48 protein-coding genes (1 of these 48 only partly in view) are annotated in these 57,671 nt (G+C 61.9%); 14 read left to right on the top strand and 34 right to left on the bottom strand.

Translation table 11 applies throughout. The annotated features are described in order from the left end of the window. The 8 genes from tssM (LOY67_RS27625) to tagQ form a co-directional block, all read left to right on the top strand. Positions 1 to 2,727, top strand: the 3' portion of a protein-coding gene (tssM, locus tag LOY67_RS27625) for a type VI secretion system membrane subunit TssM (RefSeq protein WP_265065277.1). 774 nt of this gene lie to the left of the window's left edge; 2,727 of the gene's 3,501 nt are visible here — the last part of the coding sequence; its start codon lies beyond the left edge, outside the window; the stop codon is at positions 2,725 to 2,727. After that, a complete protein-coding gene (gene tagF, locus LOY67_RS27620; RefSeq protein ID WP_265065276.1) occupies positions 2,724 to 3,377 on the top strand; it encodes a type VI secretion system-associated protein TagF in 654 nt (217 codons plus the stop codon). The genes tssM (LOY67_RS27625) and tagF overlap by 4 nt, the downstream gene beginning before the upstream one ends. Beyond that, entirely contained in the window at positions 3,378 to 4,109 is a 732-nt protein-coding gene (locus LOY67_RS27615) for a PP2C family protein-serine/threonine phosphatase (protein WP_265065275.1), read from the top strand. Beyond that, on the top strand, positions 4,106 to 7,219 hold the full coding sequence (locus tag LOY67_RS27610) for a serine/threonine-protein kinase (protein ID WP_320109999.1): 3,114 nt from the start codon (positions 4,106 to 4,108) through the stop codon (positions 7,217 to 7,219). The genes LOY67_RS27615 and LOY67_RS27610 overlap by 4 nt, the downstream gene beginning before the upstream one ends. Then, entirely contained in the window at positions 7,219 to 7,935 is a 717-nt protein-coding gene (locus LOY67_RS27605) for an ABC transporter ATP-binding protein (RefSeq protein WP_320110022.1), read from the top strand. The genes LOY67_RS27610 and LOY67_RS27605 overlap by 1 nt, the downstream gene beginning before the upstream one ends. Next, positions 7,935 to 9,131, top strand: coding sequence for an ABC transporter permease (locus tag LOY67_RS27600; protein WP_265065273.1), 1,197 nt, complete (start codon positions 7,935 to 7,937; stop codon positions 9,129 to 9,131). Before LOY67_RS27605 ends, LOY67_RS27600 begins: the two co-directional genes overlap by 1 nt. Beyond that, positions 9,124 to 10,869, top strand: coding sequence for a formylglycine-generating enzyme family protein (locus LOY67_RS27595; RefSeq protein WP_265065272.1), 1,746 nt, complete (start codon positions 9,124 to 9,126; stop codon positions 10,867 to 10,869). The genes LOY67_RS27600 and LOY67_RS27595 overlap by 8 nt, the downstream gene beginning before the upstream one ends. A gap of 84 nt (positions 10,870 to 10,953) precedes the next feature. After that, the gene (gene tagQ / locus LOY67_RS27590; protein WP_265065271.1) at positions 10,954 to 11,889 is read left to right on the top strand and encodes a type VI secretion system-associated lipoprotein TagQ; all 936 of its coding nucleotides are present in this window, start codon (positions 10,954 to 10,956) and stop codon (positions 11,887 to 11,889) included. A 775-nt stretch (positions 11,890 to 12,664) separates the two neighbouring features. Here tagQ and LOY67_RS27585 read toward each other — a convergent pair. Further along, on the bottom strand, positions 12,665 to 13,042 hold the full coding sequence (locus LOY67_RS27585; protein WP_265065270.1) for a DUF6124 family protein: 378 nt from the start codon (positions 13,040 to 13,042) through the stop codon (positions 12,665 to 12,667). 662 nt (positions 13,043 to 13,704) lie between these two features. Here LOY67_RS27585 and LOY67_RS27580 point away from each other — a divergent pair. The 3 genes from LOY67_RS27580 (at position 13,705) to LOY67_RS27570 (ending at position 16,218) form a co-directional block, all read left to right on the top strand. Next, positions 13,705 to 14,094 (top strand): hypothetical protein, encoded by a 390-nt coding sequence (locus LOY67_RS27580; protein WP_265065269.1) that lies wholly within the window; start codon positions 13,705 to 13,707, stop codon positions 14,092 to 14,094. 276 nt (positions 14,095 to 14,370) lie between these two features. Continuing rightward, positions 14,371 to 14,754, top strand: coding sequence for a helicase (locus LOY67_RS27575; RefSeq protein ID WP_265065268.1), 384 nt, complete (start codon positions 14,371 to 14,373; stop codon positions 14,752 to 14,754). A 123-nt stretch (positions 14,755 to 14,877) separates the two neighbouring features. After that, positions 14,878 to 16,218, top strand: a complete 1,341-nt coding sequence (locus tag LOY67_RS27570; RefSeq protein WP_265065267.1) for a hypothetical protein — start codon at positions 14,878 to 14,880, stop codon at positions 16,216 to 16,218. Positions 16,219 to 16,387: 169 nt separating this feature from the next. Here LOY67_RS27570 and LOY67_RS27565 read toward each other — a convergent pair whose 3' ends face one another. From LOY67_RS27565 to exbB, 7 genes are all read right to left on the bottom strand, one after another. Next, positions 16,388 to 17,785 carry an aminoacyl-tRNA deacylase and HDOD domain-containing protein gene (locus tag LOY67_RS27565; RefSeq protein WP_265065266.1) on the bottom strand — a complete coding sequence of 466 codons (1,398 nt, stop codon included), beginning with the start codon at positions 17,783 to 17,785 and terminating at the stop codon, positions 16,388 to 16,390. A gap of 79 nt (positions 17,786 to 17,864) precedes the next feature. Next, on the bottom strand, positions 17,865 to 19,940 hold the full coding sequence (gene recG / locus LOY67_RS27560; protein WP_265065265.1) for an ATP-dependent DNA helicase RecG: 2,076 nt from the start codon (positions 19,938 to 19,940) through the stop codon (positions 17,865 to 17,867). Between the two features lie 9 nt (positions 19,941 to 19,949). Continuing rightward, on the bottom strand, positions 19,950 to 20,870 hold the full coding sequence (locus LOY67_RS27555) for a hydrogen peroxide-inducible genes activator (protein ID WP_265065264.1): 921 nt from the start codon (positions 20,868 to 20,870) through the stop codon (positions 19,950 to 19,952). A 151-nt stretch (positions 20,871 to 21,021) separates the two neighbouring features. Next, positions 21,022 to 22,191, bottom strand: coding sequence for an IS4 family transposase (locus tag LOY67_RS27550; RefSeq protein WP_265064268.1), 1,170 nt, complete (start codon positions 22,189 to 22,191; stop codon positions 21,022 to 21,024). A 233-nt stretch (positions 22,192 to 22,424) separates the two neighbouring features. Next, positions 22,425 to 23,183, bottom strand: a complete 759-nt coding sequence (locus LOY67_RS27545) for an energy transducer TonB (protein WP_265065263.1) — start codon at positions 23,181 to 23,183, stop codon at positions 22,425 to 22,427. After that, positions 23,180 to 23,608 (bottom strand): TonB system transport protein ExbD, encoded by a 429-nt coding sequence (gene exbD / locus LOY67_RS27540; RefSeq protein ID WP_003206888.1) that lies wholly within the window; start codon positions 23,606 to 23,608, stop codon positions 23,180 to 23,182. The genes LOY67_RS27545 and exbD overlap by 4 nt, the downstream gene beginning before the upstream one ends. A 6-nt stretch (positions 23,609 to 23,614) precedes the next feature. Beyond that, the gene (gene exbB, locus LOY67_RS27535) at positions 23,615 to 24,586 is read right to left on the bottom strand and encodes a tonB-system energizer ExbB (RefSeq protein WP_265065262.1); all 972 of its coding nucleotides are present in this window, start codon (positions 24,584 to 24,586) and stop codon (positions 23,615 to 23,617) included. A gap of 187 nt (positions 24,587 to 24,773) precedes the next feature. Between exbB and LOY67_RS27530 the strand changes: the two genes are divergently transcribed. Further along, a complete protein-coding gene (locus LOY67_RS27530; protein WP_265065261.1) occupies positions 24,774 to 25,631 on the top strand; it encodes an NAD-dependent epimerase/dehydratase family protein in 858 nt (285 codons plus the stop codon). Positions 25,632 to 25,886: 255 nt separating this feature from the next. Here LOY67_RS27530 and LOY67_RS27525 read toward each other — a convergent pair whose 3' ends face one another. The 18 genes from LOY67_RS27525 to LOY67_RS27440 form a co-directional block, all read right to left on the bottom strand. Then, positions 25,887 to 27,008: a hypothetical protein gene (locus LOY67_RS27525; protein WP_265065260.1), complete on the bottom strand. Its 1,122-nt coding sequence runs from the start codon at positions 27,006 to 27,008 to the stop codon at positions 25,887 to 25,889. 173 nt (positions 27,009 to 27,181) lie between these two features. Next, a complete protein-coding gene (locus tag LOY67_RS27520; RefSeq protein WP_413776156.1) occupies positions 27,182 to 28,126 on the bottom strand; it encodes a serine/threonine-protein kinase in 945 nt (314 codons plus the stop codon). Then, the gene (locus LOY67_RS27515; protein WP_265065259.1) at positions 28,123 to 28,851 is read right to left on the bottom strand and encodes a PP2C family protein-serine/threonine phosphatase; all 729 of its coding nucleotides are present in this window, start codon (positions 28,849 to 28,851) and stop codon (positions 28,123 to 28,125) included. Before LOY67_RS27515 ends, LOY67_RS27520 begins: the two co-directional genes overlap by 4 nt. Further along, the gene (tssM, locus tag LOY67_RS27510) at positions 28,851 to 32,264 is read right to left on the bottom strand and encodes a type VI secretion system membrane subunit TssM (RefSeq protein WP_265065258.1); all 3,414 of its coding nucleotides are present in this window, start codon (positions 32,262 to 32,264) and stop codon (positions 28,851 to 28,853) included. The genes LOY67_RS27515 and tssM (LOY67_RS27510) overlap by 1 nt, the downstream gene beginning before the upstream one ends. Positions 32,265 to 32,278: 14 nt before the next feature. Further along, positions 32,279 to 33,142: a type IVB secretion system protein IcmH/DotU gene (gene icmH, locus LOY67_RS27505; RefSeq protein WP_265065257.1), complete on the bottom strand. Its 864-nt coding sequence runs from the start codon at positions 33,140 to 33,142 to the stop codon at positions 32,279 to 32,281. 5 nt (positions 33,143 to 33,147) lie between these two features. Beyond that, complete coding sequence (tssK, locus tag LOY67_RS27500; RefSeq protein ID WP_265065256.1) at positions 33,148 to 34,479, bottom strand: type VI secretion system baseplate subunit TssK; 1,332 nt, start codon at positions 34,477 to 34,479, stop codon at positions 33,148 to 33,150. After that, positions 34,476 to 34,958: a type VI secretion system lipoprotein TssJ gene (gene tssJ / locus LOY67_RS27495; protein ID WP_265065255.1), complete on the bottom strand. Its 483-nt coding sequence runs from the start codon at positions 34,956 to 34,958 to the stop codon at positions 34,476 to 34,478. The genes tssK and tssJ overlap by 4 nt, the downstream gene beginning before the upstream one ends. A gap of 5 nt (positions 34,959 to 34,963) precedes the next feature. Continuing rightward, the gene (tagH, locus tag LOY67_RS27490) at positions 34,964 to 36,166 is read right to left on the bottom strand and encodes a type VI secretion system-associated FHA domain protein TagH (RefSeq protein ID WP_265065254.1); all 1,203 of its coding nucleotides are present in this window, start codon (positions 36,164 to 36,166) and stop codon (positions 34,964 to 34,966) included. Positions 36,167 to 36,181: 15 nt separating this feature from the next. Continuing rightward, complete coding sequence (locus LOY67_RS27485) at positions 36,182 to 36,322, bottom strand: type VI secretion protein (RefSeq protein WP_265065253.1); 141 nt, start codon at positions 36,320 to 36,322, stop codon at positions 36,182 to 36,184. Further along, the gene (locus tag LOY67_RS27480) at positions 36,315 to 37,892 is read right to left on the bottom strand and encodes a sigma 54-interacting transcriptional regulator (RefSeq protein WP_265067835.1); all 1,578 of its coding nucleotides are present in this window, start codon (positions 37,890 to 37,892) and stop codon (positions 36,315 to 36,317) included. The genes LOY67_RS27485 and LOY67_RS27480 overlap by 8 nt, the downstream gene beginning before the upstream one ends. 10 nt (positions 37,893 to 37,902) lie before the next feature. Beyond that, entirely contained in the window at positions 37,903 to 40,488 is a 2,586-nt protein-coding gene (gene tssH, locus LOY67_RS27475) for a type VI secretion system ATPase TssH (RefSeq protein WP_265065252.1), read from the bottom strand. A gap of 11 nt (positions 40,489 to 40,499) precedes the next feature. After that, positions 40,500 to 41,507: a type VI secretion system baseplate subunit TssG gene (gene tssG / locus LOY67_RS27470; RefSeq protein ID WP_265065251.1), complete on the bottom strand. Its 1,008-nt coding sequence runs from the start codon at positions 41,505 to 41,507 to the stop codon at positions 40,500 to 40,502. Next, a complete protein-coding gene (gene tssF, locus LOY67_RS27465; protein ID WP_265065250.1) occupies positions 41,471 to 43,255 on the bottom strand; it encodes a type VI secretion system baseplate subunit TssF in 1,785 nt (594 codons plus the stop codon). The genes tssG and tssF overlap by 37 nt, the downstream gene beginning before the upstream one ends. A 6-nt stretch (positions 43,256 to 43,261) precedes the next feature. After that, a complete protein-coding gene (gene tssE, locus LOY67_RS27460) occupies positions 43,262 to 43,672 on the bottom strand; it encodes a type VI secretion system baseplate subunit TssE (RefSeq protein WP_265065249.1) in 411 nt (136 codons plus the stop codon). A 9-nt stretch (positions 43,673 to 43,681) separates the two neighbouring features. After that, positions 43,682 to 45,163, bottom strand: coding sequence for a type VI secretion system contractile sheath large subunit (gene tssC / locus LOY67_RS27455; RefSeq protein ID WP_265065248.1), 1,482 nt, complete (start codon positions 45,161 to 45,163; stop codon positions 43,682 to 43,684). A 25-nt stretch (positions 45,164 to 45,188) separates the two neighbouring features. Further along, positions 45,189 to 45,692, bottom strand: coding sequence for a type VI secretion system contractile sheath small subunit (gene tssB, locus LOY67_RS27450; RefSeq protein WP_265065247.1), 504 nt, complete (start codon positions 45,690 to 45,692; stop codon positions 45,189 to 45,191). A 32-nt stretch (positions 45,693 to 45,724) separates the two neighbouring features. Next, complete coding sequence (gene tssA, locus LOY67_RS27445) at positions 45,725 to 47,281, bottom strand: type VI secretion system protein TssA (protein ID WP_265065246.1); 1,557 nt, start codon at positions 47,279 to 47,281, stop codon at positions 45,725 to 45,727. Positions 47,282 to 47,697: 416 nt separating this feature from the next. Then, a complete protein-coding gene (locus LOY67_RS27440; RefSeq protein WP_265063205.1) occupies positions 47,698 to 48,666 on the bottom strand; it encodes an IS110 family transposase in 969 nt (322 codons plus the stop codon). A gap of 668 nt (positions 48,667 to 49,334) precedes the next feature. Between LOY67_RS27440 and LOY67_RS27435 the strand changes: the two genes are divergently transcribed. Next, positions 49,335 to 49,697, top strand: coding sequence for a DUF6124 family protein (locus tag LOY67_RS27435; RefSeq protein ID WP_265065245.1), 363 nt, complete (start codon positions 49,335 to 49,337; stop codon positions 49,695 to 49,697). Between the two features lie 166 nt (positions 49,698 to 49,863). Then, the gene (locus tag LOY67_RS27430; protein WP_265065244.1) at positions 49,864 to 50,040 is read left to right on the top strand and encodes a hypothetical protein; all 177 of its coding nucleotides are present in this window, start codon (positions 49,864 to 49,866) and stop codon (positions 50,038 to 50,040) included. Positions 50,041 to 50,081: 41 nt separating this feature from the next. On the opposite strand, the gene LOY67_RS27425 is transcribed toward LOY67_RS27430, so the two are convergent. The 8 genes from LOY67_RS27425 to LOY67_RS27390 form a co-directional block, all read right to left on the bottom strand. Then, on the bottom strand, positions 50,082 to 50,990 hold the full coding sequence (locus LOY67_RS27425) for a nucleotidyltransferase domain-containing protein (protein WP_265065243.1): 909 nt from the start codon (positions 50,988 to 50,990) through the stop codon (positions 50,082 to 50,084). Continuing rightward, on the bottom strand, positions 50,978 to 52,081 hold the full coding sequence (locus LOY67_RS27420; RefSeq protein WP_265065242.1) for a type IV toxin-antitoxin system AbiEi family antitoxin: 1,104 nt from the start codon (positions 52,079 to 52,081) through the stop codon (positions 50,978 to 50,980). Before LOY67_RS27420 ends, LOY67_RS27425 begins: the two co-directional genes overlap by 13 nt. 217 nt (positions 52,082 to 52,298) lie before the next feature. Then, entirely contained in the window at positions 52,299 to 53,039 is a 741-nt protein-coding gene (locus LOY67_RS27415) for a hypothetical protein (RefSeq protein WP_265065241.1), read from the bottom strand. A 56-nt stretch (positions 53,040 to 53,095) separates the two neighbouring features. Further along, positions 53,096 to 53,476, bottom strand: coding sequence for a RidA family protein (locus LOY67_RS27410; RefSeq protein WP_014340863.1), 381 nt, complete (start codon positions 53,474 to 53,476; stop codon positions 53,096 to 53,098). A gap of 33 nt (positions 53,477 to 53,509) precedes the next feature. Next, the gene (gene spoT / locus LOY67_RS27405) at positions 53,510 to 55,615 is read right to left on the bottom strand and encodes a bifunctional GTP diphosphokinase/guanosine-3',5'-bis pyrophosphate 3'-pyrophosphohydrolase (protein WP_265065240.1); all 2,106 of its coding nucleotides are present in this window, start codon (positions 55,613 to 55,615) and stop codon (positions 53,510 to 53,512) included. Positions 55,616 to 55,675: 60 nt separating this feature from the next. Next, a complete protein-coding gene (gene rpoZ / locus LOY67_RS27400; protein WP_003177259.1) occupies positions 55,676 to 55,939 on the bottom strand; it encodes a DNA-directed RNA polymerase subunit omega in 264 nt (87 codons plus the stop codon). Between the two features lie 167 nt (positions 55,940 to 56,106). Further along, entirely contained in the window at positions 56,107 to 56,727 is a 621-nt protein-coding gene (gmk, locus tag LOY67_RS27395; RefSeq protein ID WP_041023881.1) for a guanylate kinase, read from the bottom strand. Between the two features lie 12 nt (positions 56,728 to 56,739). Next, positions 56,740 to 57,603 (bottom strand): YicC/YloC family endoribonuclease, encoded by an 864-nt coding sequence (locus tag LOY67_RS27390; protein WP_265065239.1) that lies wholly within the window; start codon positions 57,601 to 57,603, stop codon positions 56,740 to 56,742. Positions 57,604 to 57,671 lie beyond the last annotated feature (68 nt).

Below are 57,671 nucleotides of genomic sequence, written 5' to 3'. Positions count from 1 at the left end.
ATGCTGACCAAGCTCGACCTGGTGCCCGGGTTCATGGAGTATTTCGACACCCTGAGCAAGGAAGAGCGCGCCCAGGTCTGGGGCATGACCTTCGCCCTCGACGATGGCAAGAGCAACGACAGCCCGCTGGCGCACCTGCAAAGCGAATTCACCGGCCTCGAGCAGCGCCTCAACGACCGTCTGGTGGAACGCTTGCAGCAAGAGCGCGATCCGGCGCGACGTGATCTGATCTACGGTTTCCCGCAGCAGTTCGGCGCGTTGAAGGATTGCCTGCAAAGCTTCCTCGACGGCGTGTTCAAACCCAACGCTTTCGAAGAGCGTGTGCTGCTGCGCGGTGTGTATTTCACCAGCGGCACCCAGGAAGGCAGCCCGATCGACCGGCTGATCGGCGCCATGGCCCAGAGCATGAACCTGGACCGCCAGCATCTGGCGCGCCAGACCGGCACCGGGCGCAGCTACTTCATCGAAAAACTGTTCACTGCCGTGGCCTTCGCCGAGCGCGGGCTGGTGGGCGTCGATCCGAAGGTCGAGCGTCGGCGCAAGTGGATCGCCCGGGGCGTACTGGCTTCCACCGTGGCGGTGGTGCTGGTGGTCGGCACGTTGTGGTGGGTCAGCTACCGCGCCAACCAGGCGTACATTGCCCAGGTCGACCAGAAGGTCGCGCCACTGGGCCAGACCGTGCAGAACCTCAGCCCCGCACAACGCGATGTACTGGCGGTGCTGCCGTTGCTCAACGCCGTGAAACACCTGGCGGGCGATGCACCGGATTGGGCCGAGGGCCTGGGCCTGTACCAGGGCGACATGCTGGAGGCCGAGTCCGGCAGCGTCTATCGCAAGTTGCTGATCGCGGTGTTCGCGCCGCGTCTGCTGACGCGCATCGAAGAGCAACTGCACAGCGGCGGCAATTCGGATTTCCTCTACGAAGGCTTGAAGGCCTACCTGATGCTCGCCGACAACGAGCATTACGATGCTGACTTCGTCAAAGCCTGGATTGCCCTGGATTGGGATCGCAGCCTGCCCCGTGACTTGCCGGCTGAACAGCGGCTGGCCCTGAGCGAGCATTTGCAATCGCTGTTCGAGCGGCGCCCACCCACTGCGCGGCTGGACCCGCGGCTGATCGAAGACCTGCGCCGGCAGTTGCAGCAACTGCCCGTGGCCCAGCGTGTCTACGACCGGATCAAGCGGCAGAAACTGCCCGAGGGCATCCCGGACTTCCGCATCAACGAAGCCGCCGGGCGTGACGCCGCGTTGGTGTTCAGCCGCAAGAGCGGCAAGCCGTTGGGCGAGCCGTTGAGCGGGTTCTTCACGGTCAAGGGTTACCGCCAGGGCTTTTTGCTTACCAGCCTGAGCCAGACCGGCACCCTGGCCGAAGAGCAATGGGTGCTGGGGCACGAAGAGGCCGATCAGCAGAACGTCGCCAGCCTGGCCGCCGATGTACGCCGGCTGTATTTCCAGGACTACCAGCGGCAATGGGATGCCTTGCTCGCCGATATCGACTTCGTGCCGATCACCAGCGTGGCCCAGGCCGCCGACGTGCTGCGGGTGATTTCCGGGCCGACCTCGCCGTTGAAAAAGCTGTTGGTGGCGGTGGCGAAGGAAACCGACCTGCAACAGGACGAACGCCTGCTGGCCGCCCAGGGCGCGCCGGTGGAGGGCGGGGTGGACAAGCTCAAGGAGCGCCTGGGCAGCTTGCTCGGCCAGGAACAGGCGACACAGAACGCACCGCAGGCCAGCGACGATCCGATCACGGCGCACTTTGCCGAGCTCAACAGCATCGTCAGCAAGAACGACGGTGAACCGGCGGCCATCGATGGCCTGCTGGCCGACATGAATGCCCTGTACGTGCAGGTCAGTGCCATGGTCGGCGCCAGTGGCGAGGCCTTGCTTGGCGAGGCCAAGAACCAGGCGAGCGCTGCCGCGACGCGGGTCAGCCTCAACGCCGAACGTCAGCCGCCGTTGGTGCAGGGGTTGGTCAAGTCGGTGGTCAACTCCACCACCAACACCATGATGGGCGGGGTGCGCAATCAACTGAACGCCGCCTGGACCAGCGAAGTGGTGAACATTTACCGCCAGTCCCTGGCCGGGCGTTATCCGATGTCGCCGGGCAGTGCGCGGGACGCGACCCTCGATGACTTCGGCCAGTTCTTCGGCGTCGGCGGGGTGATGGACAACTACTTCCGCAAGTACCTGCAACCCTACGTCGACACCTCCACACCGACCTGGCGCTGGCAACCGGGCGCGGCGCAGAAACTCGGCATCGCCCCTGGCGTGCTGCAGACCTTCCAGCGCGCGGCGAGCATCCGCGATGCGTTCTTCCGTTCCGGCGGCACCCAGCCGATGGTGCGCTTCGAGCTCAAGCCGGTGGCGATGGACTCGACCATCACCCAGTTCCTGCTCGATCTCGACGGCCAACAGTTGAGTTATGACCACGGCCCGAGCCGCCCCACCGCCATGCAGTGGCCGAACCCGGGCAGCATCGGCGTGGTGCGGGTCTCGATCATGCCACCGCCCTCCAACGGCCGCTCCGGCATCACCCTGGACGGGCCATGGGCCTGGTTCCGGCTGCTGGAGCAATCGGACCTGACCGCCGGCAACTCGCCGGATCGCTTCAACCTGCGGTTGCGGGTCGATAACGCCAGCGCGTCTTATGAGCTGCGGGCCAACAGCGCCTTCAACCCGTTCAAGAGCCGCGTGCTCAGCGGTTTCAGCCTGCCGGAGCGGCTATGAGTACAGCGGGTTTCTATGGAAAGTTGGCCAGCCGCGGGGATTTCGTCAGCCGTGGTTTGCCCCAGAGCTTTATCGGCCCATGGGATTCGTGGCTGGCGGCCGGTCTGCTCGCCAGCCAGACCAGCCTTGGCGAGCGCTGGCTGGATGCCTATCTGGTCAGCCCGCTGTGGCGCTTCATGGTCGCGCCGGGCGTGTGTGGGCCGGACGCTGCGGTTGGGGTGGTGATGCCGAGTATCGACCGGGTCGGGCGCTATTTCCCGCTGACGGTCGCGGTGCTGCTGGAGCCTGACGCGGACCCGGCGTCGGTGGTCGGCGGCGGGGACGAGTGGTTCGAGCGGGTGGAGAACCTGCTGCTGAACACGTTGAGCGTGGAGGCCACGTTCGAAGCCTTCGGTGCGGAACTGGAAAGCCTCGGCAGCCCGATGTATTTGCCACGCGTCCCGAGCAGTCGGTTTGCCAGCCTGCATCGCTTCGATGCCACCGACCCGCAGCGGCGCATGAGTGCCCTGGCCGAGTCGGCCTGCGAAGGGGCGAGCCTGTGGTGGGGCCAGGGTTCGGAGCGCATCGCGCCCGGTTTGATGCGCTGCCAGGGCCTGCCGGCCGCGGCTGACTTTGCGCAATTTTTGCTCGGCCAAGAAGGTGTTGTGTAGATGCGTCCAAGTGCTGGGAAAGCCTGCAAGTCTGCAAGCAAAAGCCACGTCGGCATGGTCCGTCAGGTCAACGAAGACGCGTGTCTGGACCTGCCGGAAAACGGCCTCTGGGTGGTCGCCGATGGCATGGGCGGGCACGCGGCGGGCGACTACGTCAGCAGCCTGATCGTCGACAGCCTGCGCAACATTGCCGTGGGCCGTTCGCTGGACGAATACGTCGCGGCGCTGCAAAGCGACCTGCAACGGGTCAACGCCGCCGTGCGGGAAGAAACCGCCAACCGTGGCGTGACCATGATGGGCAGCACTGTGGTGGTACTCGCCATCCGTGACCTGCGCGGCATGTGCCTGTGGGCCGGTGACAGCCGCTTGTATCGCCTGCGCGACGGCATGCTGGAAGGCATCTCCCGGGATCACAGCTACGTCCAGGACCTGCAGGACAGCGGCCTGCTCAGTGAAGCCGAAGCCCGGGTGCACCCACGGGCCAACATCGTCACCCGCGCCATCGGCGTCGAGGCGCAGTTGAACCTGGCGATGACCGAGCTGCTGCTGGTACCCGGCGACAGCTACCTGCTGTGCAGCGACGGGCTGACCAAGACCGTCGAAGACGAAGAGATCCGTGAAGTGCTGAGCCACGACGAACCCGGCGAAATCGCCAGCAGCCTGGTGTCCCTGGGGCTGATGCGCGGCGCGCCGGACAACATCACCGTGGTGGTTGTGAAGGTGCCGTCATGAACCCCGTTCTGAACATCCAGATCCCTGGCTACGACATCGACGGCGAGATCGGCGAAGGCGCGATGGCCAGCGTGTACCTGGCAACCCAGCGCTCCCTGGAGCGCAAGGTGGCGTTGAAGGTCATGGCCGCCGCGCTGGCCGCCGACCCGACGTTCTGCGAGCGTTTCCTGCGCGAAGGCAAGACCCTGGCGCGCCTGTCGCACCCGCACACCGTCACCATCCATGACATCGGCAATGTCGGTGAGCTGTACTACATGGCGATGGAATACCTGCCCAACGGCACGCTCAAGGAGCGCATCGCCGCCGGCCTGACGCCGGAGCAGGGCCTGATCTACATTCGCCAGATCGCCTCGGCCCTGGGTTACGCCCATGGCCTGGGCCTGGTGCACCGCGACGTCAAGCCGGCCAACATTCTGTTCCGTGCCGACGGTACGGCGGTGCTCTCGGACTTCGGCATCGCCAAATCCCTGGACGACCGCACCCAGTTCACCCAGGCCGGTTTCGCGGTAGGCACGCCCAGCTACATGAGCCCGGAACAGGCTCGTGGGCAGGACATCGACGGCCGCGCCGACCTCTATGCCCTGGGGGTGGTGCTTTACGAAATTCTCGTTGGCAAGCTGCCGTATATCGGCAACGACGCGCTGTCCACGGCCTTGGCCCACCTGACCGAACCGTTGCCGGAACTGCCGGTGCACCACGGCCGTTACCAGGAAGTACTGCGCAAGCTGTTGGCCAAGGATCCGGCGGAGCGTTTCCCGGACGCGGCTGCGCTGTTGCGGGCCCTGGATAACCTGCCGGCGGATTCGGCTGAGGCGACCCTGATCCGACCGCTGCCGCTGCCCGTGCCGCCGCAACCGGCCCGGGATGACCTTGCGGGGCTGACGCCGATGTCCATCGACATCCCGAGCGGCCCCGCGCAGCCCCAATCGCAACCACAGCCACAACCGAAACCAACCGCGCCGCCGGTGAGCCCGCCCCAGCGACCTGCCGCTGCGCCGCCGCGCAAGACCCCGGTGTTCGCCCTTGCCGCCGTTGCAGTGGCCGTGGCGTTGGCGTTGGGTGGCGCGGGGTATTGGTGGTTGTCCGGTGACAGTGGCAAAACCACCAAGCAGTCCGTGGCATCCACGGCTTCGTCCAGCAAGCCGCCGGTAAAAGCGCCTGAGACGCCTCTGGTGAAGAGCCCTGAAGCGCCGCCGGTCAAGCCGCCCGTGGCACCGCCAGTCAATCCTCCTGTAGCGACGGAAGCCGATGGCGGCCAGCGTCCACTGCTGATGGCCGGCAAGAAAACCCTGTTCCAGCGGGTGCTCAGCAAGCCGGGGGCGAAGCTCGCCGCCGAACCGGGCGCTGCGCCGGGCAAGGAGTTGCCGGCGTTCTCGGTGCTCTACGTGTATCAGCGCAAGGACGTCAATGGCAGCGCCTGGGTGCGGGTCGGCGCCGCCACGGACGGGCGCAGCGACGGCTGGTTGCCGGCGGCCCAGCTCAGCGACTGGAAACAGAGCCTGGTGCTCAAGTTCACCGAGCGCTCGGGTCGCGCGCCGGTGATGTTCCTGCGTCAGCCTGGTGAAGTGGAAAAACTGCTGGCCAACCCGTCGAACGCCAAGAACGTACTGCTCAAGGCCCAGCAGAACCGCGAAGAGAACCAGCAAGTGCTGGCCCTGGAACCGGCCGCCAATGCCGTGCCGCAGAACCAGTTCTACCTGTTGCCGATCTTCGACTCCCGCGAGAGCTTTGACGAGAATGGCCAGCCGGTGCAGTTGCTCAACGTGGCGTCCATCGATCCCGGCAACACCCCCCGGGCAGCGTCCAACAACACGCCGATCCTGACCGCCAACGCCGATGCGTTCCGCACTGCGGTGGTGCTGGTAGTGGACACCACCGTGTCCATGCAGCCCTACATCGATCAGGTGCGCGACGTGGTCCATGAGCTGCAGACCCGCATCGCCGAGCGCGGCGAGCTGGACAGTGTCAGCTTCGGCTTGGTGGGGTTCCGCAACAGCACCAAGAAAACCCCAGGCCTGGAATACGTCGCCAAGACCCTGATCACCCTGGAGCAGGGCCGCGATCCGCAACGCTTCCTCGACCTCGCGCGGCAGGTCAAGGCGTCCACGGTGTCGAGCCATTCGTTCAACGAGGATGCGTTTGCCGGGGTCATGGAAGCGGTCGAGGGCATGGACTGGTCCGGCTATGGCGGGCGCCTGATCCTGCTGATTACCGACGCCGGTGCTTTGCGCAAGAACGATCCGTTTGCCACCACGCAAATGAACGAGGCCGAGGTCCGTCAGGCGGCGCTGGGCAAGCAGATCAAGATCTACGCCCTGCATCTGCTCAGCGACGCCGGCAAGAAAACCCACGCCGGCGCCCAGAGCCAGTACCGCACCCTGACCGCCGACGCCAACCCGCAGATCGGCGATCTGTACATTCCTGTCGCCGGCGCGGATGTGCACAAGCTCGGCGAGCGGGTGGACGAGATCGGCACGGTGTTCGCCGACCTGGTGCATCAAGTGCGCAGCAACAAGGCGCAGGCGGTTCCGCAGTTGGGCGCCGCGCCGAGCCTGGCCGACAAGTCGGCGGCGGTCGGTTATGCCATGCACATGGATTTCCTCGGACGCAAGGCCGCCAGCCAGGCACCGCAACTGGTCAGCGCCTGGACCGCCGACCGCGACCTGACCAACCCGGCGCTGCCGGCGTTCCAGGTCTGTGTGATGCTGACCAAGCTGCAACTCAACGATTTGCAACAGTCGCTGAAACTGATCGTCGACGCGGCCCGCAAGACCCAGAGTTCGCCCAAGGACTTCTTCCAGGAAATCGCCAGCGCCAGCGCCTACATGAGCCGCGATCCCTCGGCCTTGCGTAAGGGCGGCAACCTGGCCGATGGCGGCATCCTCGGTGAGTACCTGGAGGGGCTGCCGTACCGCAGCAAGTCGCTGAGCATGACCCAGGACCTGTGGCTGTCCTTGAGCGTGGCCGAGCAGGAAGATTTCATCGACGAGCTGGATTCGAAAATCCGCCTCTACGAAACCTTCCACAACGACCTCGCCAACTGGGTTCGCTTCGGTGACGCCGAGCCGGGCGATGCCCTGTACCGCGTTCCGCTGTCGACCTTGCCATGATGCTGAACCTGAGCGCAGTGCACAAAAGCCGGGGCGCCGGCAGCCAGCGCTACAGCCTGGTGATCCCACGGCTGCAACTGCGTGCCGGTGAGCAACTGGCGCTGGTCGGCCCCAGCGGCTGCGGCAAGAGCACGCTGCTGGACATGCTCGCGCTGGTGTTGGCGCCGGATCAGGCCGGGCAGTTCGACTTCGCCCCCGCCAACACCACGCTGGACATCGCCAGGCTATGGCGTGGCGCCGAGCAAAGTGCGCTGGCGGAGCTGCGCAGCCGGCACCTGGGGTATGTGCTGCAAACCGGCGGGTTGTTGGGGTTCCTGGATGTGCGCGGCAACATTGAGTTGTCGCGCAAACTGCTCGGCTTGAAGGATGACGGCAGCGTGACGCGTCTGGCCGGACAACTGGACATCGCTGATCAACTGGACAAGAAACCGGCGGACCTCTCCGTCGGCCAGCGCCAGCGGGTTAGTTGCGCCCGGGCCCTGGCCCACGGACCGCGCCTGCTGTTGGCGGATGAGCCGACGGCGGCCCTCGACCCGTTGAACGCCGAGCGGGTCATGCAATTGCTGGTGACCCAGGCCCGCGACAGCGGTGTGTGCTGTGTGGTTGCTACCCACGATGAAGCCCTGGCCCGCGCCAGCGGTTTGCAGGTGCGGCGCATCAGTTGCCGGCGCGACGTCGACGGCGGCGTCACTGCCACCCTCGGGGAGGCTTGCTGATGCGCAGCGCGCTGGTGGCTTCTCTGGCCTGGCAGGACTATCGCAACGACGCGTGGTTGTCGGCTTGCTCGGTGCTGGCCTTGGTAGCAGTGGTGGCGCCGTTGCTGGTGCTGTTCGGGCTGAAATTCGGCCTGGTCAGCAGCCTGACCGAGCGCCTGCAGAATGATCCGGCCACCCGGGAAATCATTCCCCTGGGCGGTGGTCGCTTCAGCGCCGAGTTCATCGAGCAGTTGGGCCGGCGCAACGATGTGTCGTTCGCCTTGCCGCGCACCCGGCAGATCGCCGCCACCGCAGATCTGAACAACGCGACGGCGGCCGTCACCGTCGAGATGATCCCCACCGCCGCCAACGACCCCTTGCTCGAGCACCTGCCGTTGCCCCAAGGGCTGGATGAGGTGGTGCTCAGCCAGACCGCTGCCGAAAAACTCGGGGTCAAGGCCGGCGATTGGTTGCAGGCCAGTTTTGGTCGGCAGGTGGCCGGTCGCAGTGAGGCGCAGCGGACCCGGGTGCGGGTGCTGCACGTGTTGCCACTAGAGGCCTTCGCCCGTGACGGCTTGTTCGCACCGCTGGCCTTGTTGGAGGCCGCTGAGGATTACCGCGATGGGCGTGCCGTGCCCGCATTCGGCTGGCCGGGCGATGCGGCGGGCGTGGCCGGGCAGCGGGTCTATCCGGCGTTTCGCCTGTACGCACGCAGACTCGGCGATGTGGAGCCGCTGCGGCAGTATTTCGTGGCGCAGAATCTGTTGGTATCGACCCAGGCCCAGACCATCGCACAAGTGCAATCGTTGAGCCGCAACCTGTCGATCGTGTTCTGGATCATCGCCGGGTTGGCGCTGGCGGGGGCATTCGCGGCGATTTTTGCCGGGGCGCTGGCGGCGGTCGAGCGCAAGCGCCGGGAGCTGTCGGTGCTGCGCCTGCTGGGGGTGTCCACCGCCGCGCTGTTGCTGTTCGTGGTGTTGCAGGCGCTGTACAGCGCCGGTCTTGCGGCTCTGCTGAGTGTCGGGCTTTACGGCTTGGCGCAGTCGGGTCTGAATCATTTATTTGCGCAGATGCCGGGCGAGTACGCCAGCCATCTGCTGCTGCGTCACTACACCCTGGCCCTGCTGGCCGTGCTCGGCGTCAGCGCCGTGGCGGCGGCCTGTGGCGGCTGGCGGGTGGCGCGCATCCAGGCGTCTGAAGGAATCCGCGATGTATAAGTTATTGGGCGCCGCCGTGGCGCTGAGTCTGGCCGGTATGGTCGCTCTGAGCAACATAGCCAGCGCCGATGAAGGCACTGACAAGCTGGACAATCCCAAGCCGTTGCCCGATGACGTCAGCCTGCCGCTGCCGTGTGATGGGCAGATGGTGTTCCGTTACGTCTACATCCTCGCCCAGGGCACCCTGGATGATCGCGAGATCAGCCTGGGCTACCCGTTCAGCGAAGACGAGGCCGGCTACCAGCAGTCGTTCATTTCCGGTTACCGGCGCGACTTCATCAACGGCCAGTTCACCCTCAAGGACCTGCCCAAGGACTGGAACAAGACCATCACGCCGTTGATGCCCAAGACCGACGCCCAGACCCCGCTCAAGCCGATGCTGTATTTCATCGGCAAGTACGAAGTCACCGCGCGCCAGTACGCCCAGGTCATGGCCCAGGCGCAATCCCTGGCCAGTGGCGAACCGGCACCGGCCTGCGAGGCCTTGCAAGCCGATTTGCCCCAAGGCATGGCCGGGCGTCTGCCCAAGGTGAAGCTGTCGAAGTTCGAGGCGGAACGTTTCTCGGCGGTGTACAGCGCCTGGCTGATGAAATACCACAAGGACCTGCTGCCGGTGAGCGGTCGCGGCACCTCCGCCGAAGACGGCGGGCTGGGCTTCGTGCGCCTGCCCACCGAAGTCGAGTGGGAATTCGCCGCCCGTGGCGGGCAAGCCGTCAGCCGTCAGGATCTGGAAGGGCGTCTGTTCCCTCGGCGTGCGGAAGGCAGTGAAGGCGACGGGCCGCTGGCCGATTGGGCGGTGTTCAATCAGGTCGCCGGTGGCACCGGCCAGGCGGCGCGACTGATGCCCATCGGCACCAGGTTGCCGAACCCCATCGGCCTGTTCGACGTGATCGGCAACGCCGCCGAGATGGTCCAGGAATCCTTCCAGTTGGTGCATTCCGGACGACGCCAGGGCGCCTACGGCGGCTTCGTGGTCAAGGGCGGCAACTACCTGGAAGGCGAGGGCACGTTGTTCACCGGCATGCGCCGGGAATACCCGTTGTTCGCCGCCGACGGCACCGAGCAGAGCAACGAAACCACCGGTTTCCGGGTGGCGGTCGGTGCGTTGTCGGCGCCGCGTTCGCGTTACAAGGAACTGTTCGCCCAATGGCAGAAAGAAGGTCGCCTCGCGTCCCTGACCGATGCCATCGACGACGCCCAGGATCCGACCAAACGCCTGGACAGCATCATCGCCGCCAGCGTCGACCCGCGCCTGCAAGCCGAGTTGGGGCTGGTCAACGAAGAGCTCAAGCGCAACGTCTCGCTCATCGCCCAACAGCGCGAGGAAGCGGCCGGCAACCTGATCCAGTCAGCGGCCCTGGTGGCCGAGACCGTCAACAACTACAACATCCGCCTGACCAATCTGCAGCGCAGTCATCAGACGGCGGTGGATGCCAAGGACGATGCCAGCGCGCAGCTATTCGCCACGGCCATCGACAACGGCCGCAGCGCGCTGGATGGCGCGGTGGCGATCTATATCGACAACCTGGCGACCGGCACGCGCTACACCGATGCCGTGATCCAGGCGCAGTTTCAACGCATCAAGGAGGAGATGGAGCGCAAGCCGGTGCTGGGCAAGAGCCTAGTGGCACGCGCCACGTTATTCGTTCGCCATGTCGGGGATTATCGTCAACAAAAACGAGCCGACCCGGCGGCGATATTGAAGGAATTGCTGGCAACGAGCGCCCTGCGGTCCTGAGTGCTCAATGTCGGCAAGCTTGGAGGGAACTCAGGCGGCGTCGGGCCGTGCTGAGTTGGTCAAAACTTAAAAGAGAACACAACTATGCTTTTCTCCCGTAAACCTTCTGCTTCGGTTTCCAAGCGTCACTTGCTGATGGTCGCTGTCGGCTTCAGCACCGTACTGACCGGTTGCGCGACGTCGCCGACGTCCAAGGTCGCGTCGAGCACCAAGGTCGAGTACTACCCTAACTGCTACGAGCCGGTGCAACACCTGCGCTCCACCGAAGGCAACATGACCCAGTCGGTCATCACCGGCGCAGCCGTTGGTGCGGTGGGCGGTGCCTTGCTGGGTGCCCTGTCCGGCGACTCCGATAGCCGTGGCCGCAACGCCGCCATCGGCGCCGCAGGCGGTGCCCTCGCGGGCGGCGCAGTGGGTTACTACAACGAGCGCCAGAAGCAGATCGCCGATGACAACCAGCGCATCGCCTCCTACGCCGCTGACGTCAACAAGCGTGTGGGCGACATCGACCGCAGCACCGCCTACGCCAAGGCGTCGCAGCAGTGCTACCAGAGTGCGTTCAGCAAACTGGTCGCCGATCGCAAGGCCAAGACCGTCAACGACACCGAGGGCCGCAAGCGCCTGGCGGAAATCGTTGCGGGCCTGAAGGAGTCCAACGACCTGATCGTCGCGGTCAACGGCAAAGCCTCCGAAGACCTGAACAACTACACCCAGGCCTACGAGAAAGACCTGCAGCAAGTGGGTGTGCAGCGCACTGACGTGGTCACCGTGGCAACCGCCGACACCACGCCGGTTGTGGCGCCGACGACCAAGACCAAGAAAGCCGTGAAACCGGCGAAAAAACCTGTGCTGCCAACCGTGCCGAAAGAAGCGGTCACCACCGAGAAAACCCTGCAGACCGCCAAGGCCAAGCAGGATGAAAGCAAGCAGGTCGCCAGCGCCGGCACCACTCAGGTCAACAGCATGTGCAAGAACCCGGACCTGGGCGACTGGGCACCGGTGCCTTGCCCGAATGTTTGATTGAGTGGTTGTTGCTGATTATCTGATCACTGCATAAACCCTGTGGGAGCGAGCCTGCTCGCGATAGCGGTGGTTCAGTTGGTATCTCTGCCGACTGACACCCCGCCATCGCGAGCAGGCTCGCTCCCACAGTTGTTTTGTGCTCACTGAAGTATCCGCGCCAACCCCAATCTCTGTGGGAGCGAGCTTGCTCGCGATGGCGGCCTGACAGCCGGCCTATCTGTTAGGGACTGAGTACATATCCATTGCCGCGGTAACGGCCACTTATGGTTTCGGCCTTACGCCGAGTCACTTTTGGCAAACGCCCGGAATGCCGGCCCAGCCAAAAGTAACCAAAAGGTCTTGCCCCACCACTCGGCACCTCGCCTAGGCTCGGTGTGCCCTCACTCCGGCATTGCTCCGTGGGCCCGCCGCGAAGGGCCATCCATGGCCCAGCGCGGCTATCCCGGCATCCATGCCGGGATGTCCACTACGCAATACCTGCGTTCGGCCATCGTGGTTAACGGGGCCCCAAGAGCAAAAGCTCGCGAGGCGGCCTTACAGCCGGTCTGTTTCTTTCGGGTGTACGCCAATCCACTATGGGAGCGGGCTTGCCCGCGAAGGCGGCCTTACAGCCGGCCTGGCTCTTTCGGATGTACCCCAATCCCTGTGGGAGCGAGCCTGCTCGCGATGGCGGCCTTACAGCCGTCCTGGATCTTTCGGATGTACCCCAATCCCTGTGGGAGCGAGCCTGCTCGCGATGGCGGCCGCCCGGCTTGCATCAAGGCCGGCTGACTTACCCCTTGCCTCCCAGCGCCACGGCCTCCTGCGCCTCCAAACGATCCAGCGCCCGCTCAACCAACAATTGAACCCCATCCGCCATGCGACTGATCGCCAGGGCTACGCAGCGGCGTGAGTCGTCGACGTCTTCGGCCAGGTCGGCGGCAATGGTGCTGATGGACAGCAGGTCCTCAGAGGCATTGGCCAGCAGGGTTTCAGTGTCGATGTGGGGGGCGACGATGAAGAGCTGGTGCTTGTCGGCTTCAGGCGGGGAGGGTTGGGGGTTGAGGTAGTAGTCAAGGGCGCGGGTGGCGGCGTCCTCGTGTTTTTTTGTTTCGAGGGCTTCGACGCGGGACTTTGCCGAGTTCGGCGGATTCGGAGTTACTTTGAACATAGTGAATATCCTGAGAGGTGGAGCCGGCACCCTTCGTTTGCACTCGAAAGGGGTGGCAGCTGTGCGTAGGTGTGCAAGACCGGTCTCAGGTACCCGGCAGACCCGAAGGTCTCCCACGCGCAGCCGCCATAACAGCCTGCGAGCATAGAAAAATGCTCGACGAATAGCCATAAACGAATGCGCCCTGAGACGGACTTGCACGTCCGTGTCACCGTTTTTTGCGATGACGAACAAAGGTTAGCGACGCACCAGAGCCTTGCCTAGTTCATGAACAGCCCTGCGTTTTGAAGGAAATGTCCGAAGGTTTGGCAGGGGCAAGGGATCAAAAGATCGCAGCCTCCGGCAGCTCCTACAGAAATCGATGTAGGAGCTGCCGGAGGCTGCGATCTTTTGATTTCTTGTTTATGACTTGGCAGACATCTTTCGCGAAAATCCAGAGTTGGCGACCTGTCAGTTACTACAGGTGACACCCATCTGTATAGATTGTTGAATGATGTAACCACGGGCTTCAGTCATAACCCATTGTTGCCCGTTACCGTTATGTTGCGTTACCGCTCGCCTCGGTGCCTTGCCTGACGACAACAGCCATGCGTCAAAAGAACCGTATTTGCAGGATAGGACGGGTTTCGCACATTGGCATCTCATCAAGGAGACCAGGAAAAATGGACATCAAGCATTCGATCCACGTCGCAGCCTTGTTCCTTGCGTTTTCCATGCAGCCCACGAACGCCGAGACGGCGACTGCCATAGTTCCAACCCCCGAGCCCGCCACCCAGGACGCGGTGCCTAAAGCGGCCATTCCGGCTTCGGATACGGCCGCTGTGGCCAACACCACGGCGCAGGTCTGGAATAGAAGTAACATTGCCATCGTGGTCAGCCAGAAAGGTCTGTCTCAGAAGATCGAGCCTACGCAGAGTTATAACAGCGAAAGTAATCCTGAGGTTCCTATCAATATCCTGCTCCCGGATAACAGGCCTACCCCCATCAAATACATCACCGTGACGGGCCAGAAAGGGGCTTGTACGGTGCCGGTCTGCATTTTTGTTCAATGAGCCGGACGCCCACTTTCGATCTGTTCAACGTTCCGGCCCCGGGAGCCGGGCCGGTTCGTGGCGAGGGAGCAAGTCCCTTGCTCAGGCTGGCTACGCGTTCTGCCAAGCGCCTTGGCCATGACGGGTCGAAAGAGAGATTTTTCGGCGCTTTTCCGTGACTTGGTAGTCATTTTTCATGAAAAGCTATCCATCTCTCTCTAACGTGATTCGATGATGGCGTTGTGCCGAAGAATCGCTAAACTGCCAGCCGTTCATCTTTCTGAAGAGGCTGTGCCCATGAAATTTCGTTTTCTGCTGTGGATGCTGGGGTTATTGATGAGCAAGGCCAGCCGGACCAATCCGGCGTTCCAGCAACAATTGGGCGACAAGGAACTGGTATTCCAGCTGCAAACCCTGGATGGCAAAGTCGCCCGGCATTTCACCGTGAAAAATCAGCGCATCACCAGCCACTCCGGCACTTACCCCACCCCGGCTTTCGCCATCGCCTTCAAGGACGCCGCCTACGGCTTCGCCACGATGCAGGCCAAGAACAAGCAACTGGCATTCATGAACGGGATTCAGGACAAGTCGATCCAGATCAAGGGCAACCCGGCGCTGGTGATCTGGTTCCAGGGGTTGATGCGGTATCTGAAGCCGAAAAAGGCCAAGCCCACGGCTTGAGCGCTGTGGCTTGATAAGCCAGAAATCTGGCTTCCAATGACTGTCTGCCTGTTAATTCCTACAGGTGCAGGGGGGCTCGTTTAGGCGCTTCATCAAGCTTGATACCTTGATGGAGCAAAAATCATGGCTCAATCCATTCCTATAAGCGCGGGTACCTTGGACCCGACCTTTGCCAAAGGTGGCGTGCTGACGCTGCCGACCGCCGAATTCACCGGGTATTACACGAAAGCCATCTTGCCGCTGGCCGAAAACAAACTGCTGATCGCCATGCAGCTACGGAGAGCAACCGCCGCTATCGGCCTGGGGAAGGTGAATGAGGATGGCTCGATCGATATGGAGTTTGGCGGAGCCGGGACAGGCCTGGTGGAATTCTCCCTGCAAGGGGCGGATTTGGACGTCTACCAACTCTGCGGCCTGAGCGATGGTGGATGGCTGGTGATCAGTCAGTTTTCATCGATCGATCATAGCGGCGCATGTGTATTGCGGTACTTGCAGGATGGGCGTCTGAATACGCTCTTTGGCGAGGGCGGGGTGCGCTTGCTTCCGTATCGTAATGAGCCAACGGGTGGAGAGATGGCCAATGGGCCGGCGATTTCCACAGGGGGTGCGCGATCTTCGGGCAACAACGGCGTCGCTGTAGTTGTGCAGCCGGATGGAAAGATCGTTCTGCCCAGTTGGGTAGAGACCGGCCCCGGCCCGTCACAAGGACAATGGGCAGTGTTTCGTCTTAACCCGGATGGCTCCACTGACGACACGTTCAACGGAAATGGATTCGTGGTGATCGAACTCCCAGGTATTCCCCGTGACCCTACCAGTGTCAGAAATGTTGTCATTCAAGCAGATGGCAAGGTGTTGGTTTCCGGGGAATATGTCCAAAACACCCCGGCTTCCAGAGGTGTCTATGTACTGCGTTTAGATGCAGCGGGACGTCTCGACAGCAGTTTCAACGGCGGCGTCGGCGTTGTGACCGTTCCGGATGCCAATTTCACTTATGCGAATGCGATGGCGCTAAGAGAAAGCGACGGTGCGATTGTTGTTGCTGGGGATATCTGGCGCGAGCAACGCCGCCATGGGTTGATGTTCGTATTAACCAGCGGTGGGTTCTTCGATTTTTCGTTCAATAGCGGGCAGCCATTGTTCTCCAGGCTGGTGCCCCAGGGGCATGACTGGCATCGCTGCGTATGGCAGGCAGACGGTTCCATCCTTGTCGCCGGCACTACCGGCAGGGGGGTGGTTGAAGCAGGGGCGTCGGCGTTGACGGCCCGTTTGCGCGCTGATGGTTCGCTGGACCCCACCTTCGGTGGCGGTGGTTTTGTGCTTTTTGACGAAGACGGACAGCATGAGACTGTTGAGGATATGGCGCTGATGCCGGATGGACGCATCGTCGTTGGCGGTTTTGCCTGGCTGGACCACCCAGGTTCGCCCATGATCGGTGGAAGCTGGATCATCCGATACCTGGCTTGAGCCGGGAGGATAAAGACAGGCGCGTCTTCGTGGCGAGGGAGCTTGCTCCCGCTGGGTGGCGCAGTCGCCCCCGGCGGTTTTGCGGCTGCTGCGCAGCCGAGCGGGAGCAAGCTCCCTCGCCACAAAAAGCTCATCACCGGCGGCCGTCAGGTTGGCTCAGGCGCAGTGCTCAGCCATGAAACTGCGAAGCCAACTCCCGCAACAACACCTCAGCCTCCAGCACTTTGCTCACCACGTCGTTAGCCTTCTCCCGCGTCAAGCCCACACGTTCGAGCAGCGCATCGGGGATTTCCTCATCCGGGCCGGAGCCGACGCTGCGGGCCCGTAGCAGGCGCACGGCCAGGCAGACCAGGTTCGGATAGGCGGCGTATTCGCCGTCGTAGTGCGGGTCGTGCTGGAAGCGCAGGGCGGTGGCCAGTTCGTCGGGCATGTCCCAGTAGCGCATCAGCCAGGCGCCGATCTGTTCGCGGCTGATGCCCAGCAGGTGCTGTTCCACGTAGCTGTGGCACAGATGCGGGTTGACCTCCAGGTGGCGGCAGATCAACGAGAAGTGCGGTGGGAACACGTGGGCCAGCAGCAAGTAGCCGAAATTGTGCAGCAGGCCGGACAGGTACGTCAGGCCACCTTCCGGGCGCTGGGCGCGGGGCATGGCGCGGGTCAGGCCTTCGATGACGGCGGCCGTGTAGATCGACTGCTGCCAGTACGGCGTGGCGTGTTGCGGGTGGTCCTTGGGCAGGCTCAGGGTCTTGCCCAGGGCCAGGCCCAGCGCCAGGTTGATCACCAGGTCGAAGCCCAGCACCCGGACGATGGCGTCTTCCACCGACCGGATCTTGCCCGGCGAGGCGTAGTACGGCGAGGCGGCCCAGCTGACCACCTGCGCGGCCAGGGCCGGGTCGGTTTCGACGACACCGGTGATGTCATCGATGGTGGCGTCGGGGTCGACCCGCAGCTTGATGATTTTTTGCGCGGTTTCCGCCAGTGGCGGAATCTCGATGGTTTCTTCAAGCCGTTGCTGGATCCGTCGTGCGGTGAAGGCTTGCACGGCCTGGGTGATTTCCGCGCGGTCGTCGTGCGGGCGGTCCAGGTTGGGGGTGATATTGTTCACGGGTTCGCCGAACGTCGCGGCGCTGGCCTTGGTGAGCATGGTCTTGAAGGCCTCGCTGGTGACTTCCAGCAACACCCCCGGCTCGCCTGAACTGATCAGCAGCTTCGGTTCGCGCAGCAGGCCTTCTTCATACAGGCAAGGTGAGCTGGTCAGCGCCGGCAGGCCGGGCAGCAGGCTCAGGCTGTGTTTGCCGAGCATGCGCTCCAGACGTTCGGTCGGCACCGCCGTGAGCTTGCGACCGGTGAGTTCGGCCAGGCGGTTGAGGTCCAGGAGCTGGCTTTGTGGAAACAGCACCATGAGCGCGCCGACGGCGTCGTGCAGCAGAACTGCCTGCACCTTGCGGGCGGGGTTCAGGCTCGGTCGCTCGATCACTTCGTCAAAGCCGATGCCTGATTTCTCGAGCAACTGCCGAATAACTGACGGAGCGTGCGGAATTTCGGGGGCGAGGGCAGCTTCAGTCATGGTCTGTATCCGTTTTCCTACAAGTGCAGCAGTATAACCAGCTTGCCGAGGCAGGTGCGCCCGGAAACTGAGAGCGTGCTCACACTTGGCCGTATTGCTGCCCATGGCGCAGCCAGCGGTCCAGCAGCGGGCTGACGTGATCGGGCCAGCGTTCCAGCAGAGCCTGGGCGGCGTCGCGTACCGCAGGGAGCAGATCGGCGTCGCGCATCAGGTCGGCTACCTTGAATTGAAGCAGACCGGTCTGGCGCGTGCCGAGCATTTCACCCGGGCCGCGCAATTCGAGGTCTTTTTCGGCGATGACGAACCCGTCGTTGGTTTCTCGCATGATGCCCAGGCGCTGACGGCCGATCTGCGACAGCGGCGGGTGGTACAGCAGCACGCAATGGCTGGCGGCGCTGCCCCGACCGACCCGGCCGCGCAGTTGGTGCAACTGCGCGAGGCCCAGGCGCTCGGGGTTTTCGATGATCATCAGGCTGGCGTTGGGCACGTCCACACCGACTTCGATGACCGTGGTGGCGACCAGCAATTGCAGGGCGCCGGCCTTGAATTCGGCCATGACAGCGGCTTTTTCGGCGGGTTTCATGCGTCCGTGGATCAACCCGACTTTCAACTCGCCCAGGGCGGCAGTGAGGTCTTCGTATGTGGTTTCGGCGGCCTGGCAGGTCAGCTCTTCGGATTCCTCGATCAACGTACAGACCCAGTAGGCCTGTCGCCCCTCGGCACAAGCGCTGCGCACCCGCTCGATTACCTCGACCCGCCGCGTGTCGGTGACCAGCACGGTGTTGACCGGGGTGCGCCCGGGGGGTAGTTCGTCGAGGATCGAGGTGTCGAGGTCGGCGTAGGCGCTCATGGCCAGGGTTCGCGGAATCGGCGTGGCGGTCATGATCAACTGATGCGGGCACATCCGCCCGCCTACGCCTTTCTGGCGCAGGGCCAGGCGCTGTTGCACGCCGAAGCGGTGCTGTTCGTCGATGATCACCAGGGCCAGGTTCTTGAACTGCACTTCGTCCTGGAACAACGCATGGGTGCCTACCACCATCGGCGCGCCTTCGGCGATCTGCGCCAGGGCGGCGGTGCGGTTCTTGCCCTTGAGCTTGCCGGCCAGCCAGGCGACTTCGATGCCCAAGGGTTCGAGCCAGCGCTGGAAGGTGATGAAGTGCTGCTCGGCGAGGATCTCGGTGGGCGCCATCAGCGCCACCTGATAACCGGCCTCCAGGGCCTGGAGCGCGGCGAGGGCGGCGACCACGGTCTTGCCGGCGCCCACGTCGCCCTGGATCAGCCGCAGCATCGGCTCGGGCTGGCTCAGGTCGTAGGCGATTTCGTTGCCGACCCGCTGTTGGGCGCCGGTGGGCGTGAAACCCAGGTTGGCCAGGTAGCGCGCTGGCAAGTCCCGAGCCTTGGGCATGGCCGGGGCGCGCAGCGAGCGCAGGCTTTCGCGCAGGCGCTGTTGCGACAGTTGATGGGTCAGCAGTTCTTCGAAGGCCAGCCGGTGCTGGGCCCAGTGATGACCGAGGGCCAGTTCTTCGACATCGGCGTCGGCCGGCGGATGGTGCAGGTAACGGATCGCATCGGCCAGCGGCGCCAGTTGATAATCCCGGGCCAACTCCTTGGGCAGCCAGTCGGGCAGGCTGCTGGGGCCCAGCAGGGTCAGGGTCTGCTGGCAGAGCTGGCGCAGGCGTTGTTGGGTCAGGCCTTCGGTAAGCGGGTAGACCGGGGTCAGGGTTTCGGCCACCGGCGGTGGTTCGTCGCCGGTGATGGCGCGGTATTCCGGGTGATAGATCTCCAGCCCCGACGCGCCGGGCCGCGCCTCGCCGTAGCAGCGCACGCGGGTGCCGCGCTTGAGGCCTTCTTTCTGTGCATTGCTGAAGTGATAGAAGCGCAGGCTGAGCCCGCCGGTGCCGTCCTGCAGGCGCACCACCAGGCTGCGACGGCGGCCCATGACCACATCGGCGCCGCTGACGGTGCCTTCGATCACCGCATCCTGGCCCGGCCGCAAATGGCCGATGGGTACCACGCGGGTGCGGTCCTGGTACCGCAGCGGCAGGTGAAACAGCACGTCCTGGAGGTTTTCCAGACCGACCTTGGCCAGTTTCTCGGCCATGGCTTCACCGACACCCTTGAGTGTCGTGACCGGTACGTTGGACAGCTCAGTCATGGCAGCGGCTTACTTGGCGGCGGGCGGCTTGGCCACGGAGCACAGGCGGATCGAGTCAGCGAGAATCTCGATGGCCTTGGGTCGCGGGAAGCTGGCGCGCCAGGCGATGGCAACGGTGCGGAACGGCACGGGCGCCGACAGCGGACGGACTTCGATCACGCCTGGGGCGTAGTGATGGCTGTCCACCGCCGACAGCGGCAGGATCGAAATGCCCAGGCCCGATGCGACCATGTGGCGGATGGTCTCCAGGGAACTGGATTCCACCGTGGTGTGCTTGGCGCCTTCGCCGCCCTTGGTCAGGGTCGGGCAGGCTTCGAGCACCTGGTCGCGGAAGCAGTGGCCTTCGCCAAGCAACAGCAAGCTCTTGTCGTTGAGCAGGCCGGCGTCGATGGACTTTTTCTGGGTCCAGGGGTGCTGGGCCGGCATCAACACGTAGAACGGCTCGTCGTAGAGCGGCAGGGTCAGCACGTCGGCTTCGTTGAAGGGCAGGGCGATGATGATCGCGTCCAGCTCGCCGTTGCGCAGTTTGTCCCGCAGCACGTGGGTGAAGTTTTCTTCGATGTACAACGGCATCTGCGGAGCAACCCGATGCAGTTGTGGGATCAGGTGCGGGAACAGGTACGGGCCGACGGTGTAGATGGCGCCGACCTTCAGCGGAGCGGTCAGCTGGTTCTTGCCGGCCTGGGCCAACTCGCGGATGCCCTGGGCCTGCTCAAGCACTTTCTGCGCCTGGGCAACGATGCCTTCACCCACCGGCGTCAGGCGCACGGCGCTCTTGCTGCGCTCGAAAATCAGCACACCGAGTTCGTCTTCCAGCTTTTTCACACCCACCGACAGCGTCGGCTGGCTGACATGGCAACGCTCAGCCGCATGGCCGAAGTGCTGCTCTTGGGCGAGGGTCACGATGTAGCGTAATTCTGTGAGGGTCATGGCGAGCGTCCGTGAAGTTGCGAGCCAAGCATACCGGCTGCAATCGATAGACGCACGTTATCAGACTGGGGGAGGGGTGTGACACTGTCCAATGCCTGTCGTTGTTGATCGTTCCCACGCTTCCGCGTCACTAGTGTCCGGTAAAACCTTTTCATAGCTGAAGGCTACCCTGGGCAGCCTTCAGCTCTGTTCGTTCTTGCCTTCGATATCCGCGGTGTGTGTCGCTGAGCGGGCGCTCAAACAAGCTATGAGCCAGCCGGATAGTGAAGTTTGAAAGTGAGTCTGAGCAGGCCGAGCGTTGTTGATACAGGAGCAGCAAAAGGTATGTGATCAGCGCGCTGTAGATTTGTAGACGCACCGCGTTTTCAGAGAATCCGAAGTACCGTTTGAGCTTGAGTTTTTGCTTGATCCACTTGAAGAACAACTCGATCTGCCAGCGCTGCTTGTACAGGTCGGCAATTTCTTCAGCTGAGCGTGAAAAATCATTAGTCACCAGGATCAGCGGCGTTTCGTGATCATCTCGACGAACCTGGACCCGACGTACGGTTTGGTCGTGATAGTGATTTAACCGTCGTGTATTCAGGTGTTTTTTGCCAAATCGCACGGCTTCGTCCGACTCTATGAAGTCGGCATTTTCCCCTCTGTTCAGATCCTCTACGTGATTCACATTGGCATTTTTTTTGAGTCGTGTGACGAAGAACGCCCCCACCTGATCAATCTGGTGCCACCAGTTGTAATCGCAGTATCCCTTGTCGAAAACGTACGTGATGCCTGCTTCAAGCGGCATGGTCAGGGCGTCACTCAGGTCATTGACGTTGGCGGCAGTGATGTTCACGTAAGTGGGTGCTGTTTGTCGTGGATCAATTGCCACATGCACCTTCAGGCCTTGTGTTATGCGGGTTTTCGTCGCAGCGGTCCAGTCGTCGAAGCCGGGACCGCGCAAGGTGATTGAGGTCGAGTCGATCAGCGTGACCATCGCTTCCAGGGACTTGCGCTGCTTGCGGCCAACGCCCTGCAGCAAGTGCTCGCAGGCCAGCCGAAAAGGCTCTGAACTGCGTTTGCTCAAGGCATCACAAAGCGTTGAGCGAACCATGCTGCGAGCGTTGAGATGATAATGGTGAGGTTCCAGCGATTGCGATGCTGTCGCCAAGGCGCGCAGGCTGCTGGCTTGTGTTATCTGACCAAAGATCAGCGTGACGAGCAGATCCCAAGAGCTGAATTGCTTGGCATAACGATCAGCGCCACAGCGTTTGACTGCATTTTTGAACAACTGATGAGGGAGTGCTTGGAGCATTTGTGAAAAGCGAGTGCTGCTGAACATAGCCGGAATCGAGTCTGAAAAAGCCGAGTATCGCTCAAAGGCAGGTACAGCAAGGGGGAGCAAGCTCCCCCTTCAGTTTTTACCGGACACTAGTGACGCTTCCGCGTGGGAACGCAGCCCGTGACGCTCTGCGTCACACCTGCTTGCGGCGCGTCAGAGCTGGAACGCGGAGCGTCCCTTGAGGCATTCCCACGCGGAGCGTGGGAACGATCAAGGCTCCCTCGCCACAGGAATCAGCGTCGGCGTTTCTCGATGGAGTACACAAACGGCGCCACGATTTCGACGGAGCCGTTGGTCAGCATGTCGGCCGGCGGCTTGGGCAGTGGCTGGGCGTCGCGGATCATGTCCAGGGTGGCCTGGTCCAGGGACTCCGTACCGGCGCTGTCCACCAGTTTGTACGACAGCACGTTACCTTGGGCATCCACCACGAAGCGCAGGCGGTTGGTGCCTTCCTTGTTCATCTGCCGGGCCCTGAGGGGATACTTCTTGTGCTTGGCCAGGTGCGCCAGCAGCGTGCCTTGCCAGTTGGCCTTGGCCGCCATTTGCGCCGGCGACGGGCCAGGGGCCGGTTGCGCGGATTTTTCGCTCGGGGCCTGGGTTGGCTGGGTGTCGCTCGGCTTCTGCTCCGACGGCTCTTCCTTCGGCGGCTCGGGCTTTTTCTCTTCCACGGGCTTGGGCTTGGGCGGTTGAGGCTTCGGCTTGGGCTTGACCGGCTTGGGCACGGAGATCTCCGGCTTCGGCGCTTCGGCGAGTTTCGGCAACGGCAGCTCTTCAACCGGCTCCGGCGGTCGTGGCGGCGTGACGACTTTCGGCGGTGCCGGCGGCGGTGGGGCCGGAAGCGGCGCCAGCTCGACCATCATGGCCTGGGGCGGCAATTCCAGGGGCGGGCGCGATGTCCAGTTCAGCGCCAGCGCAATGGCGAGCGCGTGCACGCCCAGCACCACCGCCAGACTAGCGCCGTAACGCGTCAGCTTTTGGCGCGTGTTGATCATTTCTTCGGCGCCGTCTCGAGTCCGACCAGGCCGACCTTCAAGTAGCCGGCGCCGCGCAGGGCATCCATCACACTCATCAGGTCGCCGTAGTCCACGCCCTTATCGGCCTGGAAGAAGATCGTCGTGTCCTTTTTGCCCTGGGTTTTGGCGTCGAGGGTGGCACCGAGGGTTTCGGCTTTGACCTCGTCTTCGCCCAGGAACAGGCGCTGGTCGGCCTTGACGCTGAGGAACACCGGTTTCTCCGGGCGCGGCGATGGCTTGGCCGTCGACGCCGGCAGGTCAACCTTGATGTCCACGGTCGCCAGCGGGGCGGCCACCATGAAGATGATCAACAGCACCAGCATCACGTCGATGAACGGCGTGACGTTGATTTCGTGGTTCTCGGCCAGATCGTCGTCTGCGCCTTCCTTCAAATGCAGGCCCATGGCCGATTACCCCACCTTCACCATGTGCGGTTGCGAGCTGCGCTCGGTCGGCTGGTGGTCGAGGTCGCGGCTGACCAGCAGCAGCACTTCGGCCGAAGCGTCGGACACCTGGGCCTTGTAGCCGGCGATGGAGCGGGCGAACACGTTGTAGATGACCACGGCAGGAATGGCCGCCACCAGCCCGAGGGCGGTTGCCAACAGGGCTTCGGCGATGCCAGGGGCGACAACGGCAAGGTTGGTGGTCTGGGTCTTGGCGATGCCGATGAAGCTGTTCATGATGCCCCACACGGTGCCGAACAGGCCCACGAACGGCGCCGTCGACCCGATGGTGGCGAGTACGCCGGTGCCGCTGCTCATGTTGCGACCGCAGGCGGCCACCAGGCGTTCGAGGCGGAAGCTCACGCGTTCCTTGATGCCTTCCTTCTCGCGGCTGTTGGCCGACAGGCGCATCTCTTCGAGCGCGTCGTGCACCAGCAGGTTGGCGAGGGTGCCTTCCGTCGCTGCCGTGGCGCTGGCTTCCTTGAGAGTGGTGGCTTTTTTCAGAGCCGCGATTTCACCGCGCAAGCGACGCTTGGCGCCCATCAGCTCGAAGCCCTTGGCGATCCAGATGGTCCAGGTGATGATCGACGCGATGGCCAGGCCGATCATCACCAGTTTCACGATGATGTCGGCGTTCTGGTACATGCCCCATGGGGACAGGTCGTGGGCCATGCCCAGGGAGTTGTCGGCCTCGAGCACCTCAGGGGCATCGGCTGCCACGGCTTGGGCCGGTTCGCCGGCCACGGGTGTTACAACGGGGGCGACGGCCTCGGCCGGGGCCTGGGTGGCGGCCGGCGCGGTAGCTGGGGCCGTGGCCGGTGTCTGTGCATCGGCGAACGCGGCGGCAGGTGCCAGCAACAGGCTGCACAACAGCGCTGCCACGGCACCCCAGGCGCGAGATCGGTTGGTTGGCGAAGCGGAGGATAGGGAGCGTTTCATGCTGGCCGGACCTGAGAGAAAAAGAAGTCGATGTTCTTCCAGACCTCGTGAGGCCGAGAACAAAAGTGGGGTGCATTATTGCAAGTAATTCTTGTTAACAAAAGTAATAGAGTATCTTTTTTTCCTGCATTCCTAGCCGCGCGTCTCTTTGGCGCGCTAGTCTGCGGCTTTACCAGAGGAGATCCTGATGTCCGCGCCTTCTGTTTTGATCGCCGGTTGCGGTGATATCGGCGGCCGTCTCGCCAGCCAGTTGCTGGCGGCGCAATGGCAGGTTTATGGCATGCGGCGCTCGGTTTCGAGCCTGCCGGCGGGCGTTATCGGGGTGGCGGGGGATTTGTTCAGCGCGCAATGCCCAGCCGCCTGGCCGACCGGGCCACTGGACTACCTGGTGTACAGCGCCGCTGCCACCGAGCACGACGAAGCGGGTTATCGTGCGGCGTACATAGAAGGGTTACAGCATGTGTTGGGCTGGCTGAAGCAGCATGGCCAGCAGCCCAAGCGGTTGCTGTTTGTGTCCAGCAGCAGCGTTTACGGGCAGAAGGCAGGGGAGTGGATCGATGAAACATCGCCCACCGAAGCCGATGGCTTTTCCGGTCGGCTGATGCTCGAAGCCGAGCAAGTGGCCCTCGACAGCGGCATCCCGGCCAGCCGCGTGCGCCTGACGGGCATCTACGGCCCGGGCCGCGAATGGCTATTGAGCCAGGTGCGCCAGGGCTATCGCGTGGTGGTCGACCCGCCGCTGTACGCCAACCGCATCCACGCCGACGACGCCGCCGGGTTGTTGGCCTTTCTGCTGGAAGCGGATCGTCAGGGCAAAACCCTCGACGACTGCTACATCGGCGTCGACAACGCCCCTGCTGCACTGGCCGAGGTGGTGGGCTGGTTGCGCGAATACATGGGCGTCACCGACTGGGCCGAAGACGCCAGCGTGCGCCGCGCCGGCAGCAAACGCTGCAGCAACGCCCGCGCCAAGGCCCTGGGCTGGACCCCGCGCTACCCGAGCTTTCGCGAAGGCTATGCGGCGATCCTGGAAGGACGTTGCTGAAAGGCCAGTGAGCCAAACACAGACCCCCTGTGGGAGCGAGCCTGCTCGCGATGAGGCCGGAACAGTCAACATGGATGTCGACTGACAGATCGCTATCGCGAGCAGGCTCGCTCCCACAAGAGGATCTGTGGCAGCCGCGACCCAGCTCATCACCATCAGAAGCAGTTCCTGCCTTCCCCTACGTCGACGGCATCAAAGCCGATACTCAATCGGGCCGGCTATTGCATTGCGCTCTCGGCTCGCGTCGCGCGAAAACTACATCGCCCCTCGGCGAAGTTCCTCAATCGCTTTTTGCAAACCTTTGGAGTCGGCCGCCATCGCCTTCTCGGATGACTCACCGGGCTCCAGCTTTCTCATCACCGCCATACTCTTATCGTCGTAGATAAACAGCTGTGCACCCGATGGCAAGGTTACTGTACGAGCGACTCTGGAGTTATCTCCAAGAGTAGGAGGTGGCGTCGTATCCACAACGCCCCCAGCACCGGGTTGACCTGGCTGCCCTTGTTGATCTGATCGACCTAAGCTTTTCACGCTCAAGTCTCTGGCAAAAACAGCAGAGCACCTTTCCCTCAGTACGGCCGGGACCCTGGCTTCGCCAATACTTTCATACAGGTCAAGGCACAGATAAAACTGGTCATCTACACCGATAACCGAGCCGGCAATTTTCTCGACACTGGCTGCCACCACGGTCATTACGTCCTTATTGATCTCGCTCGTGCTTGCCAATGTAGATGCGCTTGATCCCGAGGCCGTGACCAGCGACTTTCTTGCCTCCTTCAGCGCAGCCTCAATGGAATCAATCGACGCTTTCAACTGCTTGGCTTCATCCGTCGCGGGATCCATACCCTTGTACTTCGCATTTGCCGCATTCAACTGGGTGGTCAGCTCAAGCACAGCGCCCGCTCTGTCTGCTGTCGCTGAGCCGCTCAGGGTTACGCTTGGGCTACGGACAACCCCTGTAAGCTGTTCAATCGCCATTAGAGCGACAGTGTTGCGCTGATTCCGGGTGAGCATCATCCGGTAGGCACTCGGTGTAATGCCGGAGTTACCGTAGGCTTGGCAAATACTGTAGAGCTGATCCCTCAGCAGCTGAATCGAATGGGTTCGTAGGCCGATACTTGCCCCCGACTCCTGGAACGCTGCCGCCAGTGCAGCCACGTCCTCTTTCTCCAGGGATAACGAACCCGCCAACGTCTTGAGCGCATCCGGGCTGGGCTCGGGGCACAGCACTTCGGTTTTCTTGCCACTTGTATCCACCCGAGTGGAGTAGGTCAGCAACCGCTCGTCGGCCTCAAGAACCCGAGACTTCTGGTACGGCGCACATCCTGTCAGTAAACAAACAACCACAACCGCGGATGGCCAAGTTACGTTCATCATGATCTCTTCCCTAAGAATGCGAAGGGGGTTCAGGAGGTCCTGCATGCCCAGTCGGAGCGTAGATGGCAAATTGCCGCCTCGCCAATTCCTGGCAAGGCATACTCAAAAAGTTGGTGGCCCCTTGTGGGGGAGGCTGATAGGAATTGCTTCTGCAGGTTCCCTGTCTGAACCCTTCACCACCAGGACGAAACACCCCCCAGGGCATCACGCAACTGAGCCGCGCCGATATTGCGTCGCCCCGGATCCGGCGCCAGGGCCGTTCGTAGTGCCGGCCAGCAACGCCTGGGCAGGTGGGGCGGGGCCTTGAGCTTGCGTTCCAGTCTGTCATCGCGAGCCTGGGTTGAAGGCACGCGACGGAACGGGTGTTTACCACTCGCCAGCTCATACAGCACGCAAGCCACGCCATAGACATCGGCTCCCGCCGACAGCGGTGCGCCGTCCAGTAGTTCAGGCGCGGCATAGCCTGGGGTCCAGGCGTTGAGGCGATGGCGATTCAGGTTGGGCAGGTCTTTCAAGGGACCCGCCGTTGCCAGGCCCAAGCCGAAATCGAACAGACGCACGCCGTCTTCGCTCAGCATCACGTTGCTTGGTTTCACATCGCCGTGCAGAACGCCCCGGCGATGGATGTAGGCCAAAGCATCGAGCAGGGGCACGGCAATCGCGTGCCATTCATGCCAGGGCAATCCAAGGGGTCGTTCGCAGAGCAGTTGGTCCAGGGTCAGGCCGCGCATCAGCTCCATGGTGATGAAAGCCCGCCGCTGGGCCGCATCCACTTCGAAGGTGTAGGGACGCAACAGGTTCGGATGATGCAATCGCCGGGTCAGGGTGAATTCGCTGTAGAGCAGGGCGCTGGCGTCGGGGGACTCGTCAACGTCCTCATTGAGCATTTTCAGCGCGATGTACGGATCGGGATCGCTGTATTGCTCTTGCAGCAGGTCCCGTGCGCGATACACAACCCCCATGCCGCCAGCGCCGAGCAAGTGTTCAAGGTGATAGCGCCCCGCGAGCACGTCAGGCATTTCACCGATGCTCCGTTGGCCAGCCAGCAAGGCAGACGGAGCGCCAGCGAACGCGACATACGTGGGCTGAGGGGGCGGTGTGGCTTGCGGGTCGTTCACTGGCCAATCACCACGGCCGTCAGGTTATCCCGCGCCGCACCGTGCAGTACTCGTTCAAACAGATATTCCAGCGTCATGCGCGGTGAAGCCAGACCCAGCCCATGACCCAGGGCCTGGCCGCTGAGGTCCTGATACAAGCCGTCACTGCACAACAAAAACCTATCACCGGGATGAACGTCCAGCTCCAGCACTTCCAGCGTCAGCTCTGGCGCGGCACCCACCGCACGGGTCAAGGCCTTGGCCGCAGGATGGGCACCGGCCTCGTCGATGCTCAGGTGTTGCTTGCTGATCAGTTGCTGTTGCAACGAGTGGTCCTTGGATAATTGATACAGGCGCCGACCACGCCACAGGTAGCAACGGCTGTCGCCTGCCCAGATGCAGGTGCCGCGGTCGCCTTCCAACAGCAACGCCACCACGGTGCTGCCTATGATGGCGGGATGCTGTTCGGCGGTGAGGGTCAGTTCCTGGCTGAGCCGTCGATTGGTCCAGCGCAGGCATTGGCGCACTGCCCTGGAGCGCTCCTTAAGGTCCGGGTGCGGCGGCAGCGCCGCCAGGTTGGCAACAATCAACTGACTGGCGACATCGCCCCCGGCGTATCCACCCATCCCGTCGGCTACCGCCCACAGCCCCTGTTGCGGGCAGTCGAGAAAGGCATCCTCGTTTCGTGGCCGGAGTTTGCCAGTGTCCGTACGCCCGGCGCTGCGCCAGGTACCTGCGCCCGGCATCAGAGCTGCACCGGCATTCGGAAGGTGCGCAGAACGCTCATGTCGAAAGGATTCGGCGTGCGCTGGCTCATCAACAGGAAGTTGGCCCGCAGGCCGCCCAGGTCTGCCTTGAGCACCCGCACGTCACGCCCGGTCAAGTATTCGGTTTCCATCAGGTCGAACAGGCGAAACAGCGACCACGGCCCTGTGTTTTTCTCGATGCCCACGCCGCGCCCGACCCATTTTTCCAATACCAGAGCGGCCCGACCGTCTTGAGCGTCGCTCGGCCAGGTAAACGCCACGGGCAGGATCGGGCCATGACGGTATTCGAGCGCCTTGTCGCCGAAGCGGAATTCGGAACGGCTCACCGCCGGGTCGAGCGTGTACGGCTCAAGTTTGAACTGCACCTGCGGCTCGGCCGGGTTTTCGGCAAAAAAACTCCGGCGGATGGTGTGCGCCGCCGACAGCTGATCAAGAAAGGCTCGTGACATCGGCAAGCTCTGGCCGTCGATGCCGCGAAGACGATAGTGCCCCGCCGAGCCGCTGACGAAAGGTTGCAGGTAACGCTCGAAGAAGCGATCGACTATACCCTCATCCTTGAAGAACTCCCGGAAGTCGTTGATCGCGACGTCACTGGCGCTGTGAGCGCTGAACGGATACCGCTTGTTAATGGCCTTGCCATAGAAACCGTACAGCTCACTCTGATAACGCTGGTTCAGAAAACGGTATGAATCGTTGAGCACCAGGCGCCAGCTGTCTTCGGCCAGGCTGTTGAACCATGCGCTGATCGGTCGGGGCAGACGCGTGGACGCATCACGCAGGTTGCTCAGGGCATCACGCTTGCCGCCCATGCGGCTCCTGGCCAATTCAAACGCAGCCTGCTCCGGCGTGCCGGCGCGGGCCAGGCTCGCCAGTTGCAACTGCACTTCATCGAGGACCCGCAAGGCTTGGGTCAGGTCGGCAGAGGGGCCGTTGTCAGGGTCGAGCAGACGGTGCAAGGGTTCGAAGCGCCGCTGCAGGGATTTCTGCGCGGTGTCCGGCAGTTTCTCGGCGAGGCTGCCGGAGATTTTCTGGGTGGTGGCGGCCAACTGTGCAGCGACACCGTTACCGACGATGGACGTCGCCTCGTCGATGCGTTCGGCAGCGGTCTGGAGCCGGGTGTTCTCGCGCACCTGTACCAGCATCTGCAGGATCGGCGAATGAGCCGACGTCAGCCCCGCCAGTTGTTCGGCCCCTGCGCCTGTGCCATCGAGCGATTGCAAGGCTACCTGGCCGATCGCTTCGCTCCACTGGTCGGCGTAGTCGCGAAAGTACAGCTGTTCGAGTTCGGTTATCAGGCGTCGCAAGTCCCCGCCGCTGAGGGTTGTGCCTTCGCCCAATACCCAATTGTCCCGCAGCAGTTCGGTGACCAGCGCCATGCCCTGAACCGAGAAGTAATGCTCGTACCCCCGGCGGGTGTAGAAACCAGGAATCGGATGGTCGATGCCGATCAGCAGCGGCCCTTGCGGCCCCAGGTGCTGGCTGAGGCGGTACTGTGGCAAGTGTCCGGCCTGCTCTCGCAGCATGCGGTAAACCACGGTGACCATGGATTCGCTGCGCAGGGCTTCCCGAGCCTCGGCCACCAGCGACCCATCGAGCCGCTGGGTGAACGGTTGCTCCAGCAAGCGCTCGAGGTGACTGTTCAAGCCGTCCTGTAGCGCCGTGTTGCCGGCGTAATGCAAAGACCAATCGCGGGCAACCCGATCCTTGAGCCACGGGGTATCGCGTCGCTCGTTCAGGTTCAGCATCAGGTACGCGCGCAGGCTGTTGAACAGCTGTTCGCGGTTATCCAGGTTGTCTCGGATATGCCCTTCAAGCATCTGCGTGATCCGGGGCAGCAGTTGCTCTTGCAGTTCACGCCGGTAGGCGTCGGTGACGACCGGTTTGCTCAATTCGCCCTGGTACAGGCCAACGCGCTCATGCAGTGGCGCCTCCCCGGCAGGTGGGAAAATCCGTGTGGCTGCGAAACGGGTATCGAGGGATGCGCTCAGGGCCGGCCAATCATCCTCCGCTTGCAGGACGGAGCGCTGTTGCTCCCACCGTTGCGCCAAGGTACGTAGCTGTTCCAGGCGTTCGTGGTTGGTCGAAAACCCGTTCGCCCACAACAGCCCGAACAGACCGAGGGCCGACAGCGCCCCCAGGTACAGGCCACGCTGGCCCCAATGGATACGGCTGCGCTCGCGCTGATCGAGGCCGGCCAGATCGGCTTCGGGAAAAATGACCCGACTGAGGAGTGATTGGATGAAGCGTGGGCGGCCGCCAGGCGAGGCGCTGGTCAGGTAGAACCCCCGCAGCGGACAGACGCTGCCGGTGAACGCTTTTTCGACCAGCAGGCACAGGTGGGCGCCGATCTGTCCCAACTGATGAGGAAAGTCGAGGATGTGACTGCGGCGCTGGAGGTCGCGCTCCTCATGCATGCGCAGGATCACCTGGCTGTTGAGCCGATGGAGCAGCGCCTCGAGTTCGTCCCGCAGCACGGTCACGTCGGAGCCTCGCTGGTTCCGGCTGAACGTCGCGCCCAGCACCTGATCGCTGTCCTCACGGGTCAGCGAATCGAAGAATTCATTGAAGCCCGGCACGTTGTCTGCCTGGCTAAGCACCAGGTAAATCGGTACATCCACGTGAAGTTGCCGTTGCATCTCCTGCAAGCGACCACGGATCTGGCAGGCCAGGGTGATGACTTCATCCTCGCTCCCCCGACGCAATATCTCGACCGGCACGCTGACCAGCACACCGCTCAGGGGCTGATTGCGGCGGCGCTTGCGCAGCCGTTCGAGCAAGGTGTTCCAGGCATTGCCATCGACCTCGGCGTCCCTCTGGGTCAGATAGCGGCCCGCGGTATCGAGCAACACTGCCTGCTCGGAAAAGTACCAGTCGCAATATCGGGTGCCCGACGCGTCGTCCATTGGCTTGAGCCCGGGCCTGTCGACGAAGAACTCGATGCCCGAGCAGTCGAGCAGGCGGGTCTTGCCGCAGGCTGGCGGGCCGATCAGCAAGTACCACGGCAAATCGTTGTGCAGGCTGAGGTTGTGGCCGGCATGCACAGGTGAAATGCCGGGTGTGCGCAGCGCTTGCTTGAAGCGCGAGTGCAGTTCGCGTCGCTCCTCATCCATGCTGGCCTGGCGGAGGAGGCGCTGCCGGTCGGGGTCGGTTGCCTGGGGCGCCGCGCTGGCGACGGTGCGTCCGTTGATGAACACCATCCCCAGACCCCACCCCAGCAGCAGCGCACTGATGGTCAGCAAACGTGCCGTCGGACTGGCCCAGAATTTGTTGTCATTGACCGCCAGCAGCGGCCCGAGGAACCACACCAGCAGCGTTACGCAAAGCACCAGCAGCAACGTCCAGACCCAGGCCGGACGCACCCAGGCGCCTACTTTCCCGAAAAGCAATTTCATGACACATCCCTGTTTTACGGCAGCGGCTGAGCGGTGACCGGTTCTGGTGATTGATAAGGGTGCAGGACAGTCTTGCGGTGCTCGGCCAGTACCCAGGCAAAGCTCGAATACATCATCCCCAGGCACACCAGGGTGAAGAGCGCCACGGTCCAGGCCGGAACGCTGCGTACCGGGCGGCGACGTACCCCTTCGAGGCCTTCGCAATGGGGTGACAGCTCACCGGGAATCTCGCCACGTACCTGACGGATCAGCCGGTAGAGGCTGTCGCGCACGCCTTCGAGTTCCAGCGCTCCGCGCATCTGGACCCGGTACTTGCCCTCGAAGCCGAGGGACAGGCACAGGTACAGCAACTCGAGCATCGGCAGGTGCCGGGTGGGGTTCTTCGACAAGCGATCCAGTAACTGGAAGACCTTTTCGCCGCCGAAGGTTTCGTTATGGAAGGTACTGAGCAGGCTCATTTGCGACCAACCGCTCCCGTTGCCCCACGACGTTGTGACCACCGCTTCGTCGAGCACGGTGCAGAGCACGTAACGGGCAGCGGTCAACTGGCTGCTCTCGACACCGCTCTGTGTGGCACGGGCTTCGAACTGTTCCAGATCGCGGGTCAGCTCGTGCTTGAGAGTCCGCAGGTCCTCACGGTCGCGACCGTGTTTGAGCCTGACCAATTGCGACAACAACCCGGATGCCGCCGCCACCAGCGGGTTGAGGCCGGCTGTCGAGGTTCGCGTGGGTGGCTGGTGCGCGGCGTAGATCATGCGCTCCTGCAACTGCTCGATACGCGGCGGCGCGGCGGCGTCGGTCAATGGTTGCGAAGCCGGGCGTTGACCATGATGGTCGAGCAGGACGGTGGTTTCGTCCTGAGGATTTTCCTTGTCCATTTTGGTCAGTTCCTGATGGCCCAGAAGTTCAGTTCAAGCTCGGAGAAGTCTCCGGAAACGTGGAAAGCAAAGCCTGCGGAGCGATTCAGTTGGGCCAGGTCTTCGGGGTTGGGCTCGAGGATGAAATAGGTTTTGTTGGCGTGGAATGCAATCTGCCGCGGCGCCACGGGCAAGGGCCTGATCCGGATGCCGGGCAGGTGCAGATTGACCAATTGGCGGATGCGCTCCACCGGAGCGATCTTGAGCTGCGAGGGCAAGCGCTGGCGCAACTCTTCGCCGTCGCAATGGGCGCTCGCCGCGAGCACGAACGAAGCCGAGCCCAGCAGTGAAAGGTCGTGGACCGGCGAGACGATGATGCCGTATTGGCGCGCCTGCAACGGCAGTTCAATCGCGTGCTGTTCCAGCACCATGGAGAGCATCTGGCGAATGCCCTGCATCAAGCTTCGAAAGCAGCCACCCTGGTCACTGTGTCGATAGTGGTTGGTGAACGGTGGGCGTTTGCTCTCGCCGGAGAACGTCGCCAATTCGCCCAGCAGGGTCAGCAAGGTGCGGTAGAGCCGTTCGGGGTGTACCTGCTCCAGGTCCAGGTCATGCCGCAACAGCAGTTCGTTGCGGTTGATCAACTGCAGCATCATGAAGTCGCCGACCTGGGTGCCTCCGGCCTTGCCGTTGGAGCGAATCCGTTCAGCGAGACTGTCTCCCCGGTGCCCGAGCATGCCGATGACTTCCTTGAGGCACGAGCGCAGATAAGCGGATGAACCAGCCTGGATAAAGGTCGGGATAAAGTCCGGATCGAGCCGGATCACGCCATCGGACGTGGTATCGAGCACCTCGCAGAGCTTGAGTTTCACGAATGCCTGGTCACTCTGCTGCTCGCCCAGCAGCAGGCGCAGGTCCGGGCGGCCACAGCTGACCGGGCTGCTGAGCGCGTCCGCGGCATTGGAGTCGGCCACCTGCATGTCGTAGGTGATGTAGCGCGCCAGTACGTCAGACTGCTCCGGACGGCGGGACTCGACGCGATTGCCGGTCACCAGCGGCAAAGCCAGGTAGATTGGCGTGTTGCTGGTATTGGGCGGGACTTCCAGGACCAGGGATTCGGCGTTGCCGTTCAACTCGAACAGGCTGCCGTCCGGTAAAACCCCCGAGGCCTGGCTGACCACCAACTGGCCCATGTTGAGAAACTGGGAATCGATTTCCAGCCCCAGGAATCCCCAGGCGTATCGGGCCAGGCAGCGCGTGCGGAACTTCAGCTGGTGATCGAAGTAGCGGTCGTTGTGCTGTAAGTGCTGTGGGCGCAGCAGCATGCCTTCCTGCCAGATGACTTTATCGTGGTTCATCGGGCATCGGCCTCGGCAGGTCTTTGCATGGCGTTGGTAATCCCGTCCTGTTCGAGGACGAGGCTCGCCTCGGTGATTTGTGCCACGGTGACTGGCAGGGTGTAGCGCCAGCGGGCTTGTGGCAGGTCACGGTAGGCCGCGACGACGCCGACGTAACGACCACCCCCGGCGACGGCGAGCTTCAGCTCTACGGTTTCACCCGGACGCAGCTCCAGTTCTTCGCTGGAAAGCAGATCCGGCGACAGCGTTTCCCTGGCGCGTTCATAGAGGCTGAAGAAGTCCGCATGCTCGAAAGCCACCGGATGCCTGAGCTCAAACAGCCGCACCACCACGGGCGAGGGCCGTCCGTTGAGGTCCGGGTTGAGTTGATCGCTGGCCGCCAGCGTGAGGTTGAGCTTGGTCATCGTCGAAAAGGGCGACAGCGTGGCGCAACCGGCCAACAGCAGCGTCGTGAGGAACAGCAGCGTGCAACGAGACATGTGCGTCATCCATGGTGGTCGGTGTGCAGGGTGGAAACCAGGCGAACCTGTTCTTCGTAAGCCTGGGCGAAGTCACGGGCCAGCAGTCGTTCTATCCAGTCGTCGTCCTGGCACAAGGCCTGGTGATAACGGCCATAAGCCCTCCAGCAGCCGCCACTCGTCCTGATCAGCGGCTTGTGCTCCCGTTCCAGTCGGAACATCAGTCGTTGGGGGGAGAAGTGTTCCAGCGTCGCGCGCAATGTGGCGCGGCACGCGGTGAGCAAGGCCACGTGATGGGCTTGCAAATCGCGGAAGGCCCGGGTAATGGCCTGGTCGGCCGACAACTGGGCCGGGTTGTCCGGTTGCAACAGCATCTGCACGGCATGCTGGGCGTCGTCGGCGAACTTCAGCGGGTTCTTCTGTTCATCCTGGATAAGCGTCTGCGCCAGACGCAGTTCGCGCTTCAACTCTGACCGGGTATGCAGGCTTTGCTGCAGTCCCTGGAGGCTTTGCCTGAGCAATCTCACGGTACTCAACGCCAGGGCTTCGCGGGTCGCGTTGTCCAGGTTTCCAAGGTCCATGCCCAGCGCTGAGCCGAAACGTTCCCAGAAGTCTTCGTGTGGAGGAAGGGGCACGATGGTCGGTGAGATCGGCGCCTGATCGGATTCGACCGGGACATCGACCAGTTCCGGCAGCAGCAGGTTTTCCATGTCGATGGGCGCGTAGTCGGCACACTTGAAGGCGTCCGTTGGTGCGGCAGCGGGGCTGATCAGTTCGTCTATTTCCGAAAACCCACCGGGTTGTTGCTCCAGCGCCTTCAGTGGGTCGAGATCGAGAAAGGCATCGTCCGGAATCAGGCTTTCGACTGACAGTGGGCGGCCTGCCGGTGCGGTGCTGCTCGATGGGCCGGTAACCAGCCGCGCCAGGATTTCGAAATCGCCCATGAGGAAGACATCCCCGTCCTGGATACGCACCGGCTCGCCCTTGGGCAGGCGCGCACCACTTGCGCGATGGCTCACGCCGTTGCCGCTGGTGTCGGTCAGGAAAAATGCCCCTTCGCGCGCGCTGATCTGCGCGTGGTGTTTGGACAGCAGGCGCTGGCGGTCGGGAATGGACCAATCACAGCTGTCGCCCCGGCCGATCACGCCGCCAGCCGGTCCGAATGTCTTGCGGCACAGTGGCGTCGGAATGAACTGTCTGGCGTTCAGCATTTCAAGCACAAGCTCCATCGATACTCCTTGCGGTTACTTGCCGCGATTGACCGCCTCGGGATCACCCAGGGGGCGATAAGCGCTGTCATTGAATGTGTAATTGCCGTTGCAGCCGCCGAGGCCGAATGACACGACGACCGCCAGCAGGACGGCTTGCCAGGAAAAATCAGGCATCGGAAGGTCTCCAGGTTTGAAAGGGCCGGGCGCCAGGAACCAGCGATGGGGGTGGGTCATCGAAGTCCCTCGGTTGAATCTTCAGGCGCCCGAGGCGATAGAGCAGGGTGCGACGTGGCAAGCCGAGTTCGCGGGCGGCCAGCGTCTGGTTGCCGGCGTTCTTGCGCAGGCAATCGATCAGCAGGCCGCGTTCGATTTGCCCCAGTCGTTCACGCAGGTTCATGGGATGACGGGCGAGGGCCGTGTCGACGTGCAAGGCAAAATGTTCGACCAGTAGCTCGTCGCCCTCGCACAGCAACACGGCCCTTTCCACGATGGCCTTGAGTTCGCGCACGTTCCCCGGGAAGCTATAGGCGGCCAAATGATCGAGGGCGGCGTCGGACCAACCCAGCGGATCGCGTCGCAAGAAAGTGCAGGCCTTGTCGGCGAAGTGCCGCGCCAGTTCGAGGATGTCGCCTTCACGCTGGCGCAACGCCGGTAACTGGATCGGGAACTGGGCGAGTCGGTAATACAGGTCTTCGCGAAACTGACCTTCCTCCACCCGTTGTCTCAGGTCACGGTGGGTCGCGGCGATGATGCGAACGTCGATCCTGTGGGTTTTGCTGGACCCCAGCGGACGGATTTCCCCCTCCTGCAACACCCGCAGCAGCTTGGCCTGGAGGGACAATGGCATGTCGCCGATCTCATCGAGCAGCAGCGTGCCTCCCTCGGCCGCATCGAACAGCCCGAGACGATCCCGGTCGGCCCCGGTGAACGCGCCCTTGCGATAGCCGAACAGCTCGCTTTCCAGCAGGTTCTCGGGGACCGCTGCACAGTTCTGCACGATGAACGCCCTGGTGCGACGCGGACCACAATCGTGAATGGCCCGGGCCACCACTTCCTTACCGGTGCCCGTCTCGCCACGTAGCAGGACGGTGTAGGGGCTATGCAGGACTTTGCTGATCAACAGGCAGGTCTGGCGCATCGCCGGGCTTTTGCCAATCAGGCCGTAGCCGTTGGTGCCAGGCACGGTTGTGGCGACGGGGGAGGGGGCACCGGCAGGACGGTGCAGGCGCTGCAACAGATGTTTCTGACTGAGCGCGAAGGCCCCAAGTCGGCTCAGGGACTTGGCAAACCCATGCAGGTCGAAGTGCTTGCCGGTGGCGCATAGCAACAGCCCTTCGACGGTGTTGCGTGGATTGATGAGTGGCACGCAAAGCAGCGACTGCCAGGGCGTCGGCCGGTTCGGCAGGAAGCCGGTTTCGTGAAGGCTTGAGTTCAACGCGTCGAGGCTGACCACACGGTTCTGGCACAGGGCGAATTGCAGCAGTTGCTCGCCGCTGTAATCGGAAGGCAGCCGGGTCCGGTCACGGAAGCACAGTTGGCCTTCCAGGCATTCGCTGTGCATTTCCAGATGGGCGTGGGTGGCATCCAGCAAGTACAACTGTGTCAGCTCGCAACCGCTGAGGTGGGCGGCACCCTGGATAAAATTCCCCAGCAACGTAGCGACATCCGCTGCGCCTGACAGGCTGGAGAATTGAGCCAGCAGAGCCTCGGCATAGGCCAGCGGTTGCGGCACCTGCTCGAACATCGCGTCCATCTCAGCTGAACTCACAGACGATGCCGGCGTTGCCATCCAGGGTGGCGTGCACCTGTCGCAATGCCTCGCCGCTGGCCATGGCCGCGAGCAGGCGATCGGCTACCTGGGGCATCAGGTGCAGGTCGAGCAGACGGTCGATCATGCGCGCGCCACTGTCGCTGCGAGTGCAGTGTCCGGCCAGGTGCTCCACCAGGTGTTCGCAGTAACTGAAGCTCAACCGACGAGCTTGCAGCCGCTCGCTCAAGCGGCCGAGTTTGATTTCCACCAGCTCCCGCAGCACCGGGCCGCTGACCGGGTAGTACGGCACCACGCACATGCGTGCCAGCAGCGCCGGCTGGAAATGCCGGCTGAGTATCGGGCGAAGGCTTTCCTCGAGATGTTCGGCACTCGGTCGTGCGCCGTTTTCGCACAGTTCGCTGATGCGCTCGCTGCCCAGGTTCGAGGTCATCAGAATCAGCGTGTTGCGAAAATCGATTTCTCGCCCTTCGCCATCATTGGCCAAGCCTTTGTCGAAGATCTGGTAGAACAGGTTCAGTACGTCCGGATCGGCCTTTTCCACCTCATCGAGCAGCACCACTGAATAGGGTTTATGCCGCACGGCTTCGGTAAGCATGCCGCCCTCGCCAAAGCCGACATAACCGGGTGGTGCGCCGATCAGCCGGGAAACGGTGTGTTTGTCCTGGAACTCAGCCATGTTGATCACGGTGACAAAACGCTCGCCGCCATACAGCAGGTCGGCCAGGGCCCGCGCCGTTTCGGTCTTGCCGACGCCGCTCGGTCCCACCAGCAGGAACACCCCCACCGGCGCGTCGGGTCTGTTCAGGCCGGCGGCGGCCGCGCGCATTGCACGGTCCAGGGCCAGCACGGCTTGTTCCTGGCCGCGGATACGGGCGCGTAAATCTGTGGCGAAACCGGCAACGCTTGCGCTGTGTTCACGCGCCAGTTGTGCCAGCGGTACGCCGGTCCAGGCATTGATGACTTCGGCCACCAGCCTTGGACAGACTTCGAAGCTGACCAGGCGCTCCCGGGCTTGCGCGGCCAATAGCGCATCATGGGTTTCGCATAGCGCCGACTGCAGGATCTCGATGTCCAGCGCTTGATCCGCTGCTGTTTCCCGCGCTTCGGCCAGTTGCTGGCGCAGCGATAACAGGCGTTCGGCCAGGATGCGTTGCTCGCTCCAGTCGACTTCCAGCGTCTGACGCTCTTTCTCGATGGCCTCCAGACGCGCTTCCAGTGCTTCCAGCGCCGGGAAATCAATCGGCAGACCGGCCTGGGCATCGCGGCGCAGCGCCTGGCGCTGGCGTTCACCTTCAGCCAGTATGCCGCGCAACCGCTCGAGGCTTTGCGGGGCCGCGGCCAGGCTGATACGCACCCGTGCGCAGGCGGTGTCGAGCACGTCAACAGCTTTGTCCGGCAGTTGACGGCCAGTCAGGTAGCGGGCCGACAGCTGTGCGGCCGCGACCACCGCATCATCGCGCAGGTAGATGCCGTGGCTGCTCTCGTAGACCGGGGCGAGGCCGCGCAGGATAGTGACCGCTTCCTCGACGGTCGGCTCGTGCAACTGCACCGGCTGGAAGCGACGGGCCAGGGCCGGGTCTTTTTCGAAGTATTTTTTGTACTCGCTCCACGTGGTGGCGGCGATGGTCCGCAGTTCGCCCCTGGCCAAGGCCGGTTTGAGCAGGTTGGCCGCGTCGGAGCCACCGGCATTGCCGCCCGCGCCGATCAGGGTGTGGGCTTCGTCGATGAACAGGATGATGGATTTGGGTGAGGCCTTGACCTCATCGATCACGCCTTTGAGACGGCGCTCGAATTCGCCTTTGATACTGGCTCCGGCTTGCAGCAGTCCCATGTCCAGCGAACGCAGTTCCACGTCTTCAAGTGCCGGTGGTACTTCCTTCGCAACGATGCGCAAGGCCAGTCCTTCGACGATGGCGGTCTTGCCTACCCCTGCTTCACCCACGGCAATCGGATTGTTTTTGCGGCGACGGGTCAGGATGTCGATCATCTGCCTGATTTCAGCGTCCCGGCAAAGCACGGGATCGAGTTGGCCGTCGCGGGCCTGTTGGGTCAGGTTGTGGGTAAAGCGCTCCAGCAGGGCATTTTCCTCGGCGACGGATGAATCGGCGCTCGGTTGGGCCTGTTGCGCCAAGGCATAATCCTTCAACCGGCCGATGTTGAGCTCGGCAAGCAGCGCTTGATAAGACGTGCCGGCGTGGTGAGCCGGGTGACGCAGCAACGCCAGGATCAGGGCGGCTTGGCCGACCAGGCTCTCACCCAATTCCAGACTGGCCACACCCAAGGCGTCTTGCAGCCATCGCACCAGCTCCGGGGCAAATGACGGGTTACACGAGACGCTGTGCCCAGGGCGTGGTTGCAAGGTCGCGATCAATTCGCCTGGGCTGATGCGGGCATCCTGCAAGGCGCGGGCGAGCAGGCTGTCCGGGCGTTCCAGCAGGCCCAGCAGCAGGTCTTCCACCAGGACCTTGTCGGCGCCACGGGCCACGCACTGCTCGGCCGAGCGCTCCAGGTCGTTCCTGGTCTCGGCATCCAGCGCCTGGATGAGTTGCTGGAGGTCTACGTTGATCATGTCATCCATCCCTAATGAATTTTACTGCCCAGGATCACTACGCCGTCGGCGCGTTCGTGGCCCAGCCAACTGGTCCATCCCAGGTGGCAGGTGTTCTGTTCGCCAATGCGCAATGCGCGTATTTCCTGCCGACGCAGGACCAGGCGGAGGTCATATTCGAGGGGATCGCGCAGGGTGAATCGCACCAGCGCGCACAGCGGCCGGTAACCGACGCCGATCGGCAGAAATTCGTGGAAACGTTGCCAGTCCAGGTTGCGGATATGGATGCGGAACTTGCCGCTGCGGTCGCGCACCTGTTCGCCCAGCACCAGGTCTTCATTCAACAGGCTGTTGGCGAGCCCCAGGCGATTGCGTTGCTCATCGATGATGTTCACGCGGCGCTCGATGCACTGTTCGAGATTCAGCTCGGCGTGCTTGAAGTAATAGCGCAACACCGCTTCGATCAGCGCCGCCGAATGAGCGCGAAGACTCAGCAGGCCGAGGTAGGGCAGCAGGCGCTTCCAGTTCAGTTGAGTGGCCTGGCGGATGGCTTCGCCACCCAGGCCAACCAGGGAGAATAGTTGTTCGGAGAACGGGTCCCGGGCACCGGTCCGGAAGCTTGCGCTGTAGCGGTATTTGCGCCAGATCGGCAGCATCAATCGTTGAAGACGATGGTGGAACAGGTCGAGAAAATGACGAGTCGGGTTGCCGTTCCCGTCCTCTCCCAAGGCCTGTTCGCCATAGAACGCCGGCAGCGGCGAGCCTGCGCCGACCAAACCGAGCAGATTCAGACGCAGGCGCGCCCGCAGTTGCCCATGTTCCTGGAAAAACTCCACGCGATCGATGTCACTGGCCGCGAACCCCAGGCTTGGGTTGGCCTGGAACTCCAGTTGCTCGTACAGGTGCTCGTCGCTCAGAAGCGGGTGGGCCTCGCGCAGCCGGTCAATGACCAGCAGCACGGCCTGGAACAGCGAGTATTCGCGTATTCCCCGCGTCAGTGCGCTTATAGAAGGGGTTGCTGGCCCATGCGGGGTGTCCATTGGTACACCTCTCCCTGTGTGCTGTTCACCCGCAGTTCGTGATACGAATTGAGGCTGGCATAAAGCGCAAAGAACTCGTTGAGGACCGAGGCGAAAACGAACAGGTCCCCCTCACCGAGATAGCCCTGTGGGTCGATGGTCAGTTCGGTTTGCAAGCCGCGAACCGGCAGGCCCCGGTGCAACCGGTCGACAGGCCGGTGCCTGATGGACTTGAGTCCGTCCAACAGGCACTTGCTGGTTCGTTCTGCCTGCTCGTCGTAATAACGGGGAAAGTCGTAGGTTTCGAGAATCACCTTGAGGGCGTTCACGTCTGCCAGCGACAGGTAGTTGAGTGACATGTTGCTGATCAGCTTCCAGAGGAAATCCTCATTGAGCGGCGGCGCGAAGCTGGACGTGACCGGGCTGATATTGCGGAAACCCAGCGACTGAGGGCTTTTTTCACCGGGCTGGTCGATGTCACCCAGCTTGAGTTGGCGCGGCAGGTTCTGGTTGGTGCACGTCAGTTCGATCGACAGGGTTTCATGCTGCTGGATGTCGCGGATGCCAAAGCCCAGGCAGGTATCCAGGCCGTCGTACAGCAGCGATGAACGTTGCCGAACGCTGTAGTAGGGACGGCTCTGCACATCGAAACCTGGGTCGTGTTCGAAGGATTCGAACGGTACATAGGTTCGATACCCCAGGCCGCCGGGGTTCCAGCCGGTCACGCTGTGCACCGAGTACACGCCGCAGTGCTCGCGGTCGTAACTGGCCGGCAGCAGCAGGTACTCGTCCTGCTTGCCATCCAGCCGGATCGGCTCTGCGTCATGCTTGAACAGGTTGACGATGGGGGTGCAGTAAAGCTTCACGTTATCCAGAGTCGGACGCAGCCGCTGGATACCGTTCTTGCCGATATCGAAGCGTAGGTCCAGGCCGCGCATCTGTTCCAGGATGCCTTGTGGCAGTGCATCGAGCAGGTCCAGGCCCGCGACGTCGACGAACAGGAACTTGTCCTGAAAGGCGAAATACTCCTGAAGGTAGCGATAGCCGCGAAAGGTATTCAGTGGATAGGGAACCAGCGCTTCCTCTTCGGCAAACCCCACCGGTTGGACACGGTCGGCGGGGATGCTGAAGGTCATTGGCGTACCGTTCGGCGCGCTGACGGGTTGGCCGGCGCCGTCCAGCGGGATCAGCTCGATCCCTTCAAGGTTGCGCAAGAGACTGAGATAGAGCATCTGGCTGATGTAGCGCTCACCGGCAAAGTGTAGGCGCAAGCGGCTCAACTGCACCTCACCCAGGTGACCATCACCGAGCATCTCCAGGCGCAGGTTCAGCAGCGAACCGTCGCCCTTTACCGAATAATTCAAGCCGGTCAGAGCCAGCGGCAGTACCTCGGTCGGGTAGCACGTACGAAAACGGCATCGCACCCCCTGGACAGGCTTGCTCTCGACCGGTGTATCGCGTTCCACCCGCAGCGCGGGGCCGGACCGCCCAAGTGGATCGAACTGCAAAATGCTGAAGGCCGGCAGCGGCCGCATGTAGTTTGGCCACAATAGCTGCATCAGCGAATGGCTCAGTTCTGGCAATTCATCATCGAGCTTCTGGCGCAAGCGCCCGGTCAGGAACGCGAACCCTTCGAGTAGACGCTCCACATCCGGGTCCCGCCCGGCCTGGCCCAGGAACGGCGCCAGCGCCGGGTTGCGTTCGGCAAAACGCCGACCCAACTGGCGAAGCGCGGTCAGTTCGCTCTGGTAGTAGTGGTTGAATGACATGGGTGGCTATCCTTGGCTGACCTTGACTTGACCGTTGCCGTCCAGGCAAACGGACAGGTTCATCCGCCGCTTCAGGCCCTGCGCATCGAGCAAGGCATCAACGCTGAAGAACAGGCAAAGCGGATTGGCGTCATTCGGTATCGAGGTGACACGGACGTTGCCGAGCCGTGGCTCATGGGTCTCGATGAACGTCCTGATCGCGCTGCTGGCCTGGCTCCGTGCGTCATGCAGGCTCAGGCGCATATCGTTGAGGTCCGGCAATCCATAGTCGGATGACGTCTGCGCGCTACCCGCACGGGTGCCCAGCATCCTGGTCAGATGAGCCGCCACGGAGGCCATGACGCTGGCCTCGCGGCTCAGCCCCGCACGTTCCTCGGTGTCACCGTTCAGGCGTTCGAAAAGACTGCCGTAAGTCATGGGCGGCGCTTATGCCTTGTCCAGCTTGCCGACCAGCGACAAGGTGAAATCGGCCCCCATGTACTTGAAGTGAGGACGAACATTGAGACTGACCCGGTACCAGCCGGGCTCGCCTTCAACATCGCTGACGACGATCCTGGCCGCCCGCAGGGGCCGCCGGCCACGGACTTCGGCGCTTGGGTTCTCCTGGTCGGCAACGTATTGGCGGATCCAGTTATTGAGCTCGCGCTCCAGGTCCGTGCGCTCCTTCCATGAGCCCAATTGCTCGCGCTGCAAGACTTTCAAGTAATGAGCCAGGCGATTGACGATCATCATGTACGGCAGCTGGGTACCCAGCTTGTAGTTCAGCTCGGCTTCCTTGTCCTCGGCGCTGATGCCGAAGAACTTTGGCTTCTGTACGGAGCTGGCGGAGAAGAACGCGGCGTTGTCGCTGCCTTTGCGCATGGTCAGGGAAATGAATCCCTCTTCGGCCAGCTCGTATTCGCGACGATCGGAAACCAATACTTCGGTCGGAATCTTGGTTTCGATTTCGCCCATGCTTTCGAAGTGATGCAACGGCAGGTCTTCAACCGTACCGCCGCTTTGCGGGCCGACGATGTTCGGGCACCAGCGGAACCTGGCGAAGCTGTCGGTCAGCCGCGTGCCGAACGCATACGCCGTGTTACCCCACAGGTAATGCTCGTGGCTGTTGGCAACGGTTTCCTTGTACACGAACGACTTCACCGGGTTCTCTTCCGGATCGTACGGGGGACGCAGCAGGAAACGCGGGACGGTCAGGCCGACGTAGCGAGCGTCTTGCGACTGACGGAAGCTCTGCCACTTGGCGAATTGCGGGCCTTCGAAGTGGTCTTTCAGGTCCTTGAGGTCCGGCAGGCCCGTGAAGCTTTCCAGGCCGAAGAACTTCGGGCCGGCCGCGGCGATGAACGGCGCATGGGCCATGCAGGCCACACTGGCAACGTATTGCATGAGTTTCACGTCCGGCGAGCTTGGGGACATGAAGTAGTTGGCAATGATCGCCCCTACGGGCTGGCCGCCGAACTGACCGTATTCGGCGGTGTAGATGTGTTTGTATAGGCCCGATTGCATGACCTCCGGCGAATCCTCGAAGTCATCCAGCAAGTCGCTCTTGGAGACGTTGAGCATCTCGATCTTGATGTTTTCGCGGAAGTTGGTGCGGTCAACCAATAGCTGCAGACCGCGCCATGCCGACTCCAGAGCCTGGAACTCCGGATGATGGAGGATCTCGTCCATCTGGCGGCTGAGCTTGGCATCGATCTCGGCGATCATGCGGTCGACCATGGCTTTCTTGACCGGCTCGCCGCTGTTCTGTGGTTTGAGCAATTCCTCGATGAAAGCCGACACGCCGCGCTTGGCAATGTCATAGGCTTCATCGTCCGGCGTCAGGCGGGTCTGGGCGATGATGGTTTCGAGAATGCTGTATTCGCCATGGTCCTGGTCCTGGCGCTGTTGCAGTGCTGCATGGGTGCTCATGTATCGGCTTCCTTGTCTGTCAGGGTCAAGCGTCTGTGGTCGGGGCGTTCAGGCCCAGCTCGTCCAGTACGCGACCACGGGAGTCATCGTCGGTCAGTGCGTCTTCGATGGCCTTGCGAAACGCCGGCGTGTTACCCAACGGCCCTTTGAGCGCCACCAGGGCGTCTCGTAGCGCCATCAGCTTCTTGAGCTCCGGCAGTTGTTCCACCAGGTGGGCGGGGGTGAAGTCCTTCATCGAGTTCAAGCGCAGTTGAACGGCCAGCTCGCCGGCATCGCTCTCTTCCTGAAGACGGTTCGGTACGCTCAGGGCCAGGCTCAGCTCTTGCTTGGCCAGGACTTCGTCGAAGGTCATCTTGTCGACGCTGATCGGCTTGCGGTCCTCGATCTTGCGATCGTCCTTGCGGTGGGTGTAGTCACCGATTGCCAGCAGCTTGAGCGGCAGTTCGATTTCTTCCTGGGCGCCGCCAGTGGCTGGCTTGAAGGTGACGTTGATGCGTTCCTTGGGGGCGACCGAGCCTTCTTTGGCCATGTTTTTTTCTCCTTGCGATGGGACCCGGAGGCCTATTCAATGACCCGTTCCAGGTCGAGGTGACACAACCTGCGGAATGTCTCTTCCTTGCGCTCGCGCACGGGATGGTTCTGCGGCAGCAACTCGCAGCAGTGGTGCAGCAGGTGCAATACCTGCAACGCCAGTTCGGGCTCCCACGCATTCAGCTCCGGGCTTTGCAGCCTTTGATCGAGCGCTTCGAGCTGGACCTTGGCGAGTTCGTATTTCTTGGCCGAAAAGCACAGCCGGGCCATTGCGAACCGCCAGAGAAACCGCTCGCGAGCACCGTTGGCGGCCTGCATGCCCTGTCGGAGAAACTGCACGGCCGGTTTGAGCCCCTCCCTGAGCACAATCGCCTGAGCCTCTTCCAGAGCCAGCTCCCATGGCGCCTGTTTGTCGGCAACATCGACGGCGGGCGAGGCGCTGGGGTATTGCAGATGGGGCATGACCTGAGCCGCGATCCACGCCCGGGTGGCGGGATCGGCGAACGGCACGCCGTCATGCCAGCGCAGTTCGATCACGCCCGGCAGGCGCTGGATGAACAACGCGAAATGGACCTCCAGCTCACGCATGGCCGGCTCAGCGCCCAGGCCTTGCAGGCATTCCCAGGCGAGCCTCTGGCCGTCGAGCCAGAACGGCGCTTTCGCCAGGCTGGCCTCGATCTCCACCAGCAAATCCGCATAGCTGCCCCGTTGGAGGCTGTCCTGATAGCCCTTGAGCTTGTCCGGCGGCAGCCCGCGCAACAGCGTGACCTGTTCGGCGTTGCGCTCAGGTACCGCGTCGATGGCCAGCCAGGGCAAGACGCGATTCAGGCGCAGGGCGCGAACGTCGGTAGCTTTCTGCTTGAGCCACCAGGCGCACAGCGAACGAGCACCTTCCTGCTGGACGCGCAGCGCCTTGTGGGCTTCTTTTTCGGTTTCGATATGAGCGCTGGGGTTGAGCAGTTGGCTGGCGGCTTGCTTCACCTGAGCCACCACCGTCTCGATGGCGGCGGGTTCTGACGAATGCTCGGTAACGCGCCGGATCACAGTGTCGAGCCGGCGGCTCAGCGGCAGTATCAGGGGGGCGTCATTCCCGAGGTGAGTGGTGCACACGGCCTCAAGGCCTTCCAGTTGTGCCAGCAGATCCCGGAAAAGCGGCAATTGCTCTTTGATTGCAACCTCTTCCCCCAGCGCCTGCTCCAGGCGCGGTAACAACCAACTGATACTGGCTGCACGGGTTCTTGCCTTGGCGGGATGGATCTCGGGCCAATGGTGTTTACACAAGTAGTGCAGGAGGCGGAGACCGGCCAATAAACCCTGGAACGATTCACGCTGGTACAACGCCCATATCAGCCAGGCCGCCACTCGCAGGTCTTTCGACTGGGTACGCAACAGGGCTTCACTTTGTTCAAGGATCTTCAGCCAATCGACTTGGCCACACGCATGGATGGATTGGGCTTTCCCCAGCTCGCTTTCCAACGCTTCGAATTCATTTGAAAAACGCACGTCCACGCCTGCGAAGCTGTCCTTGGAAACAGGTGTCTTGGCGATATCCAGGTAATGGGCGGACAGTTTGTTTGCGTAGGTCAATCCATGGCCTTTTGGGGTGGTACGGTTATTGAAAACTTTCGGCAATCAGCAAATAACCAGGAACTTCAATGCGTATTTTCAGCATTACATGTAGGAAGTTTCGTATTGCATAGCCGAATGCTTCGAGCCGCAGTCCATTCAACGGCGGGCTGCGATTCGGTGCGAAGAATGCCAAAAATAAAAAATAGGGGATGTAGGATTATTCTGTAAAAGAGTTCATCAAAAGGTACTTTGAAGTGTGAGGTAACTTTCCGTTAACTATTGGGTGGGTTCTCGAGAAGTTACAAATTCTTACGGGTAGGGTATTGCATTCAGTTGCTTGTAACGGTGAGGGCCTTCCTCAGTGGTTAATGAGTTGATTGGGCTGCCGTCTCGAAGCGCAATTTCCCCAACAGCACTCCCCTCTGTGGGAGATTCTATGGTGCATGACTAGCCTTCAAATGCCTTTCTGGCAGGTATTCGCTCTGATTCTGCAGCAGAGCGAATACTACGCGGGCAAGCTTGCGCGACAGCGCCACCATGGCCTGAGTTGTACTTAGTCCCCGTGCCAGCAACGCCTCATAGAACCCCTTCCATCGCTCCGTGCGCCTTGCCGACATCGCTGCGTTGTGCAGCAGTCGGCGAGCTTCTGGATCACCTCGTTTGGTCAAGCAGCGGCGACCCTGTTTTCGCCCTGATTGCGATATGCGCAGGTCCAGCCCCAGAAAAGCGATGAAGGCATCGGCATTTTTGAAATCCCCCCGCTGAAACGAGGTGAGCAACCGGGCGCCGGTCAACAGGCCAATGCCTTCAACTTTCATGCAGCGCTTGAGCTGACCCAGCAAGCCTGCGTCCTTCAGCTCATCCTGGATCTTTTTTTCGACCAGGGTTTCCAGCCGTTGCATCGCGCCTATCTGGCGTTTGAACGCGGCTTTGAGTAACGGCTCGTTCGCCCAGCTTTGGCTCAGACTGACACGGGCCTGGACCACAGCCGCACGGCGCCGGAAAAGGCTTACGAGCCGGCGATACAAGGGCGATGGCGGGTTCCAGGGATGCAGTTCCTGGCCTTCGTTCTTCAGGTAACGGGCCAACAGGCGAGCATCCAGTGCATCGGTTTTGGCGCGCACGTTCACGCCTTTGCGGTAGTGACTGAGCTCATAGCCACCGACCATGTAGATCACGCAGCCGGCCTTGTGAGCCAGATCGGCGAACTCCAGGTGATAGATATTGGTGGCTTCGATGGCAATATCCACCTGCATGGACAAGGCCTTGAGCCACTTCTTAATCGCAGTTTTGTTATTGGGGACTATCTCAAGCTGATCGGTTTCGGCGTGATACATCACCAACTCATCCTTGGCGACATCCACACCTACAATCGGCTTGACGAGGGGAACCGGCATTGCCATTGAAAACTCTCCGGGCTAAGGTTTGAACACTTGAAGGGTTCACCCAGAGGCGCAGGCTTGTTCCTATCGTCGGTCTAGGCCAGATGCATTCTTTATCGGCGCTTGGGTGTGAAAGGAGGAGGGGTAAAATCTCCCACGGTCTGTACTGCGGCTAACAATCAGAAGCGAACCTTGTCCCTCCTCCTCCCTTCAAGTCCTACCATACAAGCGAGCCTGCTCGCGAAGGCGTCGGCACATTCAGCACTGAGGCAGGCTGACCCACCGCATTCGCGAGCAGGCTCGCTCCCACAAGGGATTTAAGGCGGCCGCAAGGCCCAGGAAATCCGGGCACGGCTCAAATACTGACCGTCGTGCTTCCGCCACCCCACACATCCTTGCGCCTTTGCCTACAACTACGCCAGAATCCGCCCGCTTGTGCGCCTTGTTCCCGGGCTTTATCGTTTTCCTGCCACTGCCCATCAGTGGTCGGGTTTAGTAGCCCGTGTTATCTAGTGAGGCGCAATGGCTTCTATCAGTCAGGTATTTCCATGCCTGTATTTGATGGTAGCTGTGCGCAGGGCGCCCTCGGGCGCGCCGGATTGCTAGGTCCCCGGTCTACTAACCTGCGTACAGCTGCCGCCCTTACGTTTAGTAGCCAGAGGGTAGCGGCTTCACCTAGGACCTAGTTAATGTTCAAGATAACTCCGAATCCTCCAGAAGCAGATTCCACTTCCCCCAATGCCGCCGGCATCAACGCCGAAGCAATCGACGCCGCCGCCAAACGTGCCTTGGATTTCTACCTGTTGCCCAAACAGACGAAGCCTAAAGCTGACACTCAAGCGGGCCAGCTATTCACCGTTATAGAAGACGTCGACAACGAATGCCTGCTCGCCAATCTCAGTGAAACTCTGGCCTCGGCTGATGCCATGGTCAGCGACTTGGCATTCGAATTGGACGGCTCGCGCCGCCACGTTGCTCTTGGTGTTCAGCAATTGATCGAACTGAGCTCGTTGCTGGCGAACCGGGCGCTGGATAACGTTGAACCGCGGTAGAGGCTAGCTTCTAAATAAAAACCCGACGCATTGCGTCGGGTTTGCATAATCCGCGTCTATATCTTTTTTTGGACTTCTGGGCTTTGGTTCGAATCCGTTCGGCCATCTCTGGTTTCCGATGATTTCTGGTTATTTCCAGTTATTCGGGATTGACGGGCTGCCAACCTTGACCAAAATGATCAACAGCTCAGTACAGCTCGCAGCAATCTTTAGAACCTGCTCGGTGGTCCTGGGCTTTTTTCTTCGCAAGAAAGGCATTTTCAGCGGTCAGTTTGCCGACAGTCTGGAAGAACCGATTTTTTCAACAGAGTCGGCCGAAATCGGCTGTTGCCCGCAGATCTAGACCATACTCTACTCGCGGTATGGCGGTTTGATCGTCCCCCATCAAGGGAGGGTGAAGGTCGTTTTCTCGTGGATCAGTTTGAGCAGACCTTCAACAAGACTGGCTGCGTACAGCTGGTACCCTATTAACTCCTCGTCACCGTCAGCTCCCAGAAATTGCGCGTAGGCTACGGGACCGACCTTCTCAAATCCTTGGGCGTATTCGTCATCGCAGAAGCGAAGTTTTAGGGCCGTCAATCCGTCGAGCATTGCATTTTGATGCTTCCCCGATTGAATGCGCGCCGCGAACAACTCGGCAACCTCCTCCAACGTGCCGGCGTAACGGATCACATGAATGAGATCTGCGGCATCTTTGGGCTCCTGCCTCTGATTCATTGCCAGTGCTTTGAGAATGACGAAGGCCGGAACATCGGCGAAGCGAATCTGCTCAGTAGAAACCCCTTTACCATCCAGCAGGTGGGCCGTGACGGTCTTCTCACAGAACCAGTCCGCGGTTATTCCAGCGTGCTTAATGCACATTGCCGAAACCTCTTCACCATTAATACTGACTGCCCTCCCTGGCTGAAGGTCACCAGCATCCCTAAGCAACTCGACTACCACTATTAGGTGATCATCCACCTTACGACGCCATCTCCAAGAGGCAGGTCTTCCATCTCTATTGGGAGTGCGCTCGAAGCCGCGGGCCTTAAGCTGCTCTGCCAGAGTCGCGTATTCATCACCACTGGCTAGCACCTCCAGGTTGAGGACCACATCAACATCTGACGTGCCTGCATGTGCCGGAACTTCCGGATGCGCCTCCGGCGTTAAGTAGCGAGGGACCAAGCCACCCACCAGACGTAGGGTATCCTTTAGATTCCCGAAGGCGGACAGCATCGTAAGCAAAGTCTGTTCGCATGCTTGAGTGACATCCGAGCTATATCCACTGGCGCTCCTCGGTTTTATATCGGCCATGTCTGCTCCAGTTTTTCCCTAACGTATTCCGCCAGTTCCTTGTTCCGTCCTCGGCCATCAAGCAGGTCGAGGTAGAGGATGTAGGGGCTCGCGAAGTTGCAGGAGTAATTATTGAATGGTTGGCTAAACAGCAGCGCCGGTGCTTCGCGTTGAATGAGCGACACATTTGCTCCTTTGGCCACTGGCTTCATCTTCAGTGCCTCCATGAAGGTTTGCGTCCAGCCCGGTGGAATGACCAAGTCGACCGCGTCGGTACTGGTAAGCAGCGGAGCGAAGGCATTTCCTGCCGCAGCCCCGGACACAATGCACTTGGAAGCAAGACCCGCCTCTTGAACCCGGTCGGTCACCTCCCTCAGCAGATGCTTAGGGTGCTCGACGAAAAGATATCCCTTCGTTATTTGCTCCTCTCGCTGAGCCCAATGCTCCGCCCATGCATCGAGCAACTTACCTGGCTTCACAAGTCGTCGCCGCTTGGTTCGCCCGCCCCCTGTCGAATCGCACCACTCTCTTCGCTCAAGTTCCTGGAGCACCACTGAACAGGTATAGGCGGAGGTTTGTGCTAACTCAGCAAGCTCACCACCTGTCATCCATTGGCGAGTGTGCATGAGGAGTGCATGAACCACGCCTTCACGAGCGTCAGTAAAAAGCGAGATCGTGTTGGATTTTGATGGGGGTTTTGAAGGGCGCTCGATATTGATGAACCATCGTTTCGTACGAAGATAAAGGCTGCCACTCTTCTCGAAGTAGCCAAAGCCGTGATCCTTGAGCATTTGCTTTGCGCCTGGGCTTAGGGTTTCTGCGGCAACCATCTTAATGAGTTCACGATTCTGGGAGTGCTGAACCTCGTCCAAGACCCACATCGCGCTCCGGATGTCTCGAGGGTATGCATTACGTAGAACCTCCACCACCAGCAGAGCGGGCTCTCCTTTTCCCTTTACGTTGAGTAAGGCATCTGCGCGCCCTGGATCCGAAGCGCTGACGGTAATTAACTTACTTGTTTCCAGCGTTACCTCGGCAACGCCGTCGAGTGCGCTGGAAAGCCCGGAGATGAGCAAGCCGAGCATCTCGCCTTCGTACTCCGAATGACTCATCCGAGGAGAAATCGTTGTCATGGGGCATTTTAGCTTCGTGAGATTATTTAGCTATCCAGCTAAGACAGCTGCTTTCGATTTACTTTAGCAGAAAATGCTTGTTTAGCTGCACAGCTAAAATTGACCATACACCTAAGCTAAGTGGTAATTGAGCTGCTACTCGCGGTGATAGTGTGGCGCCCGTCGCTGAAGCGGACGGGCTAGTTCGGAGGGGCGGCTACTGCTTTTCCAACACCCATTGCCGAGGCCCCGCCGTATACGACGGAATCTCATCCGCCAACGACGCATTCACCGTCTGGAATATCTCCATTCGCTTCCCATCCCGAGCAAAGATCCAGGTATTCCCATGGCCTCTCTGTTGCAGCCAGATGGTGTCGTTGCCGTTGCTCATGGTGGCGCAGTCGCCTGCCAGGCATAGGGCGTAACGGTCTGCACCCGGCAGGCCGGTGACCTGGCCGTCAGGTTGGAACTGGACGGTAGCGCCCTGGCCGGGGCCGTTGACGATATTCCAAGTGCCATCCAGGTAAGCGGCGTACAGCGCTCGTTCGAAACTCGCGCCGATGGGGGCGCCTTCCGGGACCTGGACTTGTGCGCGGTCGAAGAGCTGTTGCGGCTCGTTTTCGGTGGCGGCTTGGCTCAGTTGGTCGCCGTCGCGCTTGAGTTCGCTGGCGGCGCTGCCGTAGATGTCGACTTTCCACGTGCCGTCTTCTTCAGCCAGCAACTTGCCGTCGACGTTTTCAAAGCCGTTGGTGTAGCGCGCCTGGCCGGCCCGGGTGTTGACGTTCCATTCCAGGTTGGGGCCGTAGGCCTGCAGCGCTTCGCGCAGGGGGCCACCCTTGGCGGCAGCGTCGATGGCGGCCTGGTTGATCCAGGTGCCGCTGATGTCACGGTCGGCAGGGTCGCTGGCGCAGCCAGCCAGGAGGAGGGCGAGCAGCGGGAGAGCAAGCGCTTTGCGCATGGTGGAATCCTTTCAAAACGAAAACGGCGCAGCGGGGGGACGCTGCGCCGGCCTTGTTACTCGATGACCAGGATGGCATCCATCTCAACCTGCGCGCCCTTTGGCAGGGCGGCCACGCCGATGGCGGCGCGGGCAGGGTAGGGCTGGTCGAAGTACTTGCCCATGATCTCGTTGACCTTGGCGAAATGGCTCAGGTCGGTGAGGAAGATGTTCAGCTTGACGATGTCCTTGAACGAACCGCCGGCGGCTTCGGCCACGGCCTTGAGGTTTTCGAAGACCTGCACGGTCTGGGCTTCGAAGCCTTCCACCAGCTCCATGGTTTTCGGGTCCAGGGGGATCTGGCCCGACATGTACACGGTGTTGCCCGCTTTGATCGCCTGGGAATAAGTACCGATGGCGGCCGGGGCCTTGTCGCTGGTGATTACGGTTTTGGTCATGTATGACTCCTTGTAATGGCTGGGCTATTGGGGTTATGCGCGCATGCGGGTGATGCGGATAACGCCGGTCAGTGCGCGCAGTTTCTTGATCACGCGGGCCAGGTGCACGCGGTCGTGCACGCTGACCACCAGTTGGACGACGCTGATGCGGCCGTCGCGCTCGTCCATGCTGATTTTCTCGATGTTGCCGTCGGCGGCGTTGACGCTGCTGGCCAGCAGGGCGATCAGGCCACGCTGGTGTTCCAGCTCGACCCGCAGCTCGACGTTGAATTCGCCGGTGACATCCTTGGCCCAGGAGAGCTGGATGCATTTTTCCGGGTTGTGGCGGATTTCGCTGATGTTGCGGCAGTTGTCCAGGTGCACCACCATCCCCTTGCCGGCGGACAGGTGGCCGACAATCGGGTCGCCCGGGATCGGCGTGCAGCATTTGGCGTAGCTGAGTACCAGGCCTTCGGTGCCGCGGATCGCCAGCGGGCCTTCGGGGCTTGGCAGTTGTTCGCCTTCGCCGAGCAGGCGGCGGGCGACGACATAGGCCATGCGATTGCCCAGGCCGATGTCTTCGAGCAGGTCTTCGACCAGTTCGAGGCGGTATTCCTGGAGCATCACCTGCACGCGTTCGGTCGGGACCTTTTCCAGCGAGCTGTCGAAGCCGTTCAGCACTTTGTTCAGCAGGCGTTCGCCGAGGCTGATGGATTCGGAGCGGCGTTGCAGCTTCAGGGCGTGGCGGATGTGGGTACGGGCCTTGCCGGTGACCACGAAGTTGAGCCACGCCGGGTTCGGCCGCGCACCGGGGGCGCTGACGATTTCCACCGTGGAGCCGCTTTGCAGCGGTTCGGACAACGGCGCCAGGCGACGGTTGATCCGGCAGGCGATGCAGCTGTTGCCGACATCGGTGTGCACCGCATAGGCGAAGTCCACCGCCGTGGAGCCTTTGGGCAGCTCCATGATCCGGCCCTTGGGCGTGAAGACGTAGACCTCGTCCGGGAACAGGTCGATCTTGACGCTTTCGATGAATTCCAGGGAGTTGCCGGCCCGCTGCTGCATTTCCAGCACGCCCTTGACCCACTGCCGGGCCCGGGCATGGGTGCTCTTGGGTTGCTCGTCACCGCTGGATTTGTACAGCCAATGGGCGGCAATGCCGTTGTTGGCCATTTCTTCCATTTCACGGGTACGGATCTGGATTTCGATCGGTACGCCGTGCATGCCGAACAGCGTGGTGTGCAGCGATTGGTAGCCGTTGGCCTTGGGAATCGCGATGTAGTCCTTGAAACGCCCCGGCAACGGTTTGTACAAATTATGCACAGCACCTAGTACGCGGTAGCAGGTATCGACCTTGTCGACGATGATCCGGAACGCGTAGACGTCCATGATCTCGTTGAAGGCCCGACGCTTGCCGCGCATTTTCTTGTAGATGCCGTAGAGGTGTTTCTGCCGCCCGCTGACTTCGCCTTCGATGCCGTCAATGGCCAGGCAGTGGCTCAACGACTCTTCGATCTTGTTGACGATTTCCTTGCGGTTGCCCCGGGCGCGCTTGACGGCCTGGTTGATGCGCGCCGAACGCATCGGGTGCATGGCCTTGAAACCGAGGTCTTCGAACTCGATGCGGATCGCATGCATGCCCAGGCGGTTGGCGATGGGCGCATAGATTTCCAGGGTTTCCTTGGCGATGCGTCGGCGTTTTTCACCGGACAGCACTTCCAGGGTGCGCATGTTGTGCAGGCGGTCGGCGAGCTTGACCAGGATCACGCGGATGTCGCGTGCCATGGCCATGGCCATTTTCTGGAAGTTCTCGGCCTGGGCCTCGGCCTTGGTCTCGAAGTTCATCTGGGTCAGTTTGCTGACCCCGTCGACCAGTTCGGCCACGGTTTCGCCGAACTGCGCCTGTAGCGCTTCCTTGGCGATGCCGGTGTCTTCGATCACGTCATGGAGCATGGCCGCCATCAGGCTCTGATGGTCCATGTGCATGTCGGCAAGGATGCCCGCCACCGCGAGCGGGTGCGTGACGTACGCCTCGCCGCTGCGGCGGCGTTGGCCGTCGTGGGCTTGTTCGGCGTAGAAGTAGGCTCGGCGGACCAGATTGACCTGGTCCGTGCCGAGGTAGGCCGATAAGCGATCGGCGAGGGCGTCTATGCTCGGCATGATGATGTCTCCTGCCGTCTGCTGTGACCCCGCGCCGTGCTACGTCGACCAGGCATAGATTTAGACCGCCTCGTTGGACTCGTCCTCGAACGCTGCGAACAGCGGTTCGTCTTCGACGATTTCAGCGTTGGCGATGAACTCGTAGCTCATCAGGCCTTCGGCGATTTCACGCAGCGCTACCACGGTAGGCTTGTCGTTTTCCCACTGGACCAATGGCTCTTTGCCGCCGGTGGCCAGTTGACGGGCACGCTTGGTAGAGAGCATGACCAGCTCAAAGCGGTTTTCCACGTGTTCTAGGCAGTCTTCAACGGTTACGCGGGCCATGGTATTCCTCGGAGCGAATGCAATATGCGCGCTGCCCGGTTGGGCGAGCGGACTCGACAGTTTAAAAAAACACCAGCGTTTAGGGAAGCGCTGATTTTTTGACCAAACCCCTCGGCGCGCTGCAAGTGCCAATGTAAAGCCGTTGCAGCGGTTTTGGGAAGGGCTGATCAGCCCAGCAGTTCGGCCAATAATTTACCGAAACGTTGCTGCTGGCGTTTCTGTTGCAGCTGATTGGCGCGGAAAACCGCCTTCAGGTCGTCCAGTGCGTGGGCGAAGTCATCGTTGATGATCAGGTAATCGTAGTCCACGTAGTGGCTCATTTCGCTGACCGCTTCACGCATCCGGCCTTCGATGATCTCGTCGCTGTCCTGGCCACGGTTGGTCAGGCGCTGGCGCAAGGCCTGCTGGCTCGGTGGCAGGATGAAGATCGAACGGGCCTGGGGCATCAGCTTGCGCACCTGTTCGGCGCCTTGCCAGTCGATTTCCAGGATCAGGTCGTGGCCTTCGTCCAGGGTCTGCTGCAAGTAGCTCTGCGAGGTGCCGTAGAGATTGCCGAAGACTTCGGCGCGCTCCAGGAAGTCGCCGTGCTCGGCCATCTTCACGAACTCTTCGCGATCAACGAAGTGGTAGTTCACGCCGTTCACTTCACCTGGGCGCATGGCGCGGGTGGTGTGGGAAACCGAGACGCGGATCTGCGGCTCGGCGTCGATCAGGGCCTTGACCAGGCTGGTCTTGCCGGCGCCCGAGGGCGCGGAAATGATGTAGAGAGTGCCGGTGCTGTGGGTCATGTCGGGTTAGCCTTACTCAATGTTCTGCACTTGTTCGCGCATCTGCTCGATCAACACCTTGAGGTTGACCGCAGCCTGGGTGCTGCGCGGGTCGAAGGCTTTGGAGCCCAGTGTATTGGCTTCGCGGTTGAGCTCCTGCATCAGGAAGTCGAGGCGGCGACCGGCCGCACCACCGGACTTGAGCACCCGGCGGACTTCGATGATGTGGGTGCTCAGGCGATCCAGTTCTTCGGCCACGTCGCTTTTCTGCGCGAGCATGACCATTTCCTGTTCCAGGCGCTGCGGATCCAGCTCGGCCTTCATGTCGGCGAAGCGATCGAGGACTTTCTGGCGTTGGGTGGCGAGCATCTGCGGAACCAGTTCGCGCAGGGTCGTCACGTCTTCTTCGATGGAGGTGAGGCGCTCGTTGATCAGCCGGGCCAGTTCCGCGCCTTCGCGCTCACGGCCGGCCTTGAGTTCCTTGAGCCCCTGGTTGAACAGGGCCAGCGCCTCGGCGTTCAGGGCTTGCGGATCGCTGGCATCGCCCACCAGCACACCGGGCCAGGCCAGCACTTCCAGCGGGTTCAGGGCGGCGGGCTGCTTGATCAGGCTGGCAACGGTTTCGGCCGCGGCCACCAGTTGCGCGGCGCGCTCGCGGTCCACCTGCAATGGCTTGCCGGTGCTTTCCTCGGTGAAGCGCAGGGTGCATTCCAGCTTGCCCCGGGACAGGCCCTGGCGCAGGGCTTCGCGCACGCCGCCTTCGAGGTCGCGGAAGGACTCGGGCAGGCGCAGGTGCGGCTCCAGGTAACGGCTGTTGACCGAGCGCAGTTCCCAGCTCAGCGTGCCTTGGGCGCCGGCCTTTTCGACGCGGGCGAAGGCGGTCATGCTGTGCACCATGGGAGGTTCCTCGCAATGCAGGCCGGGCACGACTGGGGGTCGTGGTGCCTGGAATCTGTGGATAAAAG

This window comes from Pseudomonas sp. B21-056, assembly GCF_026016325.1.
Classification (GTDB): domain Bacteria; phylum Pseudomonadota; class Gammaproteobacteria; order Pseudomonadales; family Pseudomonadaceae; genus Aquipseudomonas.
The sequence above is the reverse complement of the archived record's forward strand: the minus strand, read 5'-3'. Positions and strand labels throughout refer to the sequence as shown.

Excerpts from the sequence above, each read along its gene's own strand:
- tagH (WP_265065254.1), bottom strand. The coding sequence starts at position 36,166 with ATGGAGCTTGTGCTTGAAATGCTGAACGCCAGACAGTTCATTCCGACG.
- tagF (WP_265065276.1), top strand. The coding sequence starts at position 2,724 with ATGAGTACAGCGGGTTTCTATGGAAAGTTGGCCAGCCGCGGGGATTTC.
- rpoZ (WP_003177259.1), bottom strand. The coding sequence starts at position 55,939 with ATGGCCCGCGTAACCGTTGAAGACTGCCTAGAACACGTGGAAAACCGC.
- LOY67_RS27440 (WP_265063205.1), bottom strand. The coding sequence starts at position 48,666 with ATGGCAATGCCGGTTCCCCTCGTCAAGCCGATTGTAGGTGTGGATGTC.
- tssJ (WP_265065255.1), bottom strand. The coding sequence starts at position 34,958 with ATGTCTCGTTGCACGCTGCTGTTCCTCACGACGCTGCTGTTGGCCGGT.
- LOY67_RS27485 (WP_265065253.1), bottom strand. The coding sequence starts at position 36,322 with ATGCCTGATTTTTCCTGGCAAGCCGTCCTGCTGGCGGTCGTCGTGTCA.
- LOY67_RS27515 (WP_265065259.1), bottom strand. The coding sequence starts at position 28,851 with ATGCCGGGCGCAGGTACCTGGCGCAGCGCCGGGCGTACGGACACTGGC.
- gmk (WP_041023881.1), bottom strand. The coding sequence starts at position 56,727 with ATGACCCACAGCACCGGCACTCTCTACATCATTTCCGCGCCCTCGGGC.
- exbD (WP_003206888.1), bottom strand. The coding sequence starts at position 23,608 with ATGGGCCTGCATTTGAAGGAAGGCGCAGACGACGATCTGGCCGAGAAC.
- LOY67_RS27390 (WP_265065239.1), bottom strand. The coding sequence starts at position 57,603 with ATGGTGCACAGCATGACCGCCTTCGCCCGCGTCGAAAAGGCCGGCGCC.
- LOY67_RS27410 (WP_014340863.1), bottom strand. The coding sequence starts at position 53,476 with ATGACCAAAACCGTAATCACCAGCGACAAGGCCCCGGCCGCCATCGGT.
- LOY67_RS27600 (WP_265065273.1), top strand. The coding sequence starts at position 7,935 with ATGCGCAGCGCGCTGGTGGCTTCTCTGGCCTGGCAGGACTATCGCAAC.
- LOY67_RS27615 (WP_265065275.1), top strand. The coding sequence starts at position 3,378 with ATGCGTCCAAGTGCTGGGAAAGCCTGCAAGTCTGCAAGCAAAAGCCAC.
- LOY67_RS27425 (WP_265065243.1), bottom strand. The coding sequence starts at position 50,990 with ATGGCCGATATAAAACCGAGGAGCGCCAGTGGATATAGCTCGGATGTC.
- LOY67_RS27435 (WP_265065245.1), top strand. The coding sequence starts at position 49,335 with ATGTTCAAGATAACTCCGAATCCTCCAGAAGCAGATTCCACTTCCCCC.
- LOY67_RS27530 (WP_265065261.1), top strand. The coding sequence starts at position 24,774 with ATGTCCGCGCCTTCTGTTTTGATCGCCGGTTGCGGTGATATCGGCGGC.
- exbB (WP_265065262.1), bottom strand. The coding sequence starts at position 24,586 with ATGAAACGCTCCCTATCCTCCGCTTCGCCAACCAACCGATCTCGCGCC.
- spoT (WP_265065240.1), bottom strand. The coding sequence starts at position 55,615 with ATGCCGAGCATAGACGCCCTCGCCGATCGCTTATCGGCCTACCTCGGC.
- tssC (WP_265065248.1), bottom strand. The coding sequence starts at position 45,163 with ATGAGCACCCATGCAGCACTGCAACAGCGCCAGGACCAGGACCATGGC.
- tagQ (WP_265065271.1), top strand. The coding sequence starts at position 10,954 with ATGCTTTTCTCCCGTAAACCTTCTGCTTCGGTTTCCAAGCGTCACTTG.
- tssK (WP_265065256.1), bottom strand. The coding sequence starts at position 34,479 with ATGAACCACGATAAAGTCATCTGGCAGGAAGGCATGCTGCTGCGCCCA.
- tssB (WP_265065247.1), bottom strand. The coding sequence starts at position 45,692 with ATGGCCAAAGAAGGCTCGGTCGCCCCCAAGGAACGCATCAACGTCACC.
- LOY67_RS27580 (WP_265065269.1), top strand. The coding sequence starts at position 13,705 with ATGGACATCAAGCATTCGATCCACGTCGCAGCCTTGTTCCTTGCGTTT.
- LOY67_RS27550 (WP_265064268.1), bottom strand. The coding sequence starts at position 22,191 with ATGTTCAGCAGCACTCGCTTTTCACAAATGCTCCAAGCACTCCCTCAT.
- LOY67_RS27545 (WP_265065263.1), bottom strand. The coding sequence starts at position 23,183 with ATGATCAACACGCGCCAAAAGCTGACGCGTTACGGCGCTAGTCTGGCG.
- tssM (WP_265065258.1), bottom strand. The coding sequence starts at position 32,264 with ATGAAATTGCTTTTCGGGAAAGTAGGCGCCTGGGTGCGTCCGGCCTGG.
- tssH (WP_265065252.1), bottom strand. The coding sequence starts at position 40,488 with ATGATCAACGTAGACCTCCAGCAACTCATCCAGGCGCTGGATGCCGAG.
- tssE (WP_265065249.1), bottom strand. The coding sequence starts at position 43,672 with ATGACTTACGGCAGTCTTTTCGAACGCCTGAACGGTGACACCGAGGAA.
- LOY67_RS27420 (WP_265065242.1), bottom strand. The coding sequence starts at position 52,081 with ATGAGTCATTCGGAGTACGAAGGCGAGATGCTCGGCTTGCTCATCTCC.
- tssG (WP_265065251.1), bottom strand. The coding sequence starts at position 41,507 with ATGGACACCCCGCATGGGCCAGCAACCCCTTCTATAAGCGCACTGACG.
- LOY67_RS27605 (WP_320110022.1), top strand. The coding sequence starts at position 7,219 with ATGCTGAACCTGAGCGCAGTGCACAAAAGCCGGGGCGCCGGCAGCCAG.
- LOY67_RS27595 (WP_265065272.1), top strand. The coding sequence starts at position 9,124 with ATGTATAAGTTATTGGGCGCCGCCGTGGCGCTGAGTCTGGCCGGTATG.
- LOY67_RS27565 (WP_265065266.1), bottom strand. The coding sequence starts at position 17,785 with ATGACTGAAGCTGCCCTCGCCCCCGAAATTCCGCACGCTCCGTCAGTT.
- LOY67_RS27415 (WP_265065241.1), bottom strand. The coding sequence starts at position 53,039 with ATGCGCAAAGCGCTTGCTCTCCCGCTGCTCGCCCTCCTCCTGGCTGGC.
- icmH (WP_265065257.1), bottom strand. The coding sequence starts at position 33,142 with ATGGACAAGGAAAATCCTCAGGACGAAACCACCGTCCTGCTCGACCAT.
- LOY67_RS27585 (WP_265065270.1), bottom strand. The coding sequence starts at position 13,042 with ATGTTCAAAGTAACTCCGAATCCGCCGAACTCGGCAAAGTCCCGCGTC.
- LOY67_RS27555 (WP_265065264.1), bottom strand. The coding sequence starts at position 20,870 with ATGACCCTCACAGAATTACGCTACATCGTGACCCTCGCCCAAGAGCAG.
- LOY67_RS27570 (WP_265065267.1), top strand. The coding sequence starts at position 14,878 with ATGGCTCAATCCATTCCTATAAGCGCGGGTACCTTGGACCCGACCTTT.
- recG (WP_265065265.1), bottom strand. The coding sequence starts at position 19,940 with ATGACTGAGCTGTCCAACGTACCGGTCACGACACTCAAGGGTGTCGGT.
- tssF (WP_265065250.1), bottom strand. The coding sequence starts at position 43,255 with ATGTCATTCAACCACTACTACCAGAGCGAACTGACCGCGCTTCGCCAG.
- LOY67_RS27575 (WP_265065268.1), top strand. The coding sequence starts at position 14,371 with ATGAAATTTCGTTTTCTGCTGTGGATGCTGGGGTTATTGATGAGCAAG.
- LOY67_RS27610 (WP_320109999.1), top strand. The coding sequence starts at position 4,106 with ATGAACCCCGTTCTGAACATCCAGATCCCTGGCTACGACATCGACGGC.
- LOY67_RS27480 (WP_265067835.1), bottom strand. The coding sequence starts at position 37,892 with ATGTTCGAGCAGGTGCCGCAACCGCTGGCCTATGCCGAGGCTCTGCTG.
- LOY67_RS27525 (WP_265065260.1), bottom strand. The coding sequence starts at position 27,008 with ATGATGAACGTAACTTGGCCATCCGCGGTTGTGGTTGTTTGTTTACTG.